Annotated in this window: 62 protein-coding genes, 7 tRNA genes, 3 rRNA genes and 2 pseudogenes (1 of these 74 running past the window's edge); 60 read left to right on the top strand and 14 right to left on the bottom strand. The window is 46.5% G+C overall.

Annotated features, from left to right (window positions below; all coding sequences use genetic code 11):
* Positions 1-124: 124 nt before the first annotated feature.
* The 4 genes and pseudogenes from ICN40_RS00005 to ICN40_RS00020 form a co-directional block, all read right to left on the bottom strand.
* Positions 125-939, bottom strand: a pseudogene (locus tag ICN40_RS00005) (IS3 family transposase); the annotation flags it as partial.
* 69 nt (positions 940-1,008) lie between these two features.
* A complete protein-coding gene (locus ICN40_RS00010) occupies positions 1,009-2,064 on the bottom strand; it encodes an HD domain-containing protein (RefSeq protein WP_216241195.1) in 1,056 nt (351 codons plus the stop codon).
* Positions 2,061-3,653: an Arm DNA-binding domain-containing protein gene (locus ICN40_RS00015; protein ID WP_216241197.1), complete on the bottom strand. Its 1,593-nt coding sequence runs from the start codon at positions 3,651-3,653 to the stop codon at positions 2,061-2,063. Before ICN40_RS00015 ends, ICN40_RS00010 begins: the two co-directional genes overlap by 4 nt.
* On the bottom strand, positions 3,646-3,879 hold the full coding sequence (locus ICN40_RS00020) for a hypothetical protein (RefSeq protein WP_071538486.1): 234 nt from the start codon (positions 3,877-3,879) through the stop codon (positions 3,646-3,648). The genes ICN40_RS00015 and ICN40_RS00020 overlap by 8 nt, the downstream gene beginning before the upstream one ends.
* A gap of 156 nt (positions 3,880-4,035) precedes the next feature.
* Here ICN40_RS00020 and ICN40_RS00025 point away from each other — a divergent pair, with 156 nt between their 5' ends.
* Positions 4,036-4,269 carry a helix-turn-helix transcriptional regulator gene (locus ICN40_RS00025; RefSeq protein ID WP_255539899.1) on the top strand — a complete coding sequence of 78 codons (234 nt, stop codon included), beginning with the start codon at positions 4,036-4,038 and terminating at the stop codon, positions 4,267-4,269.
* Between the two features lie 139 nt (positions 4,270-4,408).
* Here the strand turns inward: ICN40_RS00025 and ICN40_RS00030 are convergent.
* A tRNA-Arg gene (locus tag ICN40_RS00030) sits at positions 4,409-4,484 on the bottom strand.
* Positions 4,485-4,588: 104 nt separating this feature from the next.
* Here ICN40_RS00030 and ICN40_RS00035 point away from each other — a divergent pair.
* Positions 4,589-4,816 (top strand): hypothetical protein, encoded by a 228-nt coding sequence (locus tag ICN40_RS00035; RefSeq protein WP_255561055.1) that lies wholly within the window; start codon positions 4,589-4,591, stop codon positions 4,814-4,816.
* A 52-nt stretch (positions 4,817-4,868) separates the two neighbouring features.
* Here ICN40_RS00035 and rsmI read toward each other — a convergent pair whose 3' ends face one another.
* Positions 4,869-5,762 (bottom strand): 16S rRNA (cytidine(1402)-2'-O)-methyltransferase, encoded by an 894-nt coding sequence (rsmI, locus tag ICN40_RS00040; protein ID WP_216241199.1) that lies wholly within the window; start codon positions 5,760-5,762, stop codon positions 4,869-4,871.
* 104 nt (positions 5,763-5,866) lie between these two features.
* Here rsmI and ICN40_RS00045 point away from each other — a divergent pair, with 104 nt between their 5' ends.
* The 3 genes from ICN40_RS00045 to ICN40_RS00055 are packed head-to-tail and all read left to right on the top strand — an operon-like array spanning position 5,867 to position 7,526.
* The gene (locus tag ICN40_RS00045; RefSeq protein ID WP_216241201.1) at positions 5,867-6,469 is read left to right on the top strand and encodes a phosphoheptose isomerase; all 603 of its coding nucleotides are present in this window, start codon (positions 5,867-5,869) and stop codon (positions 6,467-6,469) included.
* 34 nt (positions 6,470-6,503) lie between these two features.
* Positions 6,504-7,154 (top strand): BON domain-containing protein, encoded by a 651-nt coding sequence (locus ICN40_RS00050; protein WP_216241203.1) that lies wholly within the window; start codon positions 6,504-6,506, stop codon positions 7,152-7,154.
* Positions 7,155-7,172: 18 nt separating this feature from the next.
* Positions 7,173-7,526, top strand: coding sequence for a c-type cytochrome (locus ICN40_RS00055; RefSeq protein ID WP_216241205.1), 354 nt, complete (start codon positions 7,173-7,175; stop codon positions 7,524-7,526).
* Between the two features lie 9 nt (positions 7,527-7,535).
* Here ICN40_RS00055 and ICN40_RS00060 read toward each other — a convergent pair whose 3' ends face one another.
* The gene (locus ICN40_RS00060; protein ID WP_216241207.1) at positions 7,536-8,192 is read right to left on the bottom strand and encodes a GNAT family N-acetyltransferase; all 657 of its coding nucleotides are present in this window, start codon (positions 8,190-8,192) and stop codon (positions 7,536-7,538) included.
* A 484-nt stretch (positions 8,193-8,676) separates the two neighbouring features.
* Between ICN40_RS00060 and ICN40_RS00065 the strand changes: the two genes are divergently transcribed.
* From ICN40_RS00065 to dsbD, 53 genes and pseudogenes are all read left to right on the top strand, one after another.
* Positions 8,677-10,209, top strand: a 16S ribosomal RNA gene (locus ICN40_RS00065).
* A 58-nt stretch (positions 10,210-10,267) separates the two neighbouring features.
* A tRNA-Ile gene (locus tag ICN40_RS00070) sits at positions 10,268-10,344 on the top strand.
* A gap of 30 nt (positions 10,345-10,374) precedes the next feature.
* Positions 10,375-10,450: transfer RNA gene (locus ICN40_RS00075), tRNA-Ala, on the top strand.
* Between the two features lie 267 nt (positions 10,451-10,717).
* Positions 10,718-13,591 (top strand): 23S ribosomal RNA (locus ICN40_RS00080).
* Positions 13,592-13,697: 106 nt separating this feature from the next.
* Positions 13,698-13,811 (top strand): 5S ribosomal RNA (gene rrf, locus ICN40_RS00085).
* The 16S, 23S and 5S rRNA genes sit together here with 5 tRNA genes alongside, the layout of an rRNA operon.
* A gap of 105 nt (positions 13,812-13,916) precedes the next feature.
* Positions 13,917-14,001: transfer RNA gene (locus ICN40_RS00090), tRNA-Tyr, on the top strand.
* Between the two features lie 5 nt (positions 14,002-14,006).
* Positions 14,007-14,080, top strand: a tRNA-Gly gene (locus ICN40_RS00095).
* A 21-nt stretch (positions 14,081-14,101) separates the two neighbouring features.
* A tRNA-Thr gene (locus ICN40_RS00100) sits at positions 14,102-14,176 on the top strand.
* Positions 14,177-14,240: 64 nt separating this feature from the next.
* On the top strand, positions 14,241-15,431 hold the full coding sequence (gene tuf / locus ICN40_RS00105; RefSeq protein ID WP_071464430.1) for an elongation factor Tu: 1,191 nt from the start codon (positions 14,241-14,243) through the stop codon (positions 15,429-15,431).
* Positions 15,432-15,458: 27 nt separating this feature from the next.
* Positions 15,459-15,534 (top strand) — tRNA-Trp (locus ICN40_RS00110).
* A 20-nt stretch (positions 15,535-15,554) separates the two neighbouring features.
* On the top strand, positions 15,555-15,932 hold the full coding sequence (gene secE / locus ICN40_RS00115; protein ID WP_215321267.1) for a preprotein translocase subunit SecE: 378 nt from the start codon (positions 15,555-15,557) through the stop codon (positions 15,930-15,932).
* 7 nt (positions 15,933-15,939) lie between these two features.
* Positions 15,940-16,512 carry a transcription termination/antitermination protein NusG gene (gene nusG, locus ICN40_RS00120; RefSeq protein ID WP_072582060.1) on the top strand — a complete coding sequence of 191 codons (573 nt, stop codon included), beginning with the start codon at positions 15,940-15,942 and terminating at the stop codon, positions 16,510-16,512.
* A gap of 147 nt (positions 16,513-16,659) precedes the next feature.
* Entirely contained in the window at positions 16,660-17,091 is a 432-nt protein-coding gene (gene rplK / locus ICN40_RS00125; RefSeq protein ID WP_068320088.1) for a 50S ribosomal protein L11, read from the top strand.
* 2 nt (positions 17,092-17,093) lie between these two features.
* A complete protein-coding gene (gene rplA, locus ICN40_RS00130; RefSeq protein ID WP_071464433.1) occupies positions 17,094-17,795 on the top strand; it encodes a 50S ribosomal protein L1 in 702 nt (233 codons plus the stop codon).
* A 238-nt stretch (positions 17,796-18,033) separates the two neighbouring features.
* Positions 18,034-18,552: pseudogene (rplJ, locus tag ICN40_RS00135) on the top strand (50S ribosomal protein L10); the annotation flags it as partial.
* Positions 18,553-18,711: 159 nt separating this feature from the next.
* Positions 18,712-19,086, top strand: a complete 375-nt coding sequence (gene rplL / locus ICN40_RS00140; protein WP_011901893.1) for a 50S ribosomal protein L7/L12 — start codon at positions 18,712-18,714, stop codon at positions 19,084-19,086.
* 226 nt (positions 19,087-19,312) lie between these two features.
* Entirely contained in the window at positions 19,313-23,413 is a 4,101-nt protein-coding gene (gene rpoB / locus ICN40_RS00145; protein WP_216241209.1) for a DNA-directed RNA polymerase subunit beta, read from the top strand.
* Between the two features lies 1 nt (position 23,414).
* On the top strand, positions 23,415-27,677 hold the full coding sequence (gene rpoC, locus ICN40_RS00150; protein ID WP_216241211.1) for a DNA-directed RNA polymerase subunit beta': 4,263 nt from the start codon (positions 23,415-23,417) through the stop codon (positions 27,675-27,677).
* A gap of 177 nt (positions 27,678-27,854) precedes the next feature.
* Positions 27,855-28,235: a 30S ribosomal protein S12 gene (gene rpsL, locus ICN40_RS00155; RefSeq protein WP_072582063.1), complete on the top strand. Its 381-nt coding sequence runs from the start codon at positions 27,855-27,857 to the stop codon at positions 28,233-28,235.
* Between the two features lie 161 nt (positions 28,236-28,396).
* The gene (gene rpsG / locus ICN40_RS00160) at positions 28,397-28,867 is read left to right on the top strand and encodes a 30S ribosomal protein S7 (protein WP_011901897.1); all 471 of its coding nucleotides are present in this window, start codon (positions 28,397-28,399) and stop codon (positions 28,865-28,867) included.
* A 27-nt stretch (positions 28,868-28,894) separates the two neighbouring features.
* On the top strand, positions 28,895-30,997 hold the full coding sequence (fusA, locus tag ICN40_RS00165; protein WP_072582064.1) for an elongation factor G: 2,103 nt from the start codon (positions 28,895-28,897) through the stop codon (positions 30,995-30,997).
* A 50-nt stretch (positions 30,998-31,047) separates the two neighbouring features.
* Complete coding sequence (tuf, locus tag ICN40_RS00170) at positions 31,048-32,238, top strand: elongation factor Tu (protein ID WP_071464430.1); 1,191 nt, start codon at positions 31,048-31,050, stop codon at positions 32,236-32,238.
* 119 nt (positions 32,239-32,357) lie between these two features.
* Positions 32,358-32,669: a 30S ribosomal protein S10 gene (rpsJ, locus tag ICN40_RS00175; protein WP_011901899.1), complete on the top strand. Its 312-nt coding sequence runs from the start codon at positions 32,358-32,360 to the stop codon at positions 32,667-32,669.
* A gap of 197 nt (positions 32,670-32,866) precedes the next feature.
* The gene (rplC, locus tag ICN40_RS00180; protein ID WP_072582122.1) at positions 32,867-33,523 is read left to right on the top strand and encodes a 50S ribosomal protein L3; all 657 of its coding nucleotides are present in this window, start codon (positions 32,867-32,869) and stop codon (positions 33,521-33,523) included.
* Positions 33,524-33,534: 11 nt separating this feature from the next.
* A complete protein-coding gene (rplD, locus tag ICN40_RS00185) occupies positions 33,535-34,155 on the top strand; it encodes a 50S ribosomal protein L4 (RefSeq protein ID WP_011901901.1) in 621 nt (206 codons plus the stop codon).
* Positions 34,152-34,466 (top strand): 50S ribosomal protein L23, encoded by a 315-nt coding sequence (rplW, locus tag ICN40_RS00190; RefSeq protein ID WP_072582065.1) that lies wholly within the window; start codon positions 34,152-34,154, stop codon positions 34,464-34,466. The genes rplD and rplW overlap by 4 nt, the downstream gene beginning before the upstream one ends.
* A 2-nt stretch (positions 34,467-34,468) precedes the next feature.
* Positions 34,469-35,299, top strand: a complete 831-nt coding sequence (gene rplB / locus ICN40_RS00195; protein WP_215321274.1) for a 50S ribosomal protein L2 — start codon at positions 34,469-34,471, stop codon at positions 35,297-35,299.
* A 20-nt stretch (positions 35,300-35,319) separates the two neighbouring features.
* Complete coding sequence (rpsS, locus tag ICN40_RS00200) at positions 35,320-35,598, top strand: 30S ribosomal protein S19 (protein WP_046329379.1); 279 nt, start codon at positions 35,320-35,322, stop codon at positions 35,596-35,598.
* A 7-nt stretch (positions 35,599-35,605) separates the two neighbouring features.
* Positions 35,606-35,938: a 50S ribosomal protein L22 gene (gene rplV, locus ICN40_RS00205; protein ID WP_202816811.1), complete on the top strand. Its 333-nt coding sequence runs from the start codon at positions 35,606-35,608 to the stop codon at positions 35,936-35,938.
* 8 nt (positions 35,939-35,946) lie between these two features.
* Positions 35,947-36,774 (top strand): 30S ribosomal protein S3, encoded by an 828-nt coding sequence (gene rpsC / locus ICN40_RS00210; RefSeq protein ID WP_216241213.1) that lies wholly within the window; start codon positions 35,947-35,949, stop codon positions 36,772-36,774.
* 2 nt (positions 36,775-36,776) lie between these two features.
* The gene (gene rplP, locus ICN40_RS00215) at positions 36,777-37,190 is read left to right on the top strand and encodes a 50S ribosomal protein L16 (RefSeq protein ID WP_011901907.1); all 414 of its coding nucleotides are present in this window, start codon (positions 36,777-36,779) and stop codon (positions 37,188-37,190) included.
* A 14-nt stretch (positions 37,191-37,204) separates the two neighbouring features.
* Complete coding sequence (gene rpmC / locus ICN40_RS00220) at positions 37,205-37,399, top strand: 50S ribosomal protein L29 (RefSeq protein WP_068320118.1); 195 nt, start codon at positions 37,205-37,207, stop codon at positions 37,397-37,399.
* A 12-nt stretch (positions 37,400-37,411) separates the two neighbouring features.
* Positions 37,412-37,681 (top strand): 30S ribosomal protein S17, encoded by a 270-nt coding sequence (gene rpsQ / locus ICN40_RS00225; protein WP_011901909.1) that lies wholly within the window; start codon positions 37,412-37,414, stop codon positions 37,679-37,681.
* A gap of 183 nt (positions 37,682-37,864) precedes the next feature.
* Positions 37,865-38,233 (top strand): 50S ribosomal protein L14, encoded by a 369-nt coding sequence (gene rplN, locus ICN40_RS00230; RefSeq protein ID WP_072582069.1) that lies wholly within the window; start codon positions 37,865-37,867, stop codon positions 38,231-38,233.
* A gap of 9 nt (positions 38,234-38,242) precedes the next feature.
* The gene (gene rplX / locus ICN40_RS00235) at positions 38,243-38,551 is read left to right on the top strand and encodes a 50S ribosomal protein L24 (RefSeq protein WP_011901911.1); all 309 of its coding nucleotides are present in this window, start codon (positions 38,243-38,245) and stop codon (positions 38,549-38,551) included.
* A 16-nt stretch (positions 38,552-38,567) separates the two neighbouring features.
* Positions 38,568-39,110, top strand: coding sequence for a 50S ribosomal protein L5 (rplE, locus tag ICN40_RS00240; RefSeq protein WP_046329383.1), 543 nt, complete (start codon positions 38,568-38,570; stop codon positions 39,108-39,110).
* A 9-nt stretch (positions 39,111-39,119) separates the two neighbouring features.
* Positions 39,120-39,425: a 30S ribosomal protein S14 gene (rpsN, locus tag ICN40_RS00245; protein WP_011901913.1), complete on the top strand. Its 306-nt coding sequence runs from the start codon at positions 39,120-39,122 to the stop codon at positions 39,423-39,425.
* Between the two features lie 24 nt (positions 39,426-39,449).
* Positions 39,450-39,845, top strand: coding sequence for a 30S ribosomal protein S8 (gene rpsH, locus ICN40_RS00250; RefSeq protein WP_011901914.1), 396 nt, complete (start codon positions 39,450-39,452; stop codon positions 39,843-39,845).
* 10 nt (positions 39,846-39,855) lie between these two features.
* Positions 39,856-40,389, top strand: coding sequence for a 50S ribosomal protein L6 (gene rplF / locus ICN40_RS00255; RefSeq protein WP_216241215.1), 534 nt, complete (start codon positions 39,856-39,858; stop codon positions 40,387-40,389).
* Between the two features lie 13 nt (positions 40,390-40,402).
* Positions 40,403-40,756 (top strand): 50S ribosomal protein L18, encoded by a 354-nt coding sequence (rplR, locus tag ICN40_RS00260; RefSeq protein WP_046329386.1) that lies wholly within the window; start codon positions 40,403-40,405, stop codon positions 40,754-40,756.
* Between the two features lie 18 nt (positions 40,757-40,774).
* Positions 40,775-41,293: a 30S ribosomal protein S5 gene (gene rpsE, locus ICN40_RS00265; RefSeq protein WP_011901917.1), complete on the top strand. Its 519-nt coding sequence runs from the start codon at positions 40,775-40,777 to the stop codon at positions 41,291-41,293.
* Between the two features lie 24 nt (positions 41,294-41,317).
* Positions 41,318-41,506 carry a 50S ribosomal protein L30 gene (gene rpmD, locus ICN40_RS00270; protein WP_046329387.1) on the top strand — a complete coding sequence of 63 codons (189 nt, stop codon included), beginning with the start codon at positions 41,318-41,320 and terminating at the stop codon, positions 41,504-41,506.
* Between the two features lie 27 nt (positions 41,507-41,533).
* Complete coding sequence (rplO, locus tag ICN40_RS00275) at positions 41,534-41,974, top strand: 50S ribosomal protein L15 (RefSeq protein WP_071464448.1); 441 nt, start codon at positions 41,534-41,536, stop codon at positions 41,972-41,974.
* A 17-nt stretch (positions 41,975-41,991) separates the two neighbouring features.
* On the top strand, positions 41,992-43,329 hold the full coding sequence (gene secY / locus ICN40_RS00280) for a preprotein translocase subunit SecY (protein ID WP_072582070.1): 1,338 nt from the start codon (positions 41,992-41,994) through the stop codon (positions 43,327-43,329).
* Between the two features lie 4 nt (positions 43,330-43,333).
* Positions 43,334-43,552 (top strand): translation initiation factor IF-1, encoded by a 219-nt coding sequence (gene infA, locus ICN40_RS00285; RefSeq protein ID WP_068320132.1) that lies wholly within the window; start codon positions 43,334-43,336, stop codon positions 43,550-43,552.
* Between the two features lie 35 nt (positions 43,553-43,587).
* A complete protein-coding gene (gene rpmJ, locus ICN40_RS00290; RefSeq protein WP_012357167.1) occupies positions 43,588-43,704 on the top strand; it encodes a 50S ribosomal protein L36 in 117 nt (38 codons plus the stop codon).
* A gap of 24 nt (positions 43,705-43,728) precedes the next feature.
* Positions 43,729-44,094, top strand: coding sequence for a 30S ribosomal protein S13 (rpsM, locus tag ICN40_RS00295; protein ID WP_071464450.1), 366 nt, complete (start codon positions 43,729-43,731; stop codon positions 44,092-44,094).
* Between the two features lie 18 nt (positions 44,095-44,112).
* The gene (gene rpsK / locus ICN40_RS00300) at positions 44,113-44,520 is read left to right on the top strand and encodes a 30S ribosomal protein S11 (protein ID WP_011901923.1); all 408 of its coding nucleotides are present in this window, start codon (positions 44,113-44,115) and stop codon (positions 44,518-44,520) included.
* A 118-nt stretch (positions 44,521-44,638) separates the two neighbouring features.
* Positions 44,639-45,262, top strand: a complete 624-nt coding sequence (rpsD, locus tag ICN40_RS00305) for a 30S ribosomal protein S4 (protein ID WP_216241217.1) — start codon at positions 44,639-44,641, stop codon at positions 45,260-45,262.
* A 23-nt stretch (positions 45,263-45,285) separates the two neighbouring features.
* Entirely contained in the window at positions 45,286-46,266 is a 981-nt protein-coding gene (locus ICN40_RS00310; RefSeq protein ID WP_215321281.1) for a DNA-directed RNA polymerase subunit alpha, read from the top strand.
* Between the two features lie 16 nt (positions 46,267-46,282).
* Positions 46,283-46,675, top strand: a complete 393-nt coding sequence (gene rplQ, locus ICN40_RS00315; protein WP_072582073.1) for a 50S ribosomal protein L17 — start codon at positions 46,283-46,285, stop codon at positions 46,673-46,675.
* Between the two features lie 69 nt (positions 46,676-46,744).
* Positions 46,745-47,095: a divalent-cation tolerance protein CutA gene (gene cutA, locus ICN40_RS00320; RefSeq protein WP_216241219.1), complete on the top strand. Its 351-nt coding sequence runs from the start codon at positions 46,745-46,747 to the stop codon at positions 47,093-47,095.
* Positions 47,092-48,771: a protein-disulfide reductase DsbD gene (gene dsbD, locus ICN40_RS00325; protein WP_216241221.1), complete on the top strand. Its 1,680-nt coding sequence runs from the start codon at positions 47,092-47,094 to the stop codon at positions 48,769-48,771. Before cutA ends, dsbD begins: the two co-directional genes overlap by 4 nt.
* Positions 48,772-48,774: 3 nt before the next feature.
* Here dsbD and hemB read toward each other — a convergent pair whose 3' ends face one another.
* Together hemB and yihA are read right to left on the bottom strand one after the other, a co-directional pair.
* Positions 48,775-49,821, bottom strand: a complete 1,047-nt coding sequence (hemB, locus tag ICN40_RS00330; RefSeq protein ID WP_374222770.1) for a porphobilinogen synthase — start codon at positions 49,819-49,821, stop codon at positions 48,775-48,777.
* Positions 49,799-50,464 carry a ribosome biogenesis GTP-binding protein YihA/YsxC gene (gene yihA, locus ICN40_RS00335; RefSeq protein ID WP_072582077.1) on the bottom strand — a complete coding sequence of 222 codons (666 nt, stop codon included), beginning with the start codon at positions 50,462-50,464 and terminating at the stop codon, positions 49,799-49,801. Before yihA ends, hemB begins: the two co-directional genes overlap by 23 nt.
* 114 nt (positions 50,465-50,578) lie before the next feature.
* On the opposite strand from yihA, the gene ICN40_RS00340 reads away from it, so the two are divergent.
* Positions 50,579-51,304: a cytochrome c gene (locus ICN40_RS00340; protein WP_216241223.1), complete on the top strand. Its 726-nt coding sequence runs from the start codon at positions 50,579-50,581 to the stop codon at positions 51,302-51,304.
* Positions 51,305-51,378: 74 nt separating this feature from the next.
* On the opposite strand, the gene lysA is transcribed toward ICN40_RS00340, so the two are convergent.
* Both lysA and ICN40_RS11875 read right to left on the bottom strand, forming a co-directional pair.
* A complete protein-coding gene (gene lysA, locus ICN40_RS00345; RefSeq protein ID WP_216241226.1) occupies positions 51,379-52,677 on the bottom strand; it encodes a diaminopimelate decarboxylase in 1,299 nt (432 codons plus the stop codon).
* Entirely contained in the window at positions 52,677-52,868 is a 192-nt protein-coding gene (locus ICN40_RS11875) for a lipoprotein (RefSeq protein ID WP_072582079.1), read from the bottom strand. The genes lysA and ICN40_RS11875 overlap by 1 nt, the downstream gene beginning before the upstream one ends.
* Positions 52,869-52,870: 2 nt before the next feature.
* Between ICN40_RS11875 and cyaY the strand changes: the two genes are divergently transcribed.
* Positions 52,871-53,293 (top strand): iron donor protein CyaY, encoded by a 423-nt coding sequence (cyaY, locus tag ICN40_RS00355; RefSeq protein ID WP_255561056.1) that lies wholly within the window; start codon positions 52,871-52,873, stop codon positions 53,291-53,293.
* Here the strand turns inward: cyaY and aroB are convergent.
* The 3 genes in view from aroB to ICN40_RS00370 are tightly spaced (at most 16 nt apart) and all read right to left on the bottom strand, a layout consistent with a single transcriptional unit that may run on beyond the window.
* Positions 53,290-54,372: a 3-dehydroquinate synthase gene (aroB, locus tag ICN40_RS00360; protein ID WP_255561061.1), complete on the bottom strand. Its 1,083-nt coding sequence runs from the start codon at positions 54,370-54,372 to the stop codon at positions 53,290-53,292. The two genes, cyaY and aroB, sit on opposite strands and share 4 nt — an antisense overlap.
* Before the next feature lie 16 nt (positions 54,373-54,388).
* The gene (locus ICN40_RS00365) at positions 54,389-54,913 is read right to left on the bottom strand and encodes a shikimate kinase (RefSeq protein ID WP_216241231.1); all 525 of its coding nucleotides are present in this window, start codon (positions 54,911-54,913) and stop codon (positions 54,389-54,391) included.
* A gap of 12 nt (positions 54,914-54,925) precedes the next feature.
* Positions 54,926-55,133, bottom strand: the end of a protein-coding gene (locus ICN40_RS00370) for a secretin and TonB N-terminal domain-containing protein (protein WP_255561057.1). Its footprint extends 914 nt past the window's final position; the window shows 208 of its 1,122 coding nt (coding positions 915-1,122); the start codon falls outside the window, past its right edge; its stop codon occupies positions 54,926-54,928.

Genomic DNA, 55,133 nt, shown 5'->3' on the forward strand with positions numbered 1-55,133 from the left:
CCTGATTTATTTGTGGAAGTGACCGTTTGGGTATAGACAAGTAGTAAGTTTGATTTTTTTAACTGCAAATTGCAGTTACGGTATGGCTTTGCCTATCGCTGGAAAAAGTTCTTGCATTTAGTACGTTATCACAGCGTATCTTGAGGGGCTTTCCACGCCACTCAATCACTTGATCGAGTGAGCGAACCACTCTGGCTGCTGGCATAGAAAAATCAATATCGATGGCTAAGGCTTCCCGATTAAAGTCATCAATCACATTAAATAAGCGGATAGATCTGCCGTCGTGCAACTGGTCATGCATGAAGTCGATTGACCAGGTTTGATTGATGCCTTCAGGTACTACCAATGGCACAGGCTTCTCGCGTATCAAGCGTTTATGGGGCTTGATGCGTAAGTTAAGCTCTAACTCCCGGTAGATGCGATAGACCCGCTTATGGTTCCAGGTAAAGCCTTTGACGTTACGTAAGTACAAGAAGCAAAGCCCAAAACCCCAGTTCCGTTGATTTTGGGTGAGGCGTACCAGCCAATCGGCAATGAGGGCATTGTCGGTCGATAGCTTCGGGTGATAGCGATAGCAAGTCTGACTAATGACAAAGGTATCGCAAGCTAAACGGATACTCATTCGGCCACTGTGAACTTGTTGGCTGGCCATCTCGCGCCTACGAGATGGCCGAGTTACTTTTTTTGTAAGACTTCTTTAAGGACATCAGCTTGGAGCTGAACCTCCGCATACATCTTCTTTAAGCGGGCGTTCTCAGCTTCAAGTTCTTTAACGCGAGACATTAGTGAGGCATCCATACCGCCATACTTGGCGCGCCACTTGTAAAAGCTAGCAATGCTAATGCCGTGTTCACGGCATAGCTCTGGGGCTGGCATGCCAGCCTCGGCTTGCTTGAGGATGCCCATGATTTGGCTATCGGTAAAGCGGGAGGTTTTCATAGAATTTCCTTTAAATCAAACAACTTAGAAATTCTACTTTTAAGCCAGGTTAAGGGGTGGGGGTATTACCTACTCATACCGAAAATTTACCCCTTTTCCATTTTTGGACTCAGGCGCAATCCCAAATGAGCACCCAGGACGATGAGCTGCGGCATAAACATTGGCTGCTGCCGAAGCGACATCTGCTTGCTGAACGATTAAGTGCTCTAGCATCTGCGGTTTTCTCGTATCTGGCATTGTTGAATTTGGATGGGGCTCTAGTAGGTGCCGCAAATGATCAAAAGTCATTTCTGGATATAGGGGCACATGTCTGGCTTGGGCCTTAATCACCAGATGCAATCCGTTAAGCTTATGGCCGTGTAGAAAGGCAGAAGGCGTTAACTTAAATTCTCGGTCTCCAGCCTTGCAGGGCTGATATTCATCCGCCTTGCCAACGTCATGCAGCCATCCATAGATGAGGGCAAGCTCTAAATTGGCGGTTTGGTATCTGGCGATATTGTCTGAAATGAAGTTGACCACCTCTAAGGTGTGCTCCAAATTGCCGTTGAGATGGCTGTGATGGTGACCTACTGAGCTTGGCCCAGTACAAAAGCGCTTAAAAAAGTCCCCTTCAAAACAAATGGCGTTGAGTAAATGCTGGTTTTTATCGTCCAGTTGCTCCCAGGCCTGTATTGCTCTGCTCAAAATATCTTTATTGATGAACCAATTAGGAGGGGCGGTTTCAAAAAGGTTGTAGCTCGTATCGGGGCGATCAAGGCGGCACAGTCGAATAATTTGCAGGTGACCATCTATTGAGACTGGTTTAATTCCCTTATAAGCAATGGTGACCAAACCATTGCAGGTGAGCTGGTCGTACCTTTGCCGGGCGAACCACTCGACCGCAATATGCACCCCTTGGGCATAAAGCACTGCTTGGTGGCGATATTCATTAGTGGCACTATTGGGCGCTATGGTGATTTTGACGATACGCATGACCCTGGGCAGAAGTGAGGCATCCGTAAACGTGATCTGATTTTGGAGACCCTGAACATCATAGGTTTGTATGGGGGTTGGTATCAGCGATGATGAAACATCATCCAGCCGATGGTATTTTTTAGGTTGCTCGGGCAGGCTTGGCAGCTTCATAAAAGGTCTCCCGCTGGGTGATCTGAGGGTAGGGTTGGGTCAGCTTTAGGGGGCATAGAAAGACCGGAATGTTTGGCAATTTCTAGCCAAGGGTTGGCGATGAGCGCAGCATCGGTACTTGGATTTAGCCGGGTTTTGGGTGGCTGATTTGGCAAATTCACAGGGGCAGAAAGAGGTAGCTTGGGCTGGTTTATTGGCTGAGGCTCGGGTAATTGTGTTGCTTGCTCAATTTCTTTAGTTGCCCGACTCTGAGTTTTCGGCAAACGGTTCACTCCAATGCTGTTTGGATTTATGCCTGAGTGGTTACTTACTTCATTTACTACATCAGGGTTAATAATGGGATGCGGTTGGTCTTGCATCTGCGCTGCCATGAGTCTTTCAAAGGCACTTCCGTCCTGGCGCGTTAAGTTTGGAATGAATCGGGAGTACACCCGAAAGAGCATCTCTGTGGTGGTGTGTCCCATTTGCCGAGCTATCCATTCGGGCGCCTCGCCAGAAGCCAACATGAGGGTGGCATAGGTATGGCGAGTTTGATACGGCACTCTTTTTTTCAGGCCCAATAATCTCAATAGCGGATACCAAACTCGCTTAGAAATATTGCGATGAGAAATGGGCGTTCCCGCGCTGGTTGCAAAAACATAGACGCCCTGCCCGGTCACTTTGTGTTGCGCCAAAAGCGCATCAAAGACCATCTGAGACATTTGGATGTCGCGCTCAGATTCTCCGGTTTTGGGAGTTTCCTCGTAATCGTTAACAATCGTCTCTTTTATGGAAATCGTGCGGCGCTCAAAATCGACGTACTGCCATTTGAGGCCATCGATCTCACCAGTACGGGTCCCCGTAAAGAAGCGAACGATATAGTAATTGCGAAAGTCAGCTCGAACTGTGCGAAGAATGTCTTGGACTTCTTGTATCGTGAACGGCTGCACATCGGTCTTGCCCACTCTTAAAGGTTTGATATTGATAAAGGCCGGGGCAAATTCATAGCGGTCGGCAGCCTCTGTCAATATCATCCGCAGCGGGGTCATGATGTGGTTAATACGTGAAGCAGAAAGGCTCTCTTTGTTCTTAATTCCGGGTAACTTTGCTAAAGAGGAGCGAAAAGCCAGAATGTCGCCCTTTTTGATCTCGTTTACGGGTCTAGGGCCAAATTGAGGAATCAGGGAGCTATCTAGAACACCGCGGGTAGTCGTTCTATGCGAACGCTTCCACCCTACTTCCATCTCTGAATACCACTGATTGGCAAAGTCGGAAAATAAAGGACCGTTAGCCTGAACTTGCGCAGGGAGGGCTGAAATGGGGGCTGGTTGAGTCTTAAAATATGGGTCGATCCCTACTGGCATTGGTTCTGGAGGCGATCCGTTTTCAAGTAATTCAATAGCCAGCAACTGTTTGCTGCTTGGAAAGTAGTCTCTATAGGAAAAGGTATGGCTTTTAATCTTGCCTAGGATTTCATCTAAGACCTTTTGCATCTTTTTGCGATTGGGCTTGGAGTCCTCTAATAGAGACTGCTCGCGGCACCGTACCTTGAGGTATTGAAAGTCAAAGTACAGCAACCCCGTTTCTTTTCTTACGCGGATATTAGGCATAAAGGGCATCTCCTTGAGTCATTGGAATCGCCGAGATTGCAGCCATGGCTTTAAACATGTCTTGCTCCACGTTCTCCCAGATGTAGAGAATCTTGCGACCCCCAAATGGGCGGAAATAGTGGCGACCCTCTAATAAGACAGAATCCTTGAGTTGATCCCGAATCGTGCGGGGGTCATATTTGATGCGAGCCGATAGCTCTTCGGTTGTTAGGTAGGTATTGTTCATGGCGGTAAAACTCCTTTAAAATCATTACAATCAAATGATCATTTTGTAGTCATGAAGACTAAAAGTGATCTTCTGTAGATCATTATATACCTATTATGATCTATTGCAAGTATTTTTGTATCATTTAAGCTACATAATGACCTTTAGGAGATTATTTTGCGCATTTATCTGGCTCGGATGCTTGGAGAGCACAAGAAGAAGATCTCGGATGTAGTGAGAGATACTGGTGTGAACCGGGGCACGCTTACGCGCATGTATTACGAGAAGGTGGAGCGAATTGAGCTAGAGGTGCTCGATATCTTGTGTGAGTATTTTGGTTGCAAGATCACTGATTTGCTAGAACCCCAGAAGCCAGGGACTAAAAATGACACAGAGACTGAACTAGGCTAGCACTCAACAGCGATTCTGTGCCAAATTATCTGTCACAGAGTTGGGCACAGATTTGTCACACAGACAAAAGAAAAGATGAGTGAAAAGGCATCAAATCCCATTAACCTCAATAGAATCAAGGCTTATCGCTATGGCTTTATGGTGCGCCCGGCAGGAATCGAACCTGCGACCCTTGGCTTCGGAGGCCAATACTCTATCCACTGAGCTACGGGCGCTAGTGGAAAAACTGGTTACCCCTCTATTGTAAGTGTCTATAACCCTTCTCTCTAGTTATAATCTCGACAAAACAACCCTGAAACCCGTCAAACGATAAATTCTTATGAGCAACGAGCACGGAAGTCTAATTAAGTCCCCAAAACAACTCATCATCATGGTGTTCGCAAGTTTTTTCGTGCCACTCATCATCATTTTGTTGTTAATGGTGTTTGTGAACAATGGCAAGCGCGCAGATTCATCTGCATCTGCTGATCAAATTATTAAGCCAGTGGCGCAATTGAATTTTAAAGATGCTAGTGAGCCTGCAGCTCCTGCAGCTAGCACCAAATAAGTCCTCGGCGCATATTGAAGAGCTGGCCTTGTGCCAGCTTTTTTATTTTCATTTATTCACTCTTTGCATCTAAGGCAACTTGATAGGCTTCTTTTTTTGTGAGGCCTAAAGTTTGCGAAAGAACGGCAGCAATTTCTTTGCTCCCCATATAAGGGCTCAGCGCATTAGCCCACAACAAGAGAGCTGAATGCTCTGGAGTCTCATCGCTATTGGCTGATCGCCCTGCAACCACGATGACAAATTCACCCTTAAGGCTCTGTGCCACCTCTAGCCAGTGAGTAACGTCTTGCGCTTGAAGTGGCACTAGTTGCTCAAATTTTTTGGTTAACTCACGGCAGACTAAAAGCTGACGATCAGCCTCTAAATTTTTTGCAAGCAATGCAAGCGTTTCTTTAATGTGGTGCGGAGACTCGAAAAAGATGCTTGCCTTTTTGCTGATGGAGATATCGTGCAGCAGTGCATCACGCTCTTTAGTTTTATTGGGCCAAAAACCTAAAAACTGAAAGCGTCCTTCCGAGTGATGCATCACTGAGCCGGCTGCTGAGATGGCGCTTGATACAGCGCTTGCGCCCGGAATGGGAATTACTCTTAGCCCTGCTTTTTGAACCTCATTTACCAGCTTTGCCCCTGGGTCCGAGACTCCAGGGGTTCCGGCATCTGAAATATAGGCCCAGCGCTCATTATTTAAGAGGTGTTGTATGACTGTTTGAGCGCCGCCAATTTCATTGTGTTCGTGCAACGCTAAACATTTTTTATGAATGCCAAATTGTTGGAGTAATGCCGCGCTATGTCTAGTGTCCTCACAGGCGATCCCATCGACTGAATTGAGAACATGCAGGGCCCGCAAAGTAATGTCACCCAAATTGCCGATAGGTGTCGCAACCATGTACAAAGCCCCAGCAGGCAAGTCCTGCTGCTTTAAAAAATCGAAAGAGCTAAATTCCATGGGGGTTGCCTGCAAAAAGTTAAACAATTAGTAAGAGGATACGTTGCTTTTGGGATAAGCTGATTGCTACTGAGATTAGGACATCTTTGGCGCATAATATTGTTATGGAAAAAGATATCAACGAACGTTTGCGTCAGCGTGCCTCCCAGCATTTTCTGGATAGCATTGCCGTAAAACAAGAGGCTGAAAAACTGCTCCCCGAATCTGTTGCTAGGGGCGTACTGGCGATGGTGGATTGTTTGCGTACCGGCGGTAAGATCATGGCCTGTGGCAATGGCGGTTCTGCAGCCGATGCGCAGCACTTTGCAGCAGAGCTCGTTGGTCGTTTTGAAAGGGAGCGCCAAGAGTTGGCTGCAATTGCTTTGACGACCGACACTTCAATTCTTACGGCCATTGGAAATGACTATAGCTACGATGAGATTTTTAGTAAGCAAGTTCGCGGTCTCGGGAAAAAAGGTGACATTCTGTTGGGTATCTCAACCTCAGGGAATTCAAAAAACGTGATTAAAGCCATTGAGGCTGCCAAAAATCTTGGTATGAAAATCATCGCATTCACTGGTAATGGTGGTGGCAAGATTGCACAACTATTAGATAAAGATGATGTTCACTTGTGTGCGCCATCTACGCGAACCGCTCGCATTCAAGAAACACATTTGGTTTTGCTGCATGCCTTATGCGATGGCGTAGATCACGTGTTACTCGACTAAAAATCATTATTACTTCAATACAGAAATTACCTAAATGAAAATCTCATTCTTTAGAAGACTGTTTCTCGTCACCCTCATTGCCTCACAACTTTCAGCATGCGCGGTAGTTGCTGTTGGTGGGGTAGTGGCCGGAGTAACAGTGCTCGCAGATCGTCGCACGCCAGGCGTGCAAGCTACTGATAAAGGCATTGAGTTGGAGGCAGAGAATGCGCTAGCAAAGCGATTTGGTGATAACGCGCACATTAACGTGACTTCGTTTAATCAAAAAGTATTGATCACTGGCGAAGTGAAAGATGCTGATATTAAGGGTGAGGCAGGCGCTTATGTAAAAGCGATGAAGAATGCCCGTTCTGTCTTTAATGAGCTGGTCATTGGCCCAAACAGTAGCTACACATCACGCGCAAACGATTCTTATCTCGAGTCTAAGATCAAAACACAAATGATCTTTACTGATAAATTGCCATCAAACTCCATGGCTATTGTGGCTGAAGGTAGCAACGTATATCTTATGGGTATTTTGACGCAAAACGAAGCCGATATTGCAAAGAAAGTTGCGAGCAATATCAATGGCGTTAAAGAGGTTTTTGTTTACTTTGACATTATTTCTGAAGAAGAAAAAATGCGCTTAGAAGCTATAGGCAAAGCAGATCAAACTCAAGCAAGCAGTCCTTCAAAATTTCAATAATTTTTTCGTAGGTTGGTGATGTTTAAAAAGCGAGCGATTGTAAAAATAGTTTTTTTATTTACAGTGCTCGCTTATTTCTTGCCTACTGCGCAAGCCAATATTCAAGACGAGAATGCATTCGCACTTGCAAAACAAAATGCTTGCTTGGGCTGCCATGCAATCAATAAAAAAATTGTTGGTCCTAGTTTTCAAGCGGTGGCAGAAAAATATAAGAGCGACCCCAATGCTCTAGCATTTTTAAAAAATAAAATTGCTAGAGGGGGGTCAGGTTCTTGGGGCGTTGTGCCTATGCCGGCCAACTCAAAATTGAGTGATGCAGATTTATCTACATTAACTAGTTGGATATTGCGTGGCGCACCCAACAAAAATTAAGGCTAGAAGTTAAGGCGTTAGACCGGGTCTTCCTAAGAGCCACCACCAGGCCTGATTAGAGCGTTTGAGGTTTTCTTTTAGGGCGTAGTCCATGCCAGCCCACTGCGCATTGGCAGCCTCTTCCACAATAGTTGCGGGATTTGCCGGGGGCAACTTAAGGCAAGCATCAGCATCGCCATAGGCGTATTCAACGGTCATCCCTGCCTTTTGAGCCAAATGCATCATGGCTTTGTTATTGGCAAGACAATGAACGTAAAGGGTTTCAATGTTTGTATTGCGTGAGTGAACGGCTGAGCGTTGTAACAACGCTGTGCCCAGGCCCTGGGAGCGCCCTTCTGGTAACACAGACACACCAAATTCAGCAGCTCGCGCCTCACCCTTATGCTCAGGCAAATAGGCTAGATGGGCCATACCAACTAGCTTCAGATCTAAATTGAAAACACCAAAAATGACATCCCGATTGAAATCAAGACCCTCTACATAGTGACGAATCACCTCATCAGGAGTCTGGGTGCCAAACCGTAGCCGCCTATCTTCATCATTTAGTTGTAGTAAATGATTCAATATTTCCTGTCTATATCCAGCGTGAAGTTCGCGAACGGGTACAGCCTGTCGAGCCATATAAGGGCTTGAAGGTAAGTGACTATTCGCTAATTTATTGTGCATAGCAATATTTTAGCAGGGATAGCTAAAAATTACAGGGTTTTCCCTAAGTTTGTTGCAAATAGGCCAAATCAGCGTCAAAAAACAGCGTAATTTTTGGTTTGTTTAGGGCTAAACCTTAAAAAATAGGAAATTTCGAAAAAAAGTTGAAATTTTTTTCGAAATATAACCCATTGTTTTAATTGACTATATTTTTAAAGTAAGAAAAAACTTAGCCTTTTTTAAGTAAAAGAGTACGAAAGGTGTTGACGACCCTAAAAATGTGGGATATAGTCTCACCTCTCTGCTGAATGTTTTACGAAATACGAAAAACAAGTCAGCCCTCTTTAAAAATTAGTCAACCGATAATTGTGGGTACTAAGTGAAAGCATCCAGTCCTTCGGGACAGATGTAAATAAATAGTACTCATAGACAGTAAAAAGATTTGGTTTTATTACCAAGTCAATTTCTTGAATGAGTGCGACGATCCGCAAGGATCACAGGAATTGAACTGAAGAGTTTGATCCTGGCTCAGATTGAACGCTGGCGGCATGCCTTACACATGCAAGTCGAACGGCAGCACGGGTGCTTGCACCTGGTGGCGAGTGGCGAACGGGTGAGTAATACATCGGAACGTACCTTATCGTGGGGGATAACGCAGCGAAAGCTGTGCTAATACCGCATACGCCCTGAGGGGGAAAGCGGGGGATCGAAAGACCTCGCGCGATTAGAGCGGCCGATGCCTGATTAGCTTGTTGGTGGGGTAAAAGCCCACCAAGGCGACGATCAGTAGCTGGTCTGAGAGGACGATCAGCCACACTGGGACTGAGACACGGCCCAGACTCCTACGGGAGGCAGCAGTGGGGAATTTTGGACAATGGGGGAAACCCTGATCCAGCAATGCCGCGTGAGTGAAGAAGGCCTTCGGGTTGTAAAGCTCTTTTGTCAGGGAAGAAACACCGGCTCTAACACAGTCCGGGAATGACGGTACCTGAAGAATAAGCACCGGCTAACTACGTGCCAGCAGCCGCGGTAATACGTAGGGTGCGAGCGTTAATCGGAATTACTGGGCGTAAAGCGTGCGCAGGCGGTTATACAAGACAGGCGTGAAATCCCCGGGCTTAACCTGGGAATGGCGCCTGTGACTGTATAGCTAGAGTGTGTCAGAGGGGGGTAGAATTCCACGTGTAGCAGTGAAATGCGTAGATATGTGGAGGAATACCAATGGCGAAGGCAGCCCCCTGGGATAACACTGACGCTCATGCACGAAAGCGTGGGGAGCAAACAGGATTAGATACCCTGGTAGTCCACGCCCTAAACGATGCTGACTAGTTGTTCGGGATTTACATCCTGAGTAACGTAGCTAACGCGTGAAGTCAGCCGCCTGGGGAGTACGGTCGCAAGATTAAAACTCAAAGGAATTGACGGGGACCCGCACAAGCGGTGGATGATGTGGATTAATTCGATGCAACGCGAAAAACCTTACCTACCCTTGACATGTCACTAACGAAGTAGAGATACATTAGGTGCTCGTAAGAGAAAGTGAACACAGGTGCTGCATGGCTGTCGTCAGCTCGTGTCGTGAGATGTTGGGTTAAGTCCCGCAACGAGCGCAACCCTTGTCTTTAGTTGCTACGCAAGAGCACTCTAAAGAGACTGCCGGTGACAAACCGGAGGAAGGTGGGGATGACGTCAAGTCCTCATGGCCCTTATGGGTAGGGCTTCACACGTCATACAATGGTGCATACAGAGGGTTGCCAACCCGCGAGGGGGAGCTAATCTCAGAAAATGCATCGTAGTCCGGATCGTAGTCTGCAACTCGACTACGTGAAGCTGGAATCGCTAGTAATCGCGGATCAGAATGTCGCGGTGAATACGTTCCCGGGTCTTGTACACACCGCCCGTCATACCATGGGAGTGGGTTTTGCCAGAAGCCGTTAGCCTAACCGCAAGGAGGGCGACTGCCACGGCAGGGTTCATGACTGGGGTAAAGTCGTAACAAGGTAGCCGTATCGGAAGGTGCGGCTGGATCACCTCCTTTCTAGAGAAAAGATGCTGAATCCTAGTACCCACACTTATCGGTTGACAATAAAAGCCACGGGTCTGTAGCTCAGCTGGTTAGAGCACTGTGTTGATAACGCAGGGGTCGTAGGTTCAAGTCCTACCAGACCCACCACCAGCCAGAAACAAGACTTAGTGGGACGTTGGGGGATTAGCTCAGCTGGGAGAGCACCTGCTTTGCAAGCAGGGGGTCGTCGGTTCGATCCCGTCATCCTCCACCATCATCTAAATGTCAAAACTAAGCGATTAAACAATTGTTTAGTTTTGCCATTTATGGCTGTTCTTTAAAAATTTGAGTAAGCAAAGTGTCAAATGTTTCTTTGAGAGGACATTTGACAATGTAATAAGGGTAAAGATTGAATCATCAATCAGTAATACAAACGAGTTTTACCAAGTTCTTAACAAAGTACTTATAGTTTGGATTACGGCAAACATGTCAGAAGTAGAAGTAAACCTGTAACAGGTACTAGCAATGGTGCTCGTTATAGGATCAAGTGAATAAGTGCACATGATGGATGCCTTGGCGATTACAGGCGACGAAAGACGTTATAACCTGCGATAAGCCCCGGGGAGCTGGTAAATAAGCTTTGATCCGGGGATTTCTGAATGGGGAAACCCACCACTTTTGTGGTATCCATACCTGAATACATAGGGTATGAGAAGCGAACCTTGTGAACTGAAACATCTAAGTAGCAAGAGGAAAAGACATCAACCGAGATTCCCAGAGTAGTGGCGAGCGAAATGGGAAGAGCCTTCTAGTGATATCTCAGTAATTAACAGAATGGAATGGAAAGTCCAACAATAAAGGGTGATAGTCCCGTATGTGAAAATTATTGAGTGGTACTAGGCTAGAGACAAGTAGGGCGGGACACGTGAAATCCTGTCTGAATATGGGGGGACCATCCTCCAAGGCTAAATACTCGTAATCGACCGATAGTGAACAAGTACCGTGAGGGAAAGGCGAAAAGAACCCCGGGAGGGGAGTGAAATAGATCCTGAAATTGTGTGCATACAAACAGTAGGAGCCTCGTAAGGGGTGACTGCGTACCTTTTGTATAATGGGTCAGCGACTTACATTCAGTAGCAAGCTTAACCGAATAGGGAAGGCGTAGCGAAAGCGAGTCCGAATAGGGCGCTAGTTGCTGGGTGTAGACCCGAAACCAGTTGATCTATCCATGGCCAGGTTGAAGGTGCGGTAACACGTACTGGAGGACCGAACCCACTAACGTTGAAAAGTTAGGGGATGAGCTGTGGATAGGGGTGAAAGGCTAAACAAAACTGGAAATAGCTGGTTCTCTCCGAAAACTATTTAGGTAGTGCCTCGTGTATCACTGTAGGGGGTAGAGCACTGTCATGGTAGTGGGGTCCATTGCGGATTACTGCGCCATAGCAAACTCCGAATACCTACAAGTGCAAGCACGGGAGACAGACATCGGGTGCTAACGTCCGGTGTCAAGAGGGAAACAACCCAGACCGCCAGCTAAGGTCCCTAATATATGCTAAGTGGGAAACGAAGTGGGAAGGCTAAAACAGTCAGGAGGTTGGCTTAGAAGCAGCCATCCTTTAAAGAAAGCGTAATAGCTCACTGATCGAGTCGTCCTGCGCGGAAGATGTAACGGGGCTAAGCATATAACCGAAGCTGCGGATCACAGCAATGTGATGGTAGGAGAGCGTTCTGTAAGCCTGTGAAGGTGTCTTGTAAAGGATGCTGGAGGTATCAGAAGTGCGAATGCTGACATGAGTAGCGATAAAGGGGGTGAAAAGCCCCCTCGCCGTAAGCCCAAGGTTTCCTGTTCAACGTTCATCGGAACAGGGTGAGTCGGCCCCTAAGGCGAGGCAGAGATGCGTAGCTGATGGGAACAAGGTTAATATTCCTTGACCATTGTTAGATGCGATGGGGGGACGGATCGCGGAAAGTTGTCCGGGTGTTGGAAGTCCCGGTTCTTACGTTGGAGATGGCTATTAGGTAAATCCGGTAGCGTAATTCAAGGGCGTGAGACGAGCGAATTTATTCGCGAAGCAATTGGAAGTGGTTCCAAGAAAAGCCTCTAAGCTTCAGTCTAACAAGACCGTACCGCAAACCGACACAGGTGGGCGAGATGAGTATTCTAAGGCGCTTGAGAGAACTCAGGAGAAGGAACTCGGCAAATTTGTACCGTAACTTCGGGATAAGGTACGCCCTGGTAGTTTGACCCTGTACAAGGGGAGGACGAAAGGGTTGCAATAAAAAGGTGGCTGCGACTGTTTAATAAAAACACAGCACTCTGCAAACACGAAAGTGGACGTATAGGGTGTGACGCCTGCCCGGTGCTGGAAGATTAAATGATGGGGTGCAAGCTCTTGATTGAAGTCCCAGTAAACGGCGGCCGTAACTATAACGGTCCTAAGGTAGCGAAATTCCTTGTCGGGTAAGTTCCGACCTGCACGAATGGCGTAACGATGGCCACACTGTCTCCTCCTGAGACTCAGCGAAGTTGAAATGTTTGTGATGATGCAATCTACCCGTGGCTAGACGGAAAGACCCCATGAACCTTTACTGTAGCTTTGCATTGGACTTTGAATCGGTCTGTGTAGGATAGGTGGGAGGCGTTGATAACAGGATGCTAGTTCTGTTGGAGCCAACCTTGAAATACCACCCTGATTTATTTGAGGTTCTAACCTTGGCCCGTTATCCGGGTCGGGAACAGTGCATGGTAGGCAGTTTGACTGGGGCGGTCTCCTCCCAAAGTGTAACGGAGGAGTACGAAGGTACGCTTGGTACGGTCGGACATCGTACCTAAAGTGCAATGGCAAAAGCGTGCTTAACTGCGAGACCGACAAGTCGAGCAGGTGCGAAAGCAGGTCATAGTGATCCGGTGGTTCTGTATGGAAGGGCCATCGCTCAACGGATAAAAGGTACTCTGGGGATAACAGGCTGATACCGCCCAAGAGTTCATATCGACGGCGGTGTTTGGCACCTCGATGTCGGCTCATCTCATCCTGGGGCTGTAGCCGGTCCCAAGGGTATGGCTGTTCGCCATTTAAAGAGGTACGTGAGCTGGGTTTAAAACGTCGTGAGACAGTTTGGTCCCTATCTGCCATGGGCGTTGGAGATTTGACGGGGGCTGCTCCTAGTACGAGAGGACCGGAGTGGACATTCCGCTGGTGTACCTGTTGTTTCGCCAGAAGCATCGCAGGGTAGCTATGAATGGAAGAGATAACCGCTGAAAGCATCTAAGCGGGAAACTTGCCTGAAGATGAGATCTCCCGTAGGTTTAACCTACATAAAGGGTCGTTGAAGACCACAACGTTGATAGGTCGGGTGTGGAAGTGCAGTAATGCATTAAGCTAACCGATACTAATTGCCCGTTAGGCTTGATCCTATAACCAGCACTATTGTGTTGGATGTTTGCCAGATTTAATCTGCATCCTTATTACATGCTTACTCAAATAGAGTTGTTGATTTATTCAGCAACTCGACCCTCTACGCCCGGTGACCATAGCAAGTTGGAACCACTCCTTCCCATCCCGAACAGGACAGTGAAACGACTTTACGCCGATGATAGTGCGGATTACCCGTGTGAAAGTAGGTAACTGCCGGGCACCAATGCGACGCCCAGACCCTCTTAGGTCTGGGCGTTTTTACTTGTGCAAAGCGTTTAGAGATATTGACAGAAACTCCATTTGGAGTCAGAATATTGGGTTCGAGGAGGGGTGTCCGAGCGGCTAAAGGAGGCAGACTGTAAATCTGTTGGCTATGCCTACGTAGGTTCGAATCCTACCCCCTCCACCAGATGTGCGGGATTAGTTTAATGGTAAAACAGCAGATTTCCAATCTTCGGTCAAGAGTTCGATTCTCTTATCCCGCTCCAGAATTTGTTGCATTAGATTTCGCCCATGTGGCTCAGTGGTAGAGCACTCCCTTGGTAAGGGAGAGGTCGGCAGTTCGATCCTGCCCATGGGCACCATGTTTGATTTTATTAATTGTGTATTACGTGTTTGGTTTAAGAGTTAACTAAAGGCAGATTAAAAATGGCAAAAGAAAAATTCGAGCGGACAAAACCGCACGTAAACGTAGGCACCATCGGTCACGTTGACCACGGTAAAACTACATTGACAGCAGCAATTGCAACCGTGCTTTCTAAAGCATTCGGTGGCGAAGCTAAAGCATACGATCAGATCGATGCTGCTCCTGAAGAAAAAGCACGTGGTATTACGATTAATACTGCGCACGTTGAGTACGAGACAGCAAACCGTCACTACGCACACGTGGATTGCCCAGGACATGCTGACTACGTGAAGAACATGATTACTGGTGCTGCTCAGATGGACGGCGCTATTTTGGTTTGTTCTGCTGCTGACGGCCCAATGCCACAAACTCGTGAACACATCCTCTTGGCACGCCAAGTGGGTGTTCCTTACATCGTGGTGTTCTTGAACAAGTGCGACATGGTTGATGACGCTGAATTGTTAGAGCTCGTTGAAATGGAAGTTCGTGAGCTTTTATCTAAGTACAACTTCCCTGGCGATGACACACCAATCATCCAAGGTTCTGCTAAGTTAGCTTTAGAAGGCGACGAAGGCCCATTGGGTAAAGAAGCCATCATGAAATTGGCTGAAGCACTCGATACATACATCCCAACTCCAGAGCGTGCTGTTGACGGCGCGTTCTTGATGCCAGTAGAAGACGTGTTCTCTATCTCCGGTCGCGGTACTGTTGTTACAGGCCGTATCGAGCGCGGTATCGTTAAAGTAGGCGAAGAGATCGAAATCATCGGTATCAAGCCAACACTCAAGACCACTTGTACTGGTGTTGAAATGTTCCGTAAATTGCTCGACCAAGGTCAAGCAGGCGATAACGTTGGTATCTTGTTACGCGGTACAAAACGTGAAGAAGTTGAGCGCGGCCAAGTATTGGCTAAGCCAGGTTCAATCACCCCACATACTCACTTTACAGCCGAGGTGTACATCTTGGGTAAAGATGAAGGTGGTCGTCATACTCCATTCTTTAACAACTATCGTCCACAGTTTTACTTCCGCACAACGGACGTAACTGGTTCAATCGAGTTGCCAAAAGACAAAGAAATGGTCATGCCTGGCGATAACGTCACGATTACCGTAAAACTCATCGCGCCAATCGCGATGGAAGAAGGTTTACGTTTTGCGATCCGTGAAGGTGGCCGTACTGTTGGCGCCGGCGTGGTTGCAAAGATTTTGGCTTAAGTAGTAAGTTTTAATTAGTTTTTATAAAGGGGTGTAGCTCAATTGGCAGAGCGTTGGTCTCCAAAACCAAAGGTTGGGGGTTCGATGCCCTCCGCCCCTGCCACGATTTGAACTGAAAGCAAAATGTCTCATCAAACAGCAAGTCATACTGAAGAAAAAAGCGGCTGGGTCTCTGGACTAGCTGCTTTAGTCGTCGTTGCAGCGCTAGTCTTGTACTACACGCTGGTAGATCAATCTATGTTGATTCGTCTCGCTGTTTTGTTTGGTGGTATTGCTGCTGCAGTTTTAATTGTGGCGATTTCACCAGATGGGCGCCGTTTTATCGCCTACGCAAAAGATTCTTGGTATGAAGTAAAAAAGGTTGTTTGGCCAACTCGTAAAGAGACCACCCAAATGACTCTAGTCGTATTTGGCTTTGTTCTGATCATGTCCTTATTTTTATGGATTGCAGACAAATTGATTGAATGGCTAGTTTTTTCAGTCTTTTTGGGCTGGAAGTGAGTAAAAAATGATTGATTCTGAAGTAGCTACTAATCCACAGGCTATCGGCAATATGCGCTGGTACGTCATTCATGCTTATTCCGGAATGGAAAAGAGCGTGAAAAGAGGCCTTGAAGAGCGCATTGCTCGCTCTGGAATGCCTGAGAAATTTGGCCGTATTTTGGTCCCTTCCGAAGAGGTTGTGGAGATCAAGTCCGGCACCAAGTCAGTTTCTGAGCGCCGTTTCTTCCCAGGCTATGTCCTAATTGAGATGGAAATGACCGATGAGAGCTGGCATTTGGTGAAAAATACACCAAAAGTAACCGGTTTCGTAGGCGGCGTACGCAACCGCCCAAGCCCGATTTCCACTGCGGAAGTAGCAAAAATCATGGATCAAATGCAGGCTGGGGTGGATAAACCCAAGCCTAAGACCCTATTTGAAGTTGGCGAGATCGTGCGAGTTAAAGAAGGACCATTTGTTGATTTCAACGGAAATATCGAAGAAGTCAATTATGAGAAGTCAAGATTGCGCGTTTCTGTTACAATTTTCGGCCGCGGTACCCCAGTTGAGCTGGAGTTCGGCCAGGTAGAAAAGATGTAAAAACAAGGACTTAGTCCTGGTTTTAGTAGTTAGTAGTTAAGTGGTTAGCAATAACCGAGGAGCGGAGCTAGAAAGCCAAAAACTAGCGAAGCGTTTACTCAACGGCGGTCTTTCCTTATGAGGTTAGGCGCGCTTTAAGGAGCACACATGGCAAAGAAGATTATTGGCTTTATTAAGCTGCAGATCCCTGCAGGTAAAGCAAATCCATCACCACCCGTAGGTCCAGCATTGGGTCAACGCGGTCTTAACATTATGGAATTCTGTAAGGCGTTCAATGCTCAAACTCAGAGCATGGAACCAGGCCTTCCAATTCCAGTCGTGATTACAGCGTTTGCTGATAAGAGCTTCACATTCATCATGAAGACTCCTCCAGCAACCATCATGATTAAGAAGGCTGCGAAGATTGAAAAAGGATCACCACGTCCTCATACCGATAAAGTGGGTTCAATTACTCGTGCTCAAGCGGAAGAAATCGCTAAAGCAAAAATGCCAGATTTGACAGCAGCCGATATGGACGCAGCTGTTAGAACAATCGCTGGTAGCGCCCGTTCCATGGGCATCACTGTGGAAGGTCTCTAATCATGACTAAATTATCTAAACGCGTAAAAGCAATTCAATCTAAAGTTGATCGCAACAAGTTCTATTCATTAGATGACGCATTGAACCTCGTTAAAGAGTGTGCAACTGCTAAGTTTGATGAGTCTATTGACGTTGCTGTTCAGTTGGGTATTGATGCTAAGAAATCTGACCAAGTTGTGCGTGGCGCGGTAGTGCTCCCAGCTGGTACAGGTAAGCATGTTCGTGTAGCCGTTTTTGCTCAAGGCGAGAAGGCTGAACAAGCTAAAGCCGCTGGTGCAGAAATTGTTGGCATGGAAGAGCTTGCAGAACAAATTAAAGGCGGCAAAATTGATTTCGATATTTTGATCGCATCTCCAGACACAATGAAAATTGTTGGTACTTTAGGTCAAGTATTGGGCCCGCGTGGTTTGATGCCGAATCCAAAAGTTGGAACAGTGACTCCTGACGTTGCTACTGCAGTTAAAAATGCAAAAGCTGGTCAAGTTCAGTTCCGTGTGGACAAAGCCGGTATCGTGCACGCAAGCATTGGCCGTCGTTCATTCGAGCCGACTGCATTGAAATCAAACTTGCTCGCATTGCTCGAAGCTTTGAATAAAGCGAAGCCACCTGCATCTAAGGGTATTTATTTAAAGAAGGTTGCCGTAAGCAGCACTATGGGTGCAGGCGTACGCGTAGACCAAGCATCGTTACAGGCAGCAGCTTAATTAGCCTGTAACAAAAAAGAACTTTGGGTCGACTCCTGCTCTTCGAGTGAGAGTCGAACATCAAAGACCGTTGGTGAATGAGCTTGCTTTTATAGAGATGAATTCTTAATCGTTACGAAAGTAATAACCAGCGCAGATGGCGACCCTGAAAAGATTTTCACAAGAACCTTGTGAACAAATGATCAGACGCTGGTGTGTAACCCCAACTGGAAACAGTTGGTTTTTATGGAGTTAAACCGTGCCTTTGAATGTACAAGACAAAAAAGCGATTGTTGCTGATGTCGGCGCTCAATTGGCTGGAGCCCAAACTGTCGTGCTCGCTGAATACCGTGGTATTCCAGTAGAGCAGTTGACAAAGCTACGTGCTAGCGCACGTGACCAAGGTGTATATCTTCGCGTTTTGAAGAACACATTGGCACGCCGTGCTGCACAAGGCACTCAGTTTGAGCCTCTTGCTGATTCGATGGTTGGCCCCTTGATCTATGGCATCTCTGCTGATCCGATTGCTTCGGCAAAAGTATTGCAGAACTTTGCTAAGACTCAAGACAAGCTGGTCATTACTGCTGGCTTATATAACGGCAAGTTGTTGGACGTAGCGGGTGTTAAATCCCTCGCGTCTATTCCAAGCCGCGACGAGTTGTTATCTCAGTTGTTGGGCGTGATGTTGGCCCCAGTTTCTGCGATGGCTCGCGTATTGGGTGCAGTAGCAGCACAAAAGGCAGAAGGAGCACCCGCTCCTGTTGCAGCACCGGTAGCAGAAGTAGCAGCAGCCCCAGCAGAAGTAGTTGCTGAAGCCGCCGCTCCAGAAGCAAGTGCTGAGCCTGCAGCCGCAGCCCCAGAAGCTGGAACAGAAACACCTGAAACCCCTGCCGCTGAATAAGCGACAGATTAACTATTTAAGTATTAGGAGCTAAAAATGGCGATTACTAAAGAAGAAATCATTGATGCAGTAGGTAGCATGTCCGTTATGGATTTGAACGACTTGGTTAAAGCGTTCGAAGAGAAGTTTGGCGTATCAGCTGCGGCGATGGCTGTTGCTGGTCCTGCTGGTGCAGCTGGCGGCGCTGCTGCTGAAGAGCAAACAGAATTCACTGTTAACTTGCTCGAAGCTGGCGCAAACAAGGTTTCAGTAATTAAGGCAGTTCGCGAAATTACTGGTCTTGGCTTGAAAGAAGCTAAGGACTTGGTTGACGGTGCACCGAAGCCAATCAAAGAAGCTGTTGATAAGAAGACAGCTGAAGAAGCTAAGAAGAAGCTTGAAGAAGCTGGCGCCAAAGCAGAACTCAAGTAATACATACAATGCTGGCGCCTCTCAAAAAGGGGCGTTAGCCATGTTGGGTTTGACCTCTAGAGGTCAAACCCGATTTCATTTCTGATTGAAATCGGGTTTGCCTTCTGATACGACTGCAGAATGCAAGTTTGGTCGGACACTAAATCTATCGGTTTAGTGTTGTCCGCCAGTGATTGGTAGTGGCCAATCGCCAAATCTTTGTACAGTCGCTGAATTCGGAGATGAAATGAACTATAGCTTCACCGAACGCAAGCGAGTCCGTAAAAGCTTTGCTAAGCGAGTAAATAACCACCAGGTTCCGTACCTGATCGCAACGCAGCTGGAATCCTACGCTAAATTTTTACAGGCTGAAAAGCCAGCAATGTCTCGTCTTACTGAGGGACTTCAAGCTGCCTTTACATCAGCATTCCCAATTGTGTCTAACAACGGCTATGCACGTATGGAATACGTGTCTTACCAGTTATCACAGCCACCGTTTGACGTTAAAGAATGTCAACAACGTGGTTACACATACCACTCTGCCTTACGCGCAAAAGTTCGCTTGATTATTTATGATCGCGAAGCGCCTACTAAGGTTAAAGAGGTAAAAGAGAGCGAAGTCTACATGGGTGAAATTCCACTCATGACAGAAAATGGCTCTTTTGTGATCAATGGTACTGAGCGCGTGATCGTTTCTCAGTTGCACCGTTCCCCAGGCGTGTTCTTCGAACACGATAAGGGCAAGACACATAGCTCAGGTAAGTTGCTGTTCTCAGCACGCATCATTCCTTACCGTGGTTCATGGCTCGATTTCGAGTTTGATCCGAAAGACATTCTCTATTTCCGCGTTGACCGTCGTCGTAAGATGCCTGTCACCATTTTGCTCAAAGCAATTGGTTTAAACAACGAACAGATTCTTGCTAACTTCTTTAACTTTGACCATTTCTCATTGACAGCCAATGGCGGTTCAATGGAATTTGTACCAGAGCGTTTGCGTGGTCAGTTGGCTAGCTTTGATGTGCTCGATAAGAATGGCGTTGTTGTCATTCAAAAAGACAAGCGTATCAATGCAAAGCACATCCGCGAACTCGAAGCTGCTAAGACAAAAACTATCGCTGTACCAGATGACTATTTAATTGGTCGTGTAGTTGCACGCAATATTGTTGATCCTGATTCTGGTGAAATCTTGGCTTACGCTAATGATGAGATCACTGAAGAAGTATTGGCTACATTGCGCGATGCAGGTATTAAGCAATTAGAAACTATCTACACCAATGATTTAGATTCTGGTGCGTATATTTCACAGACATTGCGTACTGATGAAACAGCGGATCAAATGGCTGCTCGTATCGCCATCTACCGCATGATGCGTCCTGGTGAGCCTCCAACAGAAGATGCTGTTGAGGCCTTGTTCCAGCGCTTGTTCTACAACGAAGATACTTATGATTTGTCTCGCGTTGGCCGTATGAAGGTCAACAGCCGTTTGAACCGTCCAGAAATGGAAGGTCCAATGGTTCTGTCGAACGAAGATATTCTCGACACTATTAAGTCCCTCGTAGATTTGCGTAACGGCAAAGGCGAAGTAGACGATATCGATCACTTAGGTAATCGTCGCGTACGTTGCGTTGGCGAGTTGGCTGAAAACCAATTCCGTGCAGGTTTGTCACGTGTTGAGCGTGCGGTTAAAGAACGTCTCGGCCAAGCCGAAACAGAAAACCTCATGCCACATGACTTGATTAACAGCAAGCCAATCTCTTCTGCTATTCGTGAGTTCTTCGGTTCTTCACAGTTGTCCCAGTTTATGGACCAAACCAACCCACTTTCAGAGATCACGCACAAGCGTCGTATTTCTGCATTGGGACCTGGTGGTTTGACACGTGAGCGCGCAGGCTTTGAAGTGCGCGACGTGCATCCAACTCACTATGGACGTGTTTGCCCAATCGAAACTCCAGAAGGGCCAAATATTGGTTTGATCAACTCACTCGCGTTATTTGCGCGCTTGAATGAGCACGGTTTCTTAGAAACTCCATACCGTAAGGTTTCCAATAGCAAGGTAAGCGATGAAGTGGTTTACCTCTCTGCGATTGAGGAAGCTAAGTATGTGATTGCTCAGGCAAACGCAACGATTGACAAGGGTGGCAAGCTGGCCGATGAGTTAGTTTCTGCTCGTCAAGCTGGTGAGACCATGATGGTTAGTCCAGAGCGTATTGATTTCATCGACGTTGCTCCTAGCCAGATCGTTTCTGCTGCTGCTTCACTCGTTCCATTCTTAGAGCACGATGATGCGAACCGTGCGTTGATGGGTGCGAACATGCAGCGTCAAGCAGTTCCTTGCTTGCGTCCAGACAAGCCATTGGTTGGTACAGGTTTAGAGCGCATTGTTGCGGTTGACTCCGGCACTGTTATTTTGGCGTCCCGCGGCGGTATCGTTGATTATGTTGATGCTAACCGCGTCGTGATTCGTGTAAACGATGATGAGACTGCTGCTGGTGAAGTTGGTGTGGATATTTATAACCTCATCAAGTACACCCGTTCAAACCAAAATACCAACATTAACCAACGTCCTATCGTTCAAGCTGGTGATCGTGTTGTCCGCGGCGACGTAGTTGCTGATGGCGCATCTACCGATTTGGGCGAATTGGCTTTGGGTCAAAACATGACTGTGGCATTTATGCCATGGAACGGTTACAACTTCGAAGATTCAATCTTGATCTCTGAAAAAGTTGTTGCTGACGACCGCTACACCTCTATTCATATTGAAGAGTTGTCAGTGGTTGCACGTGATACCAAGCTGGGTTCAGAAGAAATTACTCGCGATATCTCCAATTTGGCAGAGTCACAACTCTCCCGTTTGGATGAAAGCGGTATTGTTTACATCGGTGCTGAAGTTGAAGCTGGCGACGTATTGGTTGGTAAAGTAACTCCAAAGGGCGAGACTACTCTCACTCCAGAAGAGAAGCTCCTACGCGCGATCTTCGGTGAAAAAGCATCTGATGTTAAAGATACTTCTTTGCGCGTTCCATCTGGAATGATCGGTACTGTTATTGATGTTCAGGTCTTCACCCGTGAAGGTATTGAGCGTGATGCACGTGCACAGTCAATTATCCAAGAAGAATTACAACGCTATCGTTTGGACTTGAACGACCAGTTGCGTATTGTTGAGGGCGATGCCTTCATGCGTTTAGAAAAACTGTTGATTGGTAAAGTTGCCAATGGTGGTCCTCAGAAATTAGCTAAAGGCACTAAGATTGACAAGGAATACCTTGCCAGCTTAGATAAATACCATTGGTTTGACGTTCGTCCAGCAGATGATGAAGTTGCCTCACAAGTTGAAGCGATTAAATCTTCTATTGAAGCGAAGCGTAAGCAATTTGATGAGGCTTTTGAAGAGAAGCGCACCAAGCTTACCCAGGGCGATGATTTACAGCCTGGCGTAACAAAGATGGTTAAGGTTTACTTGGCCGTTAAGCGTCGTTTACAGCCTGGTGACAAGATGGCCGGTCGTCACGGTAACAAGGGTGTGGTTTCTAAAATCGCCCCAGCAGAAGACATGCCATTTATGGCTGACGGACGCCCTGTTGACATCGTCTTGAACCCGTTGGGTGTTCCTTCCCGTATGAACGTTGGCCAGATCTTGGAAACCCACTTAGGTTGGGCTGCCCAAGGTATTGGTAAGCGTATCGACGAGATGGTTCGTGAGCACGCTAAGCAAACTGAATTACGTAAGTTCTTCAAGCAGCTTTATAACGAAACAGGTCGTGTTGAAGACATCGACAACTTCACTGATGAGCAGATCAATGTTTTGGCTGAGAATCTCCGCCAAGGCTTGCCATTTGCTACTCCAGTGTTTGACGGTGCTACTGAAGCTGAAATCGGACGCATGCTCGAGTTGGCGTATCCAGAAGATGTTGCTAAATCTTTGAAGATGACCCCTTCACGTCAGCAAATGATTTTGTGCGACGGCCGTACTGGCGATCAATTTGAGCGTCCAGTCACTGTTGGCGTAATGCACGTATTGAAACTCCACCATTTGGTCGATGACAAGATGCATGCACGTTCAACCGGGCCTTACTCTTTAGTAACGCAACAGCCATTGGGCGGTAAAGCTCAGTTCGGTGGTCAGCGCTTTGGTGAGATGGAAGTCTGGGCCCTCGAAGCATACGGTGCTTCATATGTCTTGCAGGAAATGCTGACAGTGAAGTCCGATGACGTCGCAGGCCGTACCAAGGTTTACGAAAACATCGTCAAGGGCGAGCACACGATTGATGCTGGCATGCCCGAATCCTTCAACGTGCTGGTAAAAGAAATCCGTTCGTTGGGTATTGACATTGACATGGAGCGCAACTGATATGAAAGCATTGCTCGATTTATTTAAGCAAACGCAGGGCGAAGAGCAGTTTGATGTCATCAAAATTGGTCTCGCATCTCCTGAGAAAATTCGCTCATGGTCTTTTGGTGAAGTACGCAAACCAGAAACCATCAACTACCGGACTTTTAAGCCCGAGCGTGATGGTTTGTTCTGCGCCAAGATTTTTGGACCAACCAAAGACTACGAGTGCTTATGCGGTAAGTACAAGCGTTTAAAGTTCCGTGGCGTAATCTGCGAGAAGTGCGGCGTTGAAGTTACTCTCGCTAAGGTACGTCGTGAGCGCATGGGTCACATTGAGTTGGCAGCCCCTGTAGCGCACATCTGGTTCTTGAAGTCATTGCCATCCCGTTTGGGTATGGTTCTCGATATGACATTGCGTGATATCGAGCGCGTTCTTTACTTTGAAGCATATGTAGTAGTTGATCCTGGTATGACTCCTGAAGGCGCGATGAAGCGCGGTCAGATCATGTCTGAAGATGAATACATTGCTAAGACCGAAGAGTATGGTGACGGTGCATTTACGGCCATCATGGGCGCGGAAGGTATTCGTGATCTCTTGCGTTCGATCGATATCGACCGCGAAGTAGAAACCATTCGTGCTGATTTAAAAGCCACTGGTAGTGATGCCAAGATCAAGAAATATGCTAAGCGCTTAAAAGTGCTCGAGGCGTTCCAGACTTCAGGTATTAAGCCTGACTGGATGATCATGGAAGTATTGCCGGTATTGCCACCTGAATTGCGCCCATTGGTGCCATTGGATGGCGGTCGCTTTGCCACTTCCGATTTGAACGACCTCTACCGTCGTGTGATCAACCGTAACAACCGTTTGAAGCGTTTGTTAGAGTTGCGCGCACCAGAGATCATCGTTCGTAACGAAAAACGCATGTTGCAAGAAGCGGTTGACTCATTGCTCGACAACGGTCGTCGCGGTAAGGCTATGACTGGCGCTAACAAGCGTCCTCTCAAGTCCTTGGCTGAGATGATTAAAGGTAAGAGCGGTCGTTTCCGTCAAAACTTGTTGGGTAAACGTGTTGACTACTCTGGTCGTTCAGTCATTGTGGTTGGCCCTACATTGAAATTACATCAGTGCGGCTTACCAAAATTAATGGCTTTGGAATTATTCAAGCCATTCATTTTCAACAAGCTTGAGACTTTAGGAATTGCAACGACCATTAAGGCTGCAAAGAAAGAAGTTGAAAGCCAGACTCCAATCGTTTGGGACATTCTCGAAGAAGTCATTCGTGAGCATCCAATCATGTTGAACCGTGCGCCTACATTGCACCGTCTCGGTATTCAGGCTTTCGAGCCAATGCTTATTGAAGGTAAAGCAATCCAATTGCACCCATTAGTCTGCGCGGCATTTAACGCCGACTTTGACGGTGACCAAATGGCGGTTCACGTTCCTTTGTCGCTCGAAGCGCAAATGGAAGCACGTACATTGATGTTGGCTTCGAACAACGTATTGTTCCCAGCTAACGGCGAACCATCTATCGTTCCTTCACAGGACGTGGTGTTGGGTCTGTATTACGCTACACGTGACAAGATCAACGGTAAGGGTGAAGGCATGGTCTTCGCTAACATTACTGAAGTAGTACGCGCATACGAAGCGGGTCAAGTTGAATTGGCTTCTCGTGTTGCTGTCCGTATTACTGAGTTTGAGATCGTGGATAAGAGGGCAGAGGGCGACGCCCGTTTTGCTGAAAAGACCAAGATCTACCAAACATCAGTTGGCCGTGCAATCTTGTCTGAGATTTTACCGAAGGGTATGTCTTTCGAGGAAATTAATAAGCCTTTGAAGAAAAAAGAAATCTCACGTTTGATCAACACATCATTCCGTAAGTGCGGTTTGCGTGAAACTGTGATTTTTGCCGACCGCCTCTTGCAGTCTGGTTTCCGTTTGGCAACCAACGCTGGTATCTCAGTTGCGATCGACGATATGCTGATCCCAACTTCTAAAGAGCGCATCATCACTGAGGCATCTGCCAAGGTTAAGGAGTATGACAAGCAGTTCATGTCAGGTCTCGTAACCAATCAAGAGCGTTATAACAACGTGGTTGATATTTGGGGTGCCGCAGGCGACCAAGTTGGCAAAGCAATGATGGATGAGTTGTCACACGTTGACGTACTCGATCGTAACGGTAAGACTGTGCGTCAAGAATCCTTTAACTCCATCTACATGATGGCAGATTCTGGTGCGCGTGGATCTGCAGCGCAGATTCGTCAGTTGGCTGGTATGCGTGGTTTGATGGCTAAGCCTGATGGCTCCATCATTGAAACCCCAATTACTGCGAACTTCCGTGAAGGTTTGAATGTATTACAGTACTTCATCTCAACTCACGGTGCTCGTAAAGGTCTGGCTGATACAGCGTTGAAGACAGCGAACTCGGGTTACTTGACACGTCGTTTATGCGACGTCACACAAGATCTCGTGGTGATCGAAGATGATTGCGGCGCAACTAATGGTGTAACCATGAAGGCGCTGGTTGAAGGCGGCGAAATTATCGAAGCGTTGCGTGACCGTATTTTGGGTCGTGTATGTATCGGTGACATTGTTCACCCTGACACACAAGAAGTCATTGTTCCGAACGACACATTGCTCGATGAAGATCACGTTGATCAAATCGTTGCATTGGGTATCGACGAAGTTAAAGTTCGCACAGTATTGTCTTGCTTAACTCGCTTTGGTTTGTGCGCGAAATGCTACGGACGTGATCTAGGTCGCGGTGGTTTGGTGAACGTTGGTGAAGCAGTAGGCGTGATCGCTGCTCAATCCATCGGTGAGCCAGGCACACAGTTAACTATGCGTACCTTCCACATCGGTGGTGCGGCGTCACGTGCCTTGGTTGCAAGCAATATTGAAGCTAAGTCTAATGGTGCCTTGAAGTTCTCTGCCACGATGCGTGTTGTCAAGAACGCGAAGGGCGAGCAGATTGTGATTTCACGTTCTGGCGAAGCCTTGATCGTTGATGAGAATGGTCGCGAGCGCGAGCGTCATAAAGTGCCTTATGGTGCAACTCTCTTGTTGAAAGAAGATGCAGCTGTTAAGGCTGGCGCAAGCTTGGCGACTTGGGACCCATTAACACGTCCGATTATTTCTGAGTACGCTGGTATCGCTCGCTTCGACAACGTTGAAGAAGGCGTAACCGTTGCTAAGCAGGTAGACGAAGTTACCGGTCTTTCCACCTTGGTGGTAATTGACGGTAAGCGTCGTTCTGCAGCAAGCAAAGGCGTTCGCCCAATGATCAACTTGGTTGATGACAAGGGTAACGAAGTCATGATCGCCGGTACTGATCACCCAGTAAACATTGGCCTCCAAGTGGGTGCGTTGATTACTGTTAAAGATGGTCAAAAAGTCGAAGTTGGTGAAGTATTGGCGCGTATTCCTATCGAATCACAGAAGACTCGCGACATTACCGGTGGTTTGCCACGCGTTGCTGAATTGTTCGAAGCACGTTCACCAAAAGATGCAGCTGTCTTGGCGAAAGTTACTGGAACAGTTTCCTTCGGTAAAGAAACCAAAGGTAAACAACGTTTGGTGATTACCGATATGGACGGCGAAGCCAATGAATTCTTGATTCCTAAAGAGAAGCAAGTTCTCGTTCATGACGGTCAAGTTGTGAACAAGGGCGAGATGATTGTGGAAGGCCCTGCTGATCCACATGATATCTTGACTCTCAGAGGCATTGAAGAGTTGGCGATCTATATCGTTGATGAAGTTCAAGACGTTTACCGTTTGCAAGGCGTGAAGATTAATGACAAGCACATTGAAGTGATCGTGCGTCAAATGTTGCGTCGTGTGCAGATCACTGATGGTGGCGATACCGCCTACATCACTGGTGAGCAAGTTGAGCGTTCAAAACTGTATGACGCTAACGATTTAGTGATTGCCGCAGGTAAGCGCCCAGCTCAGTTCGAAAACGTGCTGTTGGGCATTACTAAAGCATCCTTGTCGACTGACAGCTTCATTTCAGCGGCTTCTTTCCAAGAAACTACCCGTGTATTGACCGAAGCCGCAATTATGGGCAAGACCGATACACTCCGTGGCCTCAAGGAAAACGTCATTATTGGTCGTCTAATCCCTGCTGGTACCGGCTTGTCTTACCGCCGTGCACGCAAGGTCAGAGAGCAATTCGAGCGTGACCGCGCTCAAATGATTGCCGCCGAAGAGGAAGCAATAGCCAATATGCCTGTAGAAATAGAGGCTGAAGTCGTTGCTCCTGCTGGGGAGGCTGATCCGAGCTAATTTGGTAATTCTGGCCAGAAATGGCCAGTTTTTTCCCCATTTGGTTGACGGAAAAGGCTGGCCAAGCTAGAATGCTGAGTTCTACTGATTCAGAAGAGGGTCTTTTTGACCTAGAAATTCTCTAAGTCATTGATTTTCTTGAAGAAAGCAACAAAGAAGTACTAACCGAGCTATTTTATGCCAACAATTAATCAATTAATACGTAAGCCAAGATCCAGGCTGATCGTTAAAAGCAAGAGCCCTGCACTGGAAAACAGTCCGCAGCGCCGTGGTGTTTGTACACGTGTGTACACCACTACTCCTAAAAAGCCTAACTCTGCGCTTCGTAAAGTAGCCAAAGTTCGCTTAACCAATGGTTTTGAAGTTATTTCATACATTGGCGGTGAAGGCCATAACCTCCAGGAACACTCGGTAGTGTTGATTCGTGGTGGTCGTGTAAAGGATTTGCCAGGTGTTCGTTACCACATCGTTCGTGGCTCACTTGACTTGCAAGGTGTTAAAGACCGTAAGCAGTCACGTTCCAAGTACGGTGCTAAGCGCGCTAAGAAATCTGCTTAATCTTTCAATAGATTTTTGCTGAAGTATTTGTAGTAAGTCTTCGTTTGTCAGACTTAAAAGACAAGTAAGTGGTTGTTCCGTCTAAGAATCTTCTTAGATAGTAGGGCAACCGGAGCGGGTGATCCATGTGGGTCGCCCCTAACTGAACTGAAGGAGTAGTTATGCCACGTCGTCGTGAAGTTCCCAAACGGGAAATTTTGCCGGATCCAAAATTCGGTAATGTAGAAGTAGCTAAATTCATGAACGTCCTCATGTTGGACGGCAAGAAATCGGTTGCAGAGCGTATCGTTTACGGTGCCTTTGATCACATCGAGAAAAAAGCAAACAAAGAACCACTCGAAATTTTCTCAACAGCTATGGGCAACGTTAAGCCAATGGTTGAGGTGAAGAGCCGTCGTGTTGGTGGCGCTAACTACCAGGTTCCTGTTGAAGTTCGCCCATCACGCCGTTCTGCTTTGGCAATGCGCTGGGTGCGCGAAGCCGCTAAAAAGCGCGGTGAGAAATCTATGGCTCAACGTTTGGCCAACGAATTATTAGAAGCTGCAGAAGGTCGCGGCGGAGCAATGAAGAAGCGTGAAGAAGTTCACCGTATGGCAGAAGCTAACAAAGCTTTCTCACATTTCCGCTTCTAATCAAATAGTAAAGAAAAGGCACCAACAGTGGCACGTAAAACCCCCATCGACAGATACCGCAATATTGGTATCTCTGCGCACATTGACGCAGGCAAGACAACAACTACAGAACGCGTTTTGTTCTACACCGGTGTTAATCATAAGATTGGTGAAGTACATGATGGCGCTGCAACCATGGACTGGATGGAACAAGAGCAAGAGCGTGGTATCACGATTACTTCTGCTGCTACTACAACGTTCTGGAAGGGTATGGCTGGTAATTTCCCAGAGCACCGCATCAATATTATTGATACCCCAGGACACGTAGATTTCACTATTGAAGTTGAGCGTTCAATGCGCGTTTTGGATGGTGCTTGCATGGTTTACTGTGCGGTAGGTGGTGTACAGCCCCAATCTGAAACTGTTTGGCGTCAAGCTAACAAGTATCAAGTTCCACGTTTGGCTTTCGTAAACAAGATGGACCGCACCGGTGCGAACTTCTTTAAGGTCTATGACCAGATGAAGTTACGCCTTAAAGCAAATCCTATCTTGATCCAGATTCCTATTGGCGCTGAAGAAAACTTCAAGGGCGTTGTGGACTTGGTAAAAATGAAGGCCATCTATTGGGATGAGGCTTCACAAGGCACTAAGTTTAGCTACGAAGAGATTCCTGCTGAATTAAAGGCATCTGCAGATGAGTGGCGCGAAAAGATGGTTGAGGCCGCTGCTGAAAGTTCAGAAGAGTTGATGGAGAAGTATCTCGGTGGCGAAGAGTTAACCGAAGAAGAAATCAAAAAAGCGTTGCGTCAACGTACGATTGCTAATGAAATCATTCCAATGATGTGCGGAACTGCTTTCAAAAACAAAGGCGTTCAGGCGATGTTGGATGCGGTGGTTGAGTTGTTGCCATCCCCATTAGACGTTCCACCTGTTCCTTGTGAATTGGAAGACGGCACACCAACTACACGTAAAGCTGACGATGCTGAGAAATTCTCTGCATTGGCATTTAAGATCATGACTGACCCATTTGTTGGCCAGCTCATCTTCTTCCGCGTTTACTCGGGCGTAATGAAATCTGGCGACACAATCTACAACCCAATCAAGGGTAAGAAAGAGCGTGTTGGTCGTTTATTGCAAATGCATGCAAACCAACGTGAAGAAATTAAAGAAGTTTACGCAGGGGATATCGCTGCTGCAGTTGGTCTAAAAGATGCAACTACTGGCGAAACATTGTGCGACCCAGATAGCATTGTTATTTTGGAGCGCATGGTATTCCCAGAGCCAGTGATCTCACAAGCTGTTGAGCCAAAAACTAAGCCTGACCAAGAAAAAATGGGCCTTGCTTTGAACCGCTTGGCACAAGAAGATCCTTCTTTCCGCGTTAAAACGGATGAAGAGTCTGGCCAGACAATTATTTCTGGAATGGGCGAGCTCCATTTGGAAATTTTGGTTGATCGTATGCGTCGTGAATTTGGTGTTGAAGCCACTGTTGGTAAGCCACAAGTTGCCTATCGCGAAACTATTCGTAAAGTTTGCGAAGAAATCGAAGGTAAGTTTGTTAAGCAGTCTGGTGGTCGCGGTCAATACGGTCACGTGGTATTGAAGCTTGAGCCACAAGAGCCAGGTAAAGGTTTTGAATTCATTGACGCTATTAAGGGCGGTGTAGTTCCACGCGAATACATCCCTGCTGTAGAAAAAGGAATTCGCGAAACATTGAACTCCGGTATTTTGGCTGGTTATCCAGTCGTTGATATCAAAGCTACATTGTTCTTCGGTTCATACCATGATGTTGACTCCAATGAAAACGCATTTAAGATGGCGGGCTCTATGGCATTCAAAGACGGTATGCGTAAAGCAGCGCCAGTGTTACTTGAGCCGATGATGGCTGTTGAAGTAGAAACACCAGAAGATTTCATGGGTAACGTAATGGGCGATCTCTCATCCCGTCGCGGTATTTTGCAAGGTATGGACGACATTCCAGGCGGCGGTAAGATTGTTCGCGCTGAAGTGCCGTTGGCAGAGATGTTTGGTTACTCAACTGGCTTGCGCTCGTTGACCCAAGGTCGCGCTACCTACACCATGGAGTTTAAGCATTATTCCGAAGCACCGAAGAACGTTGCTGAAGCAGTTATGGCTGCTAAAGCGAAGTAATTTATCCACATTAATTTTGAATATTGACTAGCTAAAGAAGGCAGACAAAAATGGCAAAAGAAAAATTCGAGCGGACAAAACCGCACGTAAACGTAGGCACCATCGGTCACGTTGACCACGGTAAAACTACATTGACAGCAGCAATTGCAACCGTGCTTTCTAAAGCATTCGGTGGCGAAGCTAAAGCATACGATCAGATCGATGCTGCTCCTGAAGAAAAAGCACGTGGTATTACGATTAATACTGCGCACGTTGAGTACGAGACAGCAAACCGTCACTACGCACACGTGGATTGCCCAGGACATGCTGACTACGTGAAGAACATGATTACTGGTGCTGCTCAGATGGACGGCGCTATTTTGGTTTGTTCTGCTGCTGACGGCCCAATGCCACAAACTCGTGAACACATCCTCTTGGCACGCCAAGTGGGTGTTCCTTACATCGTGGTGTTCTTGAACAAGTGCGACATGGTTGATGACGCTGAATTGTTAGAGCTCGTTGAAATGGAAGTTCGTGAGCTTTTATCTAAGTACAACTTCCCTGGCGATGACACACCAATCATCCAAGGTTCTGCTAAGTTAGCTTTAGAAGGCGACGAAGGCCCATTGGGTAAAGAAGCCATCATGAAATTGGCTGAAGCACTCGATACATACATCCCAACTCCAGAGCGTGCTGTTGACGGCGCGTTCTTGATGCCAGTAGAAGACGTGTTCTCTATCTCCGGTCGCGGTACTGTTGTTACAGGCCGTATCGAGCGCGGTATCGTTAAAGTAGGCGAAGAGATCGAAATCATCGGTATCAAGCCAACACTCAAGACCACTTGTACTGGTGTTGAAATGTTCCGTAAATTGCTCGACCAAGGTCAAGCAGGCGATAACGTTGGTATCTTGTTACGCGGTACAAAACGTGAAGAAGTTGAGCGCGGCCAAGTATTGGCTAAGCCAGGTTCAATCACCCCACATACTCACTTTACAGCCGAGGTGTACATCTTGGGTAAAGATGAAGGTGGTCGTCATACTCCATTCTTTAACAACTATCGTCCACAGTTTTACTTCCGCACAACGGACGTAACTGGTTCAATCGAGTTGCCAAAAGACAAAGAAATGGTCATGCCTGGCGATAACGTCACGATTACCGTAAAACTCATCGCGCCAATCGCGATGGAAGAAGGTTTACGTTTTGCGATCCGTGAAGGTGGCCGTACTGTTGGCGCCGGCGTGGTTGCAAAGATTTTGGCTTAAGTAGTAAGTTTTAATAAAAATATTTAGCGGTTTGCTAACCGGTGACATCAGTGCTGCTGATGTCACCGAGCTCTTTAGATGTATAACGTGGCAGCACCACAACGCTCTTTGGAATTAATATGCAAAACCAAAAAATTCGTATTCGCCTTAAAGCATTTGATTACCGTTTGATCGACCAGTCTGCAGCTGAAATCGTTGATACAGCTAAGCGCACTGGTGCAGTTGTTAAGGGTCCAGTACCTTTGCCAACCCGTATTGAGCGTTTTGATATCTTGCGTTCACCACACGTGAACAAGACATCCCGTGATCAGTTAGAGATCCGCACCCATCTCCGTTTGATGGATATCGTTGATCCTACAGAGAAAACTGTAGATGCTTTGATGAAATTAGATCTCCCAGCAGGTGTGGACGTCGAAATTAAGTTGCAGTAATTTGTTGTTTCCGGTCTTTTTGCTTGTCAAGACTGGGTTTTCGGGATAGAATCTAAGGCTTCGCTCAATTATTTGGGCGAAAATCTTAGTTTTATCAGCACTAAAAACGTTGTAAGTTATTGATTTAGAAGTACTTTTACTTGTAAATCACTTAAATTAATTTTGCCGACCAATCGAAGTCGGCGTGGAGCATGAATATGAGCTTAGGCTTAATCGGCCGCAAGGTCGGCATGACCCGTCTATTTACGGACGAAGGGGATTCAATTCCTGTGACCGTAATTGACGTGAGCGACAACAGAATCGCTCAAATCAAGACCCAGGCAACTGATGGCTATGATGCTATCCAGTTAGCACATGGCACGCGTAGAGCTACTCGCGTTACTAAAGCAATGGCTGGTCACTTCGCCAAAGCTGGTGTGATGGCAGGTAACGGCCTCAACGAATTCCAATTAGACGCAGCAAAAATTGCAGAGATGACACCAGGACAAGTTATTCCTGCTGACACTGCATTTACTGCTGGTCAAAAAGTGGACGTACAAGGCGTGTCTATCGGTAAGGGCTACGCAGGTACCATCAAGCGTTATCACTTCGCTTCTGGTCGTGCATCCCACGGTAACTCACGTTCACATAACGTACCAGGCTCTATCGGTATGGCGCAAGATCCAGGTCGAGTTTTCCCTGGTAAGCGTATGACCGGTCACTTGGGTGACGTTACACGTACAGTTCAAAATTTAGTCATCGCACGCATTGATTCAGAACGTAATCTGATCATGGTTAAAGGCGCCATTCCAGGTGCCCCAGGCGGTAAAGTTATTGTTACTCCAGCGGTGAAGACACCGTTGAAGAAGAAATAAGGAGAGCGAATATGGAACTTAAGCTTCTCCAAGACAACGGTACTTTAGGTGCAGGCGTACAAGCTTCACCAGAAGTATTCGAACGTGAATATAACGAAGCATTGGTACACCAAGTTGTAGTGGCTTACCAAGCTAATGCACGTAGCGGTAACCGTGCACAAAAAGACCGTGAGCAAGTTAAGCACACAACCAAGAAACCTTGGCGTCAAAAAGGTACTGGTCGTGCACGTGCTGGTATGAGCTCTTCCCCGCTGTGGCGTGGAGGTGGCCGTATATTCCCGAATTCTCCAGAAGAGAATTTCAGCCAAAAAGTAAACAAGAAAATGTACCGCGCTGGTATGAGATCTATTTTGTCTCAGTTAGCTCGCGAAGGTCGTTTGAATGTTGTTGATCAATTTTCTCTTGACGCTCCAAAGACTAAAGTTTTAGCTGACAAAGTTAAAGCAATGGGCTTGGATTCAGTCTTGATTATTGTTGATCAGGTTAGCGAGAATTTGTACTTGGCATCACGTAACTTGCATAAGGTTGCCGTATGTGAGCCACAGCACGCTGATCCATTAGCTTTGGTCCAATACAAAAAAGTGTTGGTTAGCAAAGCTGCGATCGCAAAAATTGAGGAGTTGCTGAAATGAGCCAAGTCCGTAAAAATGATCACAATCTAATGAGGGTTCTGCTTGGACCGGTTATCTCTGAAAAAGCCACTATGGTTGCAGAGAAAAACGAACAAGTAGTTTTCCAAGTAGCTCGCGACGCAAATAAGCTCGATGTAAAACAAGCAGTTGAATTGCTCTTCAAAGTGCAAGTTGACTCAGTTCAAATCGTGAATCAAAAGGGTAAGCCTAAGCGCTACGGCCGTTTTGAAGGTCGTCGTGACCACACTAAGAAGGCCTACGTAAGCTTGAAGCCAGGTCAAGAAATTAACTTTGAAGCGGAGGCGAATTAATCATGCCTTTGATGAAGACAAAACCGACCTCACCAGGTCGTCGTTCAATGGTCAAGGTGGTAAATCCTGACCTGCATAAAGGTAAACCTTTTGCAGCGTTAGTAGAGCCACAATTCCAAAAAGCGGGTCGTAACAATAATGGTCACATCACTACCCGTCATAAAGGTGGTGGTCATAAGCATCACTATCGTGTTGTTGATTTCAAACGCAATGACAAAGATGGTATTCCAGCAAAAGTTGAACGCTTGGAATACGATCCAAACCGTAGTGCAAATATTGCATTGATCGTGTTTGCTGATGGTGAGCGTCGCTACATTCTGGCTGCTAAAGGAATGACTGTTGGTCAAGCCTTGATGAGTGGTTCAGAGGCTCCAATTAAGTCTGGCAATAACTTGCCAATCCGTAATATTCCTGTTGGTAGCACAATTCACTGTGTAGAAATCATGCCAGGTAAGGGTGCTCAAGTAGCACGCTCGGCCGGTGGTTCAGCAGTATTGCTAGCCCGTGAAGGCGTATACGCTCAAGTGCGTTTGCGCTCAGGCGAAGTGCGTCGTGTTCTGATTGAGTGCCGCGCCACTATTGGTGAAGTTGGTAACGAAGAGCACAGCTTGCGTGTTATCGGTAAAGCTGGTGCAAATCGCTGGCGTGGTATTCGCCCAACCGTTCGCGGTGTGGCAATGAACCCAGTAGATCACCCGCATGGTGGTGGTGAAGGTAAAACTGGCGAAGGCCGTGTACCAGTATCTCCATGGGGCACTCCAACCAAAGGTTATCGTACACGTCGTAACAAGCGTACAACATCGATGATCGTTCAACGTCGTCAAAAGCGTTAAGCGATTAAGGAAAAATAGATATGACACGTTCAGCTAAAAAAGGCCCATTTTGCGAAGCCAGCTTGGTAAACAAGGTTGAAGTCGCACAAGCCAACAAAGACAAAAAGCCGATCAAAACTTGGTCACGCCGTTCAACAATCCTCCCAGACTTTATTGGTCTGACGATTGCTGTGCATAACGGTCGTCAACACGTTCCGGTTTATGTATCAGAAAACATGGTGGGTCATAAGTTAGGCGAATTTGCCTTGACCCGTACTTTCAAAGGTCACGCTGCCGACAAGAAAGTAACGAAGAAGTAAGGGGATGATGATGGAAGTTAAAGCTATTCACAAGAGCGCCCGCATTTCTGCGCAAAAGACACGTTTGGTCGCAGACCAAATTCGTGGTTTGCCAATTGCACGCGCATTAAACATTTTGAATTTCAGCCCCAAGAAAGCTGCCTTCATTGTGAAAAAAGTGGTTGAGTCTGCAGTGGCCAACGCTGAACACAATAAAGGTGCTGATATTGATGAGCTCAAGGTTTCAACAATTATTGTTGATAAAGGCACTTCCTTGAAGCGCTTCACAGCACGCGCTAAGGGTCGTGGTAATCAAATTGAAAAACAAACATGTCACATTACCGTGACCTTGAGTAACTAAGGAAAGATATGGGACAAAAGATAAACCCAACCGGATTCCGACTCGCGGTAACGAAGAATTGGACATCACGTTGGTATGCAAACAATACTGACTTCGCGAAGATGTTGAAAGAGGACGTAGATGTCCGCATCTATCTCAAGAAGAAGTTGAAGAATGCATCCGTAAGTAAAGTTGTGATTGAGCGTCCTGCAAAGAATGCCCGCATTACTATCTATAGCTCACGTCCAGGCGTTGTAATCGGTAAAAAAGGCGAAGATATTGAAGTGCTCCGCCGCGAATTGCAAAAGCGTATGGGTGTTCCAGTCCACGTAAACATTGAAGAAATTCGTAAGCCAGAAGTTGATGCGCAATTAATTGCTGACTCAATTACTCAGCAGCTCGAAAAACGTATCATGTTCCGTCGTGCGATGAAGCGTGCAATGCAAAATGCAATGCGTCTTGGCGCACAAGGTATCAAGATCATGTCATCAGGTCGTTTGAATGGTGCTGAGATTGCTCGTCGCGAATGGTATCGCGAAGGTCGCGTTCCACTTCATACATTGAAGGCTGATATTGATTACGCAACATCAGAAGCTGAAACTACATACGGCATCATTGGTGTAAAAGTTTGGGTATACAAAGGTGACACATTGGGTCGTGATGCAGAAGCTCAAGTAGCTGCTCCATCCGCTGAACCAGCTGCCGAAGAAAAGAAAACTCGTCGTGCCCCAAGCAAGACAGCTGCTCGTAAACCAGCCGCTGGCACAGACAAGCCATTAGTTGCTGCTAAGCCAGCAGTAAAGCGTGTGCGTAAGGTTGAAACACCTGCCGCAGATACGCAGAAGTCAGGAGAGTAAGCATGCTACAACCAAAGCGTCGCAAGTATCGTAAGGAACAAAAAGGTCGTAACACTGGCGTGGCAACACGTGGTAGTTCCGTAGCCTTTGGTGACTTTGGATTGAAGGCCGTTGGCCGTGGTCGTTTGACTGCTCGTCAAATCGAGTCAGCACGTCGTGCAATGACTCGTCACATTAAACGTGGTGGCCGTATTTGGATTCGTATTTTCCCAGATAAGCCAATTTCACAAAAACCTGCTGAAGTACGTATGGGTAACGGTAAAGGTAATCCAGAGTACTACGTAGCTGAAATTCAACCAGGCAAAGTGCTCTACGAGATGGACGGTGTTGACGAGCAATTGGCGCGCGAAGCTTTCAAGCTTGCTGCTGCTAAGTTGCCTTTACAGACCACTTTCGTGATTCGCCACTTAGGTTGATCGGGATAGAGATTATGAAAAATACAGAATTAGCTTCAAAAGATCTGAATGCATTGAATGCAGAGTTAACCGAGTTGCTAAAGACCGGTTTCAAGCTCCGTATGCAAAAAGGCACTCAGCAACTCACAAATACCAGCCAATTGGGTAAAAATAAGCGCGACATCGCTCGTGTGAAGACTTTTATCGCCCAAAAGACTGCACAGAAATAAGGAAAAAGGGATATGACAGAATTATCTAAACCCTTGCGCCGCACCCTCGTGGGACGCGTTGTTAGCGACAAAATGCAAAAAACTGTGACGGTGTTGGTTGAGCGTCAAGTTAAGCATCCAGTGATCGGTAAATACGTTGGCCAATCTAAAAAGTACCACGCTCATGACGAAGCTGGCACATACAAGATGGGTGATACCGTTGAAATTGCTGAATCTAAGCCAATTTCACGCACTAAATCTTGGGTTGTGACCCGTTTGGTTGAGGCTTCAAAGGGTATTTAAAGAAATATTGGGGATTTTGGTGAAGATTCTTCCCAAATCCCTTTTTTACGTAGTAGAATAGAAGGCTTCTCTGGTTTTATTGGAGAAGCAGTGTTTTTCATTAATTCCGGGTTTTAACTCTCGTTAAAGCCCATAGACGGAACCAAGACTGTTTGCCTTTGGCCAATAAGTTGGGGATTAGAAATGATACAAACCGAAAGTAGATTACAGGTTGCCGATAACACAGGCGCCAGTGAAGTGTTGTGCATCAAGGTATTGGGCGGCTCTAAGCGTCGTTACGCCAGTATCGGTGATGTCATCAAAGTCAGCGTTAAGTCTGCTGCTCCACGTGGCCGTGTTAAAAAAGGTGACATTTATAACGCCGTAGTAGTGAGAACTGCTAAGGGTGTTCGCCGTCCAGATGGTTCATTGATTAAGTTCGATGGCAACGCTGCGGTATTGCTCAACGCTAAGTTAGAGCCAATTGGCACACGTATCTTTGGACCAGTGACGCGCGAGTTGCGTACTGAAAAGTTCATGAAGATCGTTTCTCTCGCCCCCGAAGTTATTTAAGAGGCTGATATGAAAAAGATTCGTAAAGGTGATTCCGTAGTTCTGTTGACTGGTCGCGATAAGGGCAAGCAAGGAACTGTTACAGCCGTTCTCGAGAACAAGTTAGTGATCGAAGGCGTAAACATTTATAAAAAGAGCGTTAAGCCAAATCCAGCTGCCGGTGTTACTGGCGGCATGATTGACAAGACGATGCCTGTTCACATTTCTAATGTGGCTGTGGTTGACGGTAACGGCAAGCCATCACGTGTTGGTATCAAACTCGTTGATGGTAAAAAGCAGCGTTTCCTCAAAACCACTGGCGCAACTTTAAGCGCATAAGGGGCACGGAGAAATTATGAGCACACGTTTTCAAGAACACTATCAAGCTAAAGTTGTTGCAGATTTGATCGCCAAATTTGGTTACAAATCTGTAATGGAAGTTCCACGTATCACCAAAGTTACCCTGAACATGGGCTTGGGTGATGCAGTGAACGATAAGAAAATTATCGAAAATGCAGTTGGCGATTTAACTAAAGTTGCGGGCCAAAAGCCAGTTGTAACTAAAGCCAAAAAAGCGATTGCAGGTTTCAAAATTCGTCAAGGCTACCCAATCGGTGCCATGGTGACATTGCGTGGTGCACGCATGTACGAATTCTTGGATCGTTTCGTTACTGTTGCATTGCCACGAGTACGTGACTTCCGCGGTATCTCTGGTAAAGCATTTGACGGCCGTGGTAACTACAACATCGGCGTTAAAGAACAAATCATTTTCCCTGAAATCGAATACGACAAGATTGATGCCCTCCGCGGTCTCAATATCAGTATTACGACGACTGCTAAAACCGACGAAGAAGCAAAAGCTTTGTTGGCAGCATTCAAATTCCCTTTCCGCAATTAAGAGGCTAACGTGGCAAAACTATCCCTAATTGAGCGCGAGAATAAGCGCGCAAAAACTGTAGAGAAGTACGCTGTAAAGCGTGCCGAACTCAAAGCGATCATTGCTGATCAGTCACGCAGCGATGAAGAGCGCTATGAAGCTCGCTTGAAGCTACAGGCACTTCCACGTAACGCAAGCCCGATTCGTCAAAGAAATCGTTGTTCATTAACCGGTCGACCACGTGGCACATTCCGTAAATTCGGTTTGGCTCGTAGCAAGATTCGTGAAATCGCCTTCCGTGGCGAAATCCCCGGTTTAACCAAGGCCAGCTGGTAAGCGGCGAAAGAATTAGGAGAACTCATGAGTATCAGCGATCCAATCGCCGACATGTTGACAAGGATCCGCAATGCGCAAGCAGTGCAGAAACCCGTAGTCTTGATGCCGTCGTCAAAAGTAAAAGTAGCCATCGCAAAAGTTTTGCAAGATGAAGGCTATATCGAAAGTTTTGAAATCAAAGGTGAAGCAGCTAAGCCAGTGCTCCATATTGATCTCAAATACTATGCAGGCCGTCCTGTTATTGAGCGTATTGACCGTGTATCAACACCAAGTCTGCGTATCTATAAAGGCCGCCATGACATTCCAGAAGTAATGAATGGCTTGGGCATTGCAATTATTTCAACCCCTCAAGGCGTAATGACAGACCGTAAAGCACGTGCAACAGGCGTGGGCGGCGAAGTTATTTGCTACGTAGCTTAAGGAGCGAAATATGTCCCGCGTAGGTAAATCACCAATTACAGTTCCCAAGGGCGCTGAAATCAGCATCAACGGTGCAAACGTTACTGTTAAAGGCCCATTGGGTACTTTGACACACAACTTGCATCCTTCTGTTGGTTTGAAACAAGAAGATGGCGTATTGATAGTTGTTTTAAATAACGACTCACCAGAAGCTGGTGCACAGTCAGGTACAGCCCGTGCTTTGGTTAACAACATGGTTGTTGGCGTAACTGCTGGCTTTGAGCGCAAGCTCAGCTTGGTAGGCGTTGGTTACCGTGCTGCTGCTCAAGGCGAAACATTGAAATTGCAGTTAGGTTTCTCACACGACATTATTTACAACCTGCCAAAGGGTGTGAAGGCTGAGACTCCAACTCAAACTGAAATCATTATCAAAGGTTCCAACAAGCAGCAAGTTGGCCAGGTCGCAGCTGAAGTTCGCGCATACCGTTCACCAGAGCCATACAAAGGCAAAGGCGTTCGCTACGTGGATGAGGTTGTGCATCTGAAAGAAACTAAGAAGAAGTAAGCGAGATTAAAAAATGAATAAAGACGAATCCAGACAAAGACGCGCTAGGCAGACTCGTATTCGCATTGCCGAAGCTTTGGCAAATCGCTTAACAGTTATCCGTAGCAATACTCATATTTCTGCCCAGGTTTATAGCCCATGCGGAACCAAAGTTGTAGCAGCTGCTTCAACAATGGAAAAAGATTTGCGCCAAGCAATCAAAAACGGCGGCAACGCTGAAGCGGCAAAACAAATCGGCAAGTTAGTTGCTGAGCGTGCTGTTAAGGCAGGCATTGTTGATGTTGCATTTGATCGCTCCGGTCATCGTTACCACGGCCGTATTAAGGCCTTAGCTGAAGCTGCGCGTGAAGCCGGCCTGAAGTTCTAATAGGGTTTAGGAAAAAACATGGCAAAAATGCAAACTAAGATGCAAAACGAAGAGCGTGATGATGGTCTTCGCGAGAAGATGATTGCTGTTAATCGTGTAACTAAAGTGGTTAAGGGTGGTCGTATTCTCGGCTTCGCTGCACTGACTGTAGTTGGCGATGGCGATGGCCGCATCGGCATGGGTAAAGGCAAATCAAAAGAAGTTCCAGTTGCAGTTCAAAAAGCAATGGACGAAGCTCGTCGCAAGATGATCAAGGTAACTTTGCGTAAAGGTACTTTGCAGCACACTGTTACTGGCCAACATGGCGCATCACGCGTTTTGATTTCTCCAGCTAAAGACGGTACTGGAATTATCGCTGGTGGCCCAATGCGCGCAATTTTCGACGTAATGGGCGTAACAAATGTGGTTGCTAAGTCACTTGGCTCTACAAACCCATACAACTTGGTTCGTGCAACCATTGATGGTTTGAGCAAAATGAGTACTCCTGCTGAGATTGCTGCTAAACGCGGTAAGTCAGTTGAAGAGATTCTCGGCTAAGACCAAAAGATTAGGAATCTACAAATGACAACAACTAACTCCAAAGTCAAACTGCAATTAGTACGCAGCTTGATCGGTACACGCGAAAGCCACCGTGCAACTGTACGAGGCTTAGGCCTTCGTCGAATCAATTCAGTTTCTGAATTGGAAGACACTCCAGCTGTTCGCGGCATGATTAATAAAGTTTCTTATCTAGTTAAAGTCGTTGGCTAATAACTAGCAAGTAAATAGGCGAAGAATATGCAACTCAACACAATTAAACCTGCAGAAGGCTCCAAGAAAAACCGTCGTCGCGTTGGACGCGGCATTGGTTCTGGTCTTGGTAAAACTGCTGGCCGTGGTCACAAAGGTCAAAAATCCCGTTCTGGTGGTTTCCACAAGGTTGGATTTGAAGGCGGTCAGATGCCTATGTATCGTCGTTTGCCTAAACGCGGTTTCGTGTCTTTGACACGTCGTCACGTTGGTCAAATTACATTGAACGATTTAGCAAAAATCAATTTGCCAGAAGTGGACTTATTGGTATTGAAGGCACACGGCTTTGCTGGTGAGCAAATCAATGCAGTTAAGGTTATCAAGACTGGCGAACTCAAGATTGCTGTAACCCTCAAGGGTATTACAGCAACTGCCGGCGCAAAAGCAGCTATCGAAGCAGCCGGCGGCAAATTGGTTGAATTAGTTTAATAGGTCTTTTAGTAGATATGGCATTAGCACCTACCAATAACGCAAGCACTGCAGCAACAGGTGGTAAGTTTGGCGAATTACGCCAACGCTTAGTCTTTCTGGTGTTGGCTTTGCTCGTGTTCCGTTTGGGTGCTCATATTCCAGTCCCTGGAATCGATCCAGATCAATTGGCACAGTTGTTTTCTGGTCAAAAAGACGGCATCTTGGGAATGTTCAACTTGTTCTCTGGTGGCGCCTTATCTCGCTTCACGGTATTTGCTTTGGGAATCATGCCGTACATTTCTGCATCGATCATCATGCAGTTAATGACGATTGTTGTGCCTTCTCTAGAGTCTTTGAAAAAAGAAGGCCAAGCAGGTCAACGGAAGATTACTCAGTACACGCGCTACGGCACTGTATTCTTGGCTACATTCCAAGCATTAGGTATTTCCGTTGCTTTGCAGGCTCAACCAGGTTTAGTGATTAACCCAGGTTTGATGTTTGAATTGAATACAGTAGTTACTTTGGTAACAGGCACAATGTTCTTAATGTGGTTGGGTGAGCAAATTACTGAGCGTGGCTTGGGTAATGGTATCTCCATCATCATTTTTGGCGGTATTGTTTCTGGTTTACCAAATGCATTGGCAAGCTTGTTAGAGTTGGTACGTACTGGCTCAATGAATATTATTTCTGCTCTCTTGATCGTTGTGATCGTAGTAGCGGTAACTTATTTTGTGGTGTTTGTAGAGCGTGGTCAGCGCCGGATCTTGGTGAACTACGCCAAGCGTCAAGTTGGTAATAAGATTTACGGCGGCCAATCTTCTTACTTCCCATTGAAGTTAAACATGGCAGGTGTTATTCCTCCGATTTTTGCTTCATCGATTATTTTGTTCCCCGCAACGATTGCTGGCTGGTTTACATCAGGTGAGCCAACCAATATGTTCAGCAGAATTATTAAAGACTTAGCAGCGACTTTAGCTCCCGGTCAACCTGTGTACACCATTTTGTACGCAGCAGCGATTATTTTCTTCTGTTTCTTCTATACCGCATTGGTATTTAACAGCCGTGAAACTGCTGAGAACTTGAAGAAAAGTGGCGCATTTGTTCCTGGTATTCGTCCGGGCGACCAAACAGCGCGTTATATCGATAAGATCTTGGTGCGCTTAACTTTGGCCGGTGCAATTTATATGGTTTTGGTTTGCTTGTTGCCAGAATTCTTAGTATTGAAGTACAACGTGCCGTTCTATTTCGGCGGTACTTCATTGTTGATTATTGTGGTTGTTGCAATGGATTTCATGGCTCAAGTCCAGTCATTCGTGATGCAGCAGCAGTACGGCTCTTTGATGAAGAAAGCCAACTTTAAGATGGGCGCTTAACTGAATGTCTAAAGACGATGTAATTCAGATGGCGGGAGAAGTTGTAGAGAATTTGCCGAACGCGATGTTTCGCGTGAAGCTGGAAAACGGACATGTGGTTCTAGGGCACATTTCCGGAAAGATGCGGATGCATTACATCCGTATTTTGCCGGGAGACAAGGTGACGGTGGAGATGACTCCTTACGACCTAACGCGCGCCAGAATCATTTTCCGCGCGAAGTAAAGATTAAGAAGTACCAATTTTTTTAGAGGTGAGTTATGAAAGTTTTAGCATCCGTTAAGTGTATTTGCAGAAATTGCAAGATCATTAAGCGCAAACGCGTTGTTCGCGTGATCTGTTCTTCAGACGCACGTCATAAGCAGCGTCAAGGCTGATCTGGTTAATTAAGAGGAAATCTCATGGCACGTATCGCTGGGGTAAACATCCCAAATCATCAACATACTGTTATCGGTTTAACAGCTATTTTTGGCATTGGCACAACTCGTGCTAACAAAATTTGTCAAACCACAGGTGTTGCAATCAATAAAAAAGTTAAAGATCTTACTGACGCTGACTTGGAAAAGTTACGTGATGAAGTAGGTAAGTTCATCACTGAAGGTGACCTTCGTCGTGAAGTAACTATGAGCATCAAGCGTTTGATGGACTTAGGTTGCTACCGTGGCGTACGTCATCGTAAGGGCTTGCCTGTACGTGGTCAACGTACTAAGACAAACGCTCGTACCCGTAAGGGCCCGCGTAAGTCTGGCGTGCAACTGAAGAAATAATCAAGAAAGTTTATTGACATGGCAAAACAACAATCCGCTTCCGCCGCTTCACAGCGCGCTCGTAAGAAGGTTAAAAAGAACGTTGCTGACGGTATTGCACACGTTCATGCTTCTTTTAATAACACCATCATTACGATCACTGATCGTCAAGGAAATGCGCTTTCATGGGCAACTTCTGGCGGCCAGGGTTTCAAGGGCTCACGTAAATCAACACCTTTTGCTGCTCAGGTAGCTGCAGAAGTTGCTGGTAAAGCAGCTGTTGAATGCGGCATCAAGAACTTGGAAGTTCAAATCAAAGGCCCAGGCCCAGGTCGTGAATCAGCAGTTCGTGCACTGAACTCATTAGGTATCAAGATCACTGAGATTCAAGACGTAACTCCAGTTCCACATAATGGTTGCCGTCCTCCTAAGCGTCGTCGTATTTAAGCTTGGAAGTTGGCAGTACAACAGTTTCAGTAGTTTTTTATTAAAGCCCACTGTTCGCCTGTTTTAAAAGGCGAACTCACCGTCGGTCGTAAGACTGCGGCAAAGAAAGGAAAGCATCGTGGCACGTTACTTAGGGCCTAAGGCCAAATTAGCACGTCGGGAAGGTACCGACTTATTTTTAAAGAGCGCTCGTCGCGCCCTGTCAGACAAGTGCAAGTTAGATACTAAGCCTGGTCAACATGGCCGTACATCTGGCTCAAGAACATCTGATTACGGTAATCAATTGCGTGAAAAGCAAAAGGTTAAGCGTATCTACGGCGTGTTAGAGCGTCAATTCCGTCGTTACTTCGCAGAAGCAGAGCGTCGTAAGGGCAACACTGGCGAAACATTGCTCCAGTTGCTTGAGTCACGTTTAGACAATGTGGTTTATCGCATGGGTTTTGGTTCAACACGCGCTGAAGCACGTCAGTTGGTTTCTCACTGTGCAATTTTGCTCAATGGTAGCCCTGTTAATATTCCATCAATTCAGGTTAAGCCTGGTGATGTAGTTGCGATTCGTGAAAAAGCGAAGAAGCAAGCGCGTATTGCAGAATCACTCAATTTGGTTGGACAAATGGCAGCTGTTACTTGGGTTTCAGTTGACGCAACTAAGCTCGAGGGAACATTTAAGCAAGTGCCTGACCGTGAAGATATTAGCGGTGAAATTAATGAAAGTTTGATCGTCGAATTGTATTCACGCTAATTAGGCACTCTCAAGGAAAAAATATGCAAACAAATTTGCTCAAGCCAAAGATTATTTCTGTTGAAGCGCTTACCGCCAACCAAGCTAAGGTTGTTATGGAGCCGTTCGAGCGTGGCTATGGCCACACACTCGGAAATGCATTACGTCGCGTACTCTTGTCCTCGATGGTTGGTTATGCGCCAACTGAAGTAGCTATTGCTGGTGTTGTTCATGAGTACTCCACATTGGATGGAGTTCAAGAGGACGTAGTAAACCTCTTGTTGAACCTCAAAGGTATCGTATTTAAATTGCAGTCACGTGATGAAGTTACTATCAATTTGCGTAAAGAAGGCCCAGGCGTTGTTACAGCAAAAGATATCGACTTGCCACATGATGTAGAAATCATGAACCCTGATCATGTGATCGCTCACTTGTCAGCTGGTGGTAAGTTGGACATGCAGATCAAGGTTGAAAAAGGCCGTGGTTATGTACCTGGTAACGTTCGTCAGTACAGCGACGAAGCTACTAAGATCATTGGTCGTATTGTGTTGGATGCCTCATTCAGCCCAGTAAGTCGTGTTAGCTATGCTGTTGAGTCTGCTCGTGTTGAGCAACGTACCGACCTCGATCGTTTAGTAATGACGATTGAAACTAACGGTGTGTTGTCTCCTGAAGAAGCAATTCGTCAAGCAGCTAGCATCTTGGTTGATCAATTAGTTGTATTCGCGGCTCTTGAGAGCAGCGAAGTTTCTGGTGATTTAGCACCAAGCCGCTCATCAATGGTTGATCCAATGTTGATGCGTCCGGTTGATGATCTCGAGCTCACAGTTCGCTCTGCAAACTGCTTGAAGGCTGAGAACATTTACTACATCGGTGACTTGATTCAACGTACTGAGAATGAATTGTTGAAGACGCCTAATCTGGGTCGCAAATCTTTGAATGAAATCAAAGATGTATTGGCTGCTCGTGGCTTAAGTCTTGGCATGAAACTCGAAAGTTGGCCTCCAGCTAACCTCGAGAAATAATTAGAAAGGAAGCATCATGCGTCACGGAAACGGCTTACGCAAACTAAACAGAACATCATCACATCGCCTAGCGATGCTGCGCAACATGTCCAATTCACTTTTGGAGCACGAAGTCATTAAAACGACTTTGCCAAAAGCAAAAGAATTGCGCATGGTTGTTGAGCCCTTGATTACCTTAGGTAAAAAAGACAACTTAGCAAACCGTCGCTTAGCATTCAATCGCACACGTGATCGCGATATCGTAGCTAAACTCTTCACAGAGCTCGGCCCACGTTACGCAACACGTCCAGGTGGCTACCTTCGTATTTTGAAGTTTGGCTTCCGTCATGGCGACAATGCACCAATGGCTTTGGTTGAGTTGGTAGATCGCCCAGAAGTTGAAGAAACAGCAGTAACTGAAGAGGCTTAAGTCTCGGTGTTGCGGTAAAAAGCCAGGCTTCGGTCTGGCTTTTTTCATTTATCCGGTTATAAATACAGAATGTTTGAAAACTCTCCAGCTAATTCCAGTAAGCTTTTGGTAGTGCTTACGAGTCTTCCCAATCTGGAGGCTGCCACAGCTTTGGCAAGAGCCTTGGTGGAGAGAAAATTCGCTGCTTGTGTGCAGCTTACAAACGGCATTCAATCGATTTATCGCTGGGAGGGTAAAGTTTGCGAGGAGCATGAAGTATTGCTTGCGGCAAAAACGACTGAGTCAAAGTGGCCTGAGATTTCAGCCTTTATTCAAAGCGCGCATCCTTATGACTTACCAGAAATATTGGCCTTTTCCCCGGAGCAATATGAAAAGCAATACGGCAAGTGGGTACAGTCTGAGGTAAATTCGAAGTCATGAGAATGCATTCCTTTGTAGCAAAGGTCTTTGCCCTATTTTTATTCCTGTCCGCGCAAGTTTTTGCTGCGCCGGATTTCTTGCCCCCAGAGAAAGCGTTCCGAGTGGAGGCTACTTGGTTGGAAAATTCCAATCAAGTGGAGCTGGAATTTTTGCCTGCTAAAGGCTATTACATCTATCAAGAATCTTTAAAGTTTCAAGCGGGCACGCAGGCCGAGAAGCTAATCAATATAAGGCCTTCATTGCCAACGGGTGTGGTGAAGTTTGATGAGACTTTTCAGAAAAAACTGCAAGTTTATAAAGAACCCTTCCTAGTACTTTTAGATATAAAGCCTGCCGATGGCAAGCCGATCCATGCAGCTGTAACACTGCAAGGTTGCGCGGAGGCAGGCATTTGCTATCCACCTATGACCCTGAAATTTTTACTCGCCGGTCCCGGGGTTAAGGTTGCTCCGATTCCAGATGCTTTAGATAGTATGCCTTTGTCTAACACCCAGGCTAGTGGCGAATTCCGCTTGGCTGATTTATGGCGTGAGCGTGATGACGTCAATGCTATTGCTCGCTTTTTAGAAAGCACTTCAACTGCTTATTTATTGCTAGCTTTCTTTGTATTGGGGCTTGCGCTCGCTTTTACACCCTGCATCCTTCCCATGTTGCCTATTTTGTCGAGCGTTATCTTTGGCACTCAAGACGGTAAGGCTGTAACCAAGGGGCGTGCCAGCATCTTAGCGCTGGCCTATGTTTTTGGTATGGCATTGGTATACGCCTTGGCAGGAGTGCTTATGGCAGCCCTTGGTGGGAGCGTACAGCGGGCTTTGCAGAGTCCCTTCGCATTAGCTGCTTTTGCCCTATTACTTTTAGCCCTTTCAGGCAGTTTATTTGGCTTATATGACCTTCGGTTGCCGCAATCATGGCATCACCATGTAGATCGGTTGGCAGGGCGTCAAAAGGGCGGCAATGTGTTTGGCGCTTTTGCTTTGGGGGGTATTTCTACTTTAGTGGCCAGCCCCTGTATTACTGCGCCCCTAGCGGGCGTTTTGGCCTTTATTGCGCAAACCGGCTCTATGAGCCTAGGCGCAGGACTCCTTTTTGTAATGGCCCTAGGAATGGGTTTGCCACTATTTTTTATTGCGATTGAGGCCCGTATTCTGATTCCATCCACGGGTATTTGGATGGTTTATTTGCAGCGTACCTTGGGAGTTCTTCTGGTCGCCACGGCAGTATGGATTGCCTCGCCATTGATCCAGAAAAATGATCTTGCGGGAACCACAAAAACAGTCAATGGCCAGAGTATTCATCAAGTAGGTGATTTATCTTTTGTGGTGATTCATTCGCCTGCGGAGTTGGATGCGCAATTAAGCAAAGCCAAAGAGGGGAAGAAAGTGGTCCTCCTAGATTTTTATGCGGACTGGTGTATTAGCTGTAAGGAGATGGAAGTAAGTACCTTTTCAAATCCAGAAGTAAGTAAAGAGCTAAAACAGTTTGTCTTATTGCAAGCGGACGTTACTGCAAACAGCCCTGAGAACCAGGCATTACTGAAGCGCTTCGGTTTATTTGGTCCCCCAGGAATTCTGATCTTTAATCAAAATTCAGAAGAGCTAAAAGATCAACGTGTGATTGGCTACATGCCACCCCAGCGTTTTATTGAACGATTAAAACAGGCAGCAAGCACTCAATAAAAATCAAATTTGTTTTTTATTGAGTGCTGCGTTTGTTTTAAGTAGGCGTGCTGCTTCGAGTGCAAAGTATGTCAGAACCCCATCAGCGCCTGCGCGCTTAAATGCGAGCAATGATTCCATCATGACAGCATCATGATCTAGCCAGCCATTCTGTGCCGCAGCTTTAAGCATCGCATATTCACCGCTTACTTGATAGGCATAGGTGGGGTAGTCAAACTCTTTACGGACGCGACGGACGATATCCAAATAAGGCATACCAGGCTTCACCATGACCATATCTGCACCTTCGCTGATATCAAGAGCCACCTCCCGCAAAGCCTCGTCGCTATTGGCGCAATCCATTTGATATGTTTTTTTATCGGCCTTACCTAGGTTTTTTGCAGAACCAACTGCATCTCTAAAGGGGCCATAAAAGGCAGAGGCATATTTAGCTGAGTAAGCCATGATTCGGGTGTGAATTAAATTCTTTTGCTCGAGCGCTTCACGAATTTTTCCGATGCGCCCATCCATCATGTCTGATGGTGCAACAATATCAACACCAGCTTCTGCTTGTGTGAGCGCTTGCTGAACTAAGATCGCGGTTGTTTCATCATTCAGAATACGACCTTGCTCATCGAGCACGCCATCTTGACCATGGCTTGTATATGGATCAAGTGCTACATCAGTCATGATGCCTAAATTGGGGAAACGTTTTTTGAGTTCGCGAACAGCCGTAGGAATAAGCCCTTTTGGATTAAAGGCCTCCTTGCCATCGGGCGTTTTTAATCCGCTATCGATTACTGGAAAAAGCGCAAGTACCGGAATGCCTAAATCTACACATTCTTGAGCAACCGGCATGAGTAGGTCTAATGAAAGGCGGTTAACACCAGGCATAGAGGCAACTGCTTCGGATTTGCCTTGACCTTCAAGTAGAAAGACGGGGTAGATTAAATCATTGGCCGAAACATTGTTCTCTTGCATGAGGCGACGTGACCAATCATCACGACGCATGCGGCGAGGACGATGTCCAGGAAAATTAAGCAATGAGTTAGCTGGTGATTTCATCTTCATGAGTTTCTGCTTCAAATAACCATTTAATAATTAAATTATCTGCCTCTTCTAGGCCAATCCGTTTGGTGCTTGAAAATAATTGTGCCGTAAGTTGCTTAGAGTCACCTGTTCCATCCGGTAGGGCTGGGTCATACTGCTGCAGTCGCTTAGTGACCGCCTCAAGAGCATGCTTACACTCGCTTTTATTCAATTTGTCGCACTTACTCAGCAAAACATGAATTGGTTTGCCGGTAGGTACAAACCATTGAATCATTTGCTCATCCAGGTCGGTTATTCCGCGTCTAGAGTCCACAATCAGGATCATGCCTACTAACTGCTCCCGCTCTTGTAGATAGTCACTTAGAAGGGCATTCCAGTGGTATTTGGTCTCGTGATTGACTGCTGCATAACCATAGCCTGGTAAGTCAACCAAATAAGCCAGCAGGTCATCTTTTGCAAAAACACCGAAATAGTTGATATGTTGGGTGCGTCCAGGCGTTTTACTGGCAAAAGCTAGCCTTTTTTGGTTGCAAAGGATGTTAAGGGCGCTAGATTTGCCCGCATTTGAGCGGCCGGCGAAGGCCACCTCTCGCAGCGGGGTGGCAGGCAGACAATGGGTGTCATTGACTGTAGTGGCGAATCGGGCTTGAAAGAGTTTAGACATGTCCAGAAGCTATTGTAAAATCACGCAAAATCATGAAATATCTCATGGTGTTGGGTAAAAGGTTGTAAATGCAGGGCCCAAACACTTTTAGGAATTTTTGCCAAGGTAAACATAATGCGTCAAACCTCTCAAATCTCCAAATTAACTGGCTTACGGGCTGGTTTTGCGGTTCTCTCCATTTTCGCTCTGATCTGCGTATCTGGTGCAGCTTTTGCTGCCGATGCTGCTCCTATGGCAGCCGCTCCAGAAGCTAAAGCAGAAGTTCCAGGTAAACCTAAGGTTGATCCGGCCGCGGGTGAAGCACTGTATTCAAATGGTGATGCAACTCGTGGCGTAACCGCCTGTATCACTTGCCATGGCCCTAAAGGTCAAAGTGCGATTGGTACATGGCCAAAGCTTTCCGCACAGCATGCTGCATACCTCACAAAGCAGTTGAAAAACTTTAAAGAAGGCACTCGCGCAAATCCAATCATGATGGGTATGGCCGCCACTCTGACTCAAGAAGATATGCAAAATATCTCCGCTTTTTTATCTAAGCAGCCAATCTCCCAGGGTGTTGCTCAAGATAAAGAAACAATCGCATTAGGCCAAAGTATTTATCGTGGCGGTATTGCAGCAAAAGGCGTTCCAGCTTGTGCTGCCTGCCACAGCCCAACAGGCGCTGGTATTCCTGCTCAGTACCCGCTCCTAGGTGGTCAATGGGCTGAATACAGTAATGCCCAGTTGCTAGCGTTCCGTGAAGGCGTGCGCACCAACAGTAGTCAAATGACAACGATTGCTTCAAAGCTTTCGGATAAAGAAATGAAAGCGGTGGCCGATTACATCGCAGGTTTGCATTAATAAGCTAAAGCATTAAAACAAAAAACCCCGCTACTTCAGCGGGGTTTTTTATTGTCTAAAACTTTTACGGATTATTAATTTGGCAAAACTGTTTCCGATGAAAACAACTCAGAAGTTTTTTCACGGGCACGAATCACGTAAGCATTTTTTCCGTCAACCATAATCTCTGCAGGTTTAGGGCGTGTGTTGTAGTTGGACGCCATTACAAAACCATAAGCGCCAGCAGACAGAATAGCCAGAAGGTCACCCTCTTCTACTGCAAGAGGGCGATCTCTTCCCAGCCAGTCGCCAGATTCGCAAACAGGACCAACGATGTCATAGGTCAATGCTTTTGCTGCCTTCTTTTGTACGGGAACTATTCCATGATGTGCTTCATATAGGGCGGGGCGCATCAGTTCGGTCATAGCGGCATCAACAATGCAGAAGTTCTTTTCGGCGCCAGGCTTTAAATACTCCACGGTGGTTAGTAGCACGCCAGCATTGCCTACTAATGACCTGCCTGGCTCAAGCACAACGTCAAGGTGACCAAAACCACGCTCAGCCACTCGATTCAATAAGGTATTCGTAAAGTCAGTAATGTCTGGCGGAGTTTCATCGCTATAAGAAATGCCAAGACCACCACCGAGATCAAGATGGTGAATCACAATACCTTCTTTTTTCAGTTGCGCGACAAGATCTAAGACTTTATCCAGGGCATCTAAATAGGGGGCGGTAGTGGTGATCTGTGAACCAATATGACAATCAATTCCAACTACATCTATTTGAGAAAGTTGTGATGCTTCAAGATAGGTTTTTAAAATCTCGTGATAGGCGATGCCAAATTTATTGCCCTTAAGTCCAGTAGAAATATAGGGATGGGTTTGTGCATCTACATCAGGATTAACACGCAAAGAAATTGGGGCGCGGCAGTTGAGTTCAGTGGCTACGCGATTAATTTTGTGCAGTTCAGCAATCGATTCTACGTTGATGCATTTGACGCCAGCCTTGAGGGCAGTGGCGATCTCGGCGGCAGATTTACCTACGCCGGCAAATACCAAGCTCTTTGGATCTGCGCCAATTGCTAATGCACGAGCTAACTCACCGCCACTCACTAAATCAAATCCAGCACCCAGTTTTTTAAAGCAATCAATTACCGCTAAATTGCTATTGGCTTTCATGGCGTAGTGTACGCGAGCACGACGCTTACCGTTGCTATCAACGCATGCCTTGTCGTAGGCTTGGTAGGCTTCAGTCAATGCTTTTTTGCTATAGATATATAGCGGTGTACCAAATTCTTTTGCTAAATCTGCAAGTGGAATTTCTTCGGCATACCAATTGCCATCGCGTTCAGTAAACCCAGATAACTTAGGAAGGGGGATTGCTTTGCTTGTCATTACTTGGCCGATGAAGAGTTGCTTGGGCTAGCGGAGGTTTGAGGAGGGTATAGCTTGCCTTTGGGTTCTGGCTCTGAAGGAGCAGGCGGAACTGGCGGCACATTTGGCATATATAGAGGCCCCCTTACCCCACACCCAAAAAGGGATATTAGAAGGCTAAAGCAGAGGGTTCTATTAAGAATCGCTATCATGAATGTCTCTAAAACGAATGATTGAATATAGCATGCAGGACTCCGGTATGAATCCAAATAATCCAGGCGTAGAAACCATTGATGACAAGCAGTTTTATCAGCTAGGAAGCAATTTATTGCAATCTATAGAGGTGGCATTGGAGGCTGCTGATGATGCGTTGGATCTCGACTTGGATATCGAGCGCCAGGGTGGGAATGTGATCAATATTCGTTTTAAGGATAAAAGTGTCATTGTGATCAATACCCAACCACCTTTGCATGAGATTTGGGTTGCTGCCAAATCCGGCGGTTATCACTATCGTTGGGCTGGCACGATGGCACAACCCTTGTGGCTAGATACCAAAACGGGGAGAGAGCTATTGAACGATTTGACTGAGTTTGCGAGCGCTCAAGCTGGTCAAGCAATCAATATGAGCTTGATTTAAGCTGCGCCAGTAGCACTTAGAGTTTCAATCACTTGCGCATCCGCTACGCTTTTAATCTGGGCTTTACCAATTTTTTCTAAAACGACGTAACGGATTTGCCCACCCTCAGTTTTTTTATCAACTTGCATGAGCTCCATATAGCGCCCCGCACCAAACTTTGGCGGTGTAATGGGTAAATTCATAGATTGGATAATTTTAGTGAGGCGCTGAACATCAGCGTCGCTAATGTAATTGAGTCGACGCGATAGATCCGCTCCCATCACCATGCCGCATCCAACAGCTTCACCATGTAACCATTCTCCGTAGCCCATACCCGCTTCAATTGCGTGACCAAAGGTATGACCAAAATTGAGAGTTGCACGGATACCGCCCTCTCTTTCATCGGCAGAAACCACTGCCGATTTAATTTCACAGGAACGTAAAACGGCATGCCCCATTGCTTCTGTGTCGCAGGTAAGTAGTGGTGCTGCATTGGATTCAATCCAATCTAAGAATTGGGCATCGGCAATAGCGCCATGCTTTACAACTTCAGCAAGACCGGCAGACAGCTCTCTCGGAGGTAGAGTCTTTAAAGTATTTAGATCGGCAATCACAGCGGCCGGCTGATGAAAGGCACCAATCATATTTTTACCTAGCGGATGATTGATACCAGTCTTGCCCCCAACGGAAGAGTCCACCTGAGCAAGCAAGGTAGTGGGAACTTGGATAAAGCGAATGCCGCGCATAAAGCTAGCGGCAGCAAATCCAGTCATATCGCCTATTACGCCACCACCCAAAGCAACCAACATGGTATGGCGATCAGCGCCAAATTTTAAAAGGTCATCAAAAATCAACTGCAGATTTTTCCAGTCTTTATATGACTCGCCATCAGGTAGAACAATTGTTCTAACAGGCTTCCCAAAAGTGCTGAGCGTTTCAGTCAGGCGCTCGGCATAGAGAGGAGCAACCGTAGTGTTACTTACGATGTAAATAGAAGTTGCTTTTTCGCAGGCCTTAAATAAGCTTGCTTGATCAATCAGATCTTTGCCAATATAAATTGGGTAACTGCGATTGCCAAGATCAACTTCAAGTGTTTTCATCATAGTGCCAATGTATTTAAGCGGAAAGTTCAAGCTGCATGATTAAGGTGTTGACTAGTTGATTAACACTGGGCTTGCCAGTCTCAATCACATGGTCAGCGATTTGACGATACAAAGGATCGCGAACGGCATATAAGTTTTCTAAAATCTTTTTGGCATCCCCATTTTTTAATAAGGGGCGACCCTCGCCACCTTTGGTGCGATGCCAAAGTTCAATTGGGTTTGCGTGAAGATAAATCACGGTGCCACCTTCACTTAATGCCTGCCGATTTTCTGGTGAGAGAACAGCGCCACCGCCGGTTGCCAAAATAATATCTTGCTCGGCAGTAATTTCACGGATGGCTTGCGCTTCTCTTTTGCGAAATCCTTCCTCGCCTTCCATTTCAAAGATGACCGGGATTTTTACGCCACAGCGCTCTTCAATGACATGGTCGGCATCAAGAAAGCGACGACCTAATTTTTTTGCCAAGACTTTACCGACGGTCGACTTCCCAGCGCCCATGAGGCCGATTAGAAAGATATTGTTTGTCGAGGAGTTCACCCTCCGATTTTATTAGGGTTTGTCGAGAACGGTCGGAGTTAAAAAGACAAGTAGCTCGGTTTTATCTTGTAATTTAGATTTATGGCGAAAAAAATGACCAATGAGGGGTATATCGCCTAAGAGTGGGATTTTGACTTCGTCTTCCCGTTCGGTAGTTTGGAAAATGCCGCCAATGATGGCTGTCCCGCCATTTTCAACGGTGACCTCTGAGCTCAGGCTT

It is taken from the genome of Polynucleobacter sp. Fuers-14 (assembly GCF_018882045.1).
Classification (GTDB): Bacteria; Pseudomonadota; Gammaproteobacteria; order Burkholderiales; family Burkholderiaceae; genus Polynucleobacter.

Excerpts from the sequence above, each read along its gene's own strand:
- rpoB (WP_216241209.1), top strand. The coding sequence starts at position 19,313 with ATGAACTATAGCTTCACCGAACGCAAGCGAGTCCGTAAAAGCTTTGCT.
- ICN40_RS00340 (WP_216241223.1), top strand. The coding sequence starts at position 50,579 with ATGCGTCAAACCTCTCAAATCTCCAAATTAACTGGCTTACGGGCTGGT.
- yihA (WP_072582077.1), bottom strand. The coding sequence starts at position 50,464 with ATGTCTAAACTCTTTCAAGCCCGATTCGCCACTACAGTCAATGACACC.
- ICN40_RS00035 (WP_255561055.1), top strand. The coding sequence starts at position 4,589 with ATGAGCAACGAGCACGGAAGTCTAATTAAGTCCCCAAAACAACTCATC.
- rpsS (WP_046329379.1), top strand. The coding sequence starts at position 35,320 with ATGACACGTTCAGCTAAAAAAGGCCCATTTTGCGAAGCCAGCTTGGTA.
- secY (WP_072582070.1), top strand. The coding sequence starts at position 41,992 with ATGGCATTAGCACCTACCAATAACGCAAGCACTGCAGCAACAGGTGGT.
- cyaY (WP_255561056.1), top strand. The coding sequence starts at position 52,871 with ATGTCTCTAAAACGAATGATTGAATATAGCATGCAGGACTCCGGTATG.
- ICN40_RS00020 (WP_071538486.1), bottom strand. The coding sequence starts at position 3,879 with ATGAACAATACCTACCTAACAACCGAAGAGCTATCGGCTCGCATCAAA.
- rplE (WP_046329383.1), top strand. The coding sequence starts at position 38,568 with ATGAGCACACGTTTTCAAGAACACTATCAAGCTAAAGTTGTTGCAGAT.
- rplK (WP_068320088.1), top strand. The coding sequence starts at position 16,660 with ATGGCAAAGAAGATTATTGGCTTTATTAAGCTGCAGATCCCTGCAGGT.
- rpoC (WP_216241211.1), top strand. The coding sequence starts at position 23,415 with ATGAAAGCATTGCTCGATTTATTTAAGCAAACGCAGGGCGAAGAGCAG.
- rsmI (WP_216241199.1), bottom strand. The coding sequence starts at position 5,762 with ATGGAATTTAGCTCTTTCGATTTTTTAAAGCAGCAGGACTTGCCTGCT.
- rplB (WP_215321274.1), top strand. The coding sequence starts at position 34,469 with ATGCCTTTGATGAAGACAAAACCGACCTCACCAGGTCGTCGTTCAATG.
- rplF (WP_216241215.1), top strand. The coding sequence starts at position 39,856 with ATGTCCCGCGTAGGTAAATCACCAATTACAGTTCCCAAGGGCGCTGAA.
- tuf (WP_071464430.1), top strand. The coding sequence starts at position 31,048 with ATGGCAAAAGAAAAATTCGAGCGGACAAAACCGCACGTAAACGTAGGC.
- ICN40_RS00045 (WP_216241201.1), top strand. The coding sequence starts at position 5,867 with ATGGAAAAAGATATCAACGAACGTTTGCGTCAGCGTGCCTCCCAGCAT.
- rplP (WP_011901907.1), top strand. The coding sequence starts at position 36,777 with ATGCTACAACCAAAGCGTCGCAAGTATCGTAAGGAACAAAAAGGTCGT.
- rpsM (WP_071464450.1), top strand. The coding sequence starts at position 43,729 with ATGGCACGTATCGCTGGGGTAAACATCCCAAATCATCAACATACTGTT.
- rpsK (WP_011901923.1), top strand. The coding sequence starts at position 44,113 with ATGGCAAAACAACAATCCGCTTCCGCCGCTTCACAGCGCGCTCGTAAG.
- hemB (WP_374222770.1), bottom strand. The coding sequence starts at position 49,821 with ATGAAGATGAAATCACCAGCTAACTCATTGCTTAATTTTCCTGGACAT.
- cutA (WP_216241219.1), top strand. The coding sequence starts at position 46,745 with ATGTTTGAAAACTCTCCAGCTAATTCCAGTAAGCTTTTGGTAGTGCTT.
- rplV (WP_202816811.1), top strand. The coding sequence starts at position 35,606 with ATGATGGAAGTTAAAGCTATTCACAAGAGCGCCCGCATTTCTGCGCAA.
- infA (WP_068320132.1), top strand. The coding sequence starts at position 43,334 with ATGTCTAAAGACGATGTAATTCAGATGGCGGGAGAAGTTGTAGAGAAT.
- dsbD (WP_216241221.1), top strand. The coding sequence starts at position 47,092 with ATGAGAATGCATTCCTTTGTAGCAAAGGTCTTTGCCCTATTTTTATTC.
- nusG (WP_072582060.1), top strand. The coding sequence starts at position 15,940 with ATGATTGATTCTGAAGTAGCTACTAATCCACAGGCTATCGGCAATATG.
- rpmJ (WP_012357167.1), top strand. The coding sequence starts at position 43,588 with ATGAAAGTTTTAGCATCCGTTAAGTGTATTTGCAGAAATTGCAAGATC.
- ICN40_RS00060 (WP_216241207.1), bottom strand. The coding sequence starts at position 8,192 with ATGCACAATAAATTAGCGAATAGTCACTTACCTTCAAGCCCTTATATG.
- rpsG (WP_011901897.1), top strand. The coding sequence starts at position 28,397 with ATGCCACGTCGTCGTGAAGTTCCCAAACGGGAAATTTTGCCGGATCCA.
- rplO (WP_071464448.1), top strand. The coding sequence starts at position 41,534 with ATGCAACTCAACACAATTAAACCTGCAGAAGGCTCCAAGAAAAACCGT.
- rpsL (WP_072582063.1), top strand. The coding sequence starts at position 27,855 with ATGCCAACAATTAATCAATTAATACGTAAGCCAAGATCCAGGCTGATC.
- rplA (WP_071464433.1), top strand. The coding sequence starts at position 17,094 with ATGACTAAATTATCTAAACGCGTAAAAGCAATTCAATCTAAAGTTGAT.
- rplC (WP_072582122.1), top strand. The coding sequence starts at position 32,867 with ATGAGCTTAGGCTTAATCGGCCGCAAGGTCGGCATGACCCGTCTATTT.
- rpmC (WP_068320118.1), top strand. The coding sequence starts at position 37,205 with ATGAAAAATACAGAATTAGCTTCAAAAGATCTGAATGCATTGAATGCA.
- tuf (WP_071464430.1), top strand. The coding sequence starts at position 14,241 with ATGGCAAAAGAAAAATTCGAGCGGACAAAACCGCACGTAAACGTAGGC.
- rplX (WP_011901911.1), top strand. The coding sequence starts at position 38,243 with ATGAAAAAGATTCGTAAAGGTGATTCCGTAGTTCTGTTGACTGGTCGC.
- rplR (WP_046329386.1), top strand. The coding sequence starts at position 40,403 with ATGAATAAAGACGAATCCAGACAAAGACGCGCTAGGCAGACTCGTATT.
- ICN40_RS00310 (WP_215321281.1), top strand. The coding sequence starts at position 45,286 with ATGCAAACAAATTTGCTCAAGCCAAAGATTATTTCTGTTGAAGCGCTT.
- rplL (WP_011901893.1), top strand. The coding sequence starts at position 18,712 with ATGGCGATTACTAAAGAAGAAATCATTGATGCAGTAGGTAGCATGTCC.
- rpsC (WP_216241213.1), top strand. The coding sequence starts at position 35,947 with ATGGGACAAAAGATAAACCCAACCGGATTCCGACTCGCGGTAACGAAG.
- rpsQ (WP_011901909.1), top strand. The coding sequence starts at position 37,412 with ATGACAGAATTATCTAAACCCTTGCGCCGCACCCTCGTGGGACGCGTT.
- rplW (WP_072582065.1), top strand. The coding sequence starts at position 34,152 with ATGAGCCAAGTCCGTAAAAATGATCACAATCTAATGAGGGTTCTGCTT.
- rpmD (WP_046329387.1), top strand. The coding sequence starts at position 41,318 with ATGACAACAACTAACTCCAAAGTCAAACTGCAATTAGTACGCAGCTTG.
- rplQ (WP_072582073.1), top strand. The coding sequence starts at position 46,283 with ATGCGTCACGGAAACGGCTTACGCAAACTAAACAGAACATCATCACAT.
- secE (WP_215321267.1), top strand. The coding sequence starts at position 15,555 with ATGTCTCATCAAACAGCAAGTCATACTGAAGAAAAAAGCGGCTGGGTC.
- ICN40_RS00055 (WP_216241205.1), top strand. The coding sequence starts at position 7,173 with ATGTTTAAAAAGCGAGCGATTGTAAAAATAGTTTTTTTATTTACAGTG.
- ICN40_RS00015 (WP_216241197.1), bottom strand. The coding sequence starts at position 3,653 with ATGCCTAATATCCGCGTAAGAAAAGAAACGGGGTTGCTGTACTTTGAC.
- rplN (WP_072582069.1), top strand. The coding sequence starts at position 37,865 with ATGATACAAACCGAAAGTAGATTACAGGTTGCCGATAACACAGGCGCC.
- lysA (WP_216241226.1), bottom strand. The coding sequence starts at position 52,677 with ATGACAAGCAAAGCAATCCCCCTTCCTAAGTTATCTGGGTTTACTGAA.
- ICN40_RS11875 (WP_072582079.1), bottom strand. The coding sequence starts at position 52,868 with ATGATAGCGATTCTTAATAGAACCCTCTGCTTTAGCCTTCTAATATCC.
- aroB (WP_255561061.1), bottom strand. The coding sequence starts at position 54,372 with ATGAAAACACTTGAAGTTGATCTTGGCAATCGCAGTTACCCAATTTAT.
- rplD (WP_011901901.1), top strand. The coding sequence starts at position 33,535 with ATGGAACTTAAGCTTCTCCAAGACAACGGTACTTTAGGTGCAGGCGTA.
- ICN40_RS00010 (WP_216241195.1), bottom strand. The coding sequence starts at position 2,064 with ATGAAGCTGCCAAGCCTGCCCGAGCAACCTAAAAAATACCATCGGCTG.
- rpsH (WP_011901914.1), top strand. The coding sequence starts at position 39,450 with ATGAGTATCAGCGATCCAATCGCCGACATGTTGACAAGGATCCGCAAT.
- rpsJ (WP_011901899.1), top strand. The coding sequence starts at position 32,358 with ATGCAAAACCAAAAAATTCGTATTCGCCTTAAAGCATTTGATTACCGT.
- rpsE (WP_011901917.1), top strand. The coding sequence starts at position 40,775 with ATGGCAAAAATGCAAACTAAGATGCAAAACGAAGAGCGTGATGATGGT.
- ICN40_RS00050 (WP_216241203.1), top strand. The coding sequence starts at position 6,504 with ATGAAAATCTCATTCTTTAGAAGACTGTTTCTCGTCACCCTCATTGCC.